Origin of the sequence: Tabrizicola sp. (assembly GCF_041913445.1) — a bacterium.
GTDB lineage: Bacteria > Pseudomonadota > Alphaproteobacteria > Rhodobacterales > Rhodobacteraceae > Tabrizicola.
Map to the genome: position 1 here is coordinate 1 of NZ_JAYSFG010000025.1, position 44,647 is coordinate 44,647.

The following is a 44,647-nucleotide window of genomic DNA, read 5'->3' on the forward strand; positions in this document are numbered from 1 at the left end:
TCCAGCGCCGTGGTGAACAGGCCCTGGAAATAGTCATCCGCCGCGATCTTGCGCTTGTTGGTGACGACCGTCGCGCCCGAGGCCAGCACGGCCGAAGGATAGCAGGCCGCCGGGTCGTTGTTGGCGATCGACCCGCCGATGGTCCCGCGCGAGCGCACCGCCGGATCGCCGATGCCCCCGGCCAAAGCCGCCAGCGCCGGGTAGTGCTTTGCGGCCTCTTTCGCGACGACGGCATGGGGCGTCGCCGCGCCGATGTGCAGCCCGCCGTCCCCCATGCAGACCCCCTGCATCTCGGCGATGCCGGTCAGGCTGACCAGCACGCCGGGGGCCGCAAGGCGCTGCTTCATCGTCGGGATGAGCGTCTGCCCGCCCGACAGGGCCTGCGCCCCATCCGCCGCCAGCGCCTTGGCCGCATCCGCGATGGTCGAGGGTTTTGCGAAATCGAAGTTGTGCATTTTATCCCCCTTACCCGTTGATCGCCGACCAGACCCGCGACGGCGAGACCGGCATGTCGATGTGCGCCACGTGGGTATGCCCCCCGCGATGCAGCGCGTCGATCACCGCGTTGACCACCGCCGGCGGCGAGCCTATGGCCCCCGCCTCACCGCAGCCCTTCACCCCCAAGGGGTTGTGCGTGCAGGGCGTCTGGCAGGAGTAGTCCACGTTGTAGAACGGCACGTCCTCGGCCCGCGGCATCGGGTAGTCCATGTAGGACCCCGTCAAGAGCTGGCCGTTCTCGTCATAGGTGGTGAACTCCAGCAGAGCCTGGCCGATCCCCTGGCCCACGCCGCCATGCACCTGGCCCTCGACGATCAGCGGGTTCATCACGTTGCCGAAGTCGTCCGCACAGTGGAAGGCCACCACGTCGACCTTGCCGGTGCCTTCGTCCACCTCAACCTCGCAGATGTACGCCCCTGCGGGATAGGTGAAGTTGGCCGGGTCGTAGAAGGCCGTCTCCTCCAGCCCCGGTTCCAGCGTCTCCAGCGGGTAGTTGTGCGGGACGTAGGCCGAGAAGGCGATCTCGCCGAAGGTCTTGGCCTTGTCGGTCCCCGCCACCTGGAACTTGCCGTCCTCGAAAGTGATGTCGCCTTCGCTTGCTTCCAGCATGTGGGCCGCGATCTTCTTGCCCTTGGCGATGATCTTGTCCACCGCCTTGGTCATCGCCGTGCCGCAAACCGCCAGCGAGCGGCTGCCATAGGACCCCATCCCGAACGGGATCTTCGAGGTGTCGCCATGCACGATTTCCACCGACGACTCCGGGATCCCCAGCTTCTCGGCCACGATCTGCGCGAAGACCGTCTCGTGCCCCTGACCATGGCTGTGCGCACCGGTCATCACCGAGATGTTCCCGGTCGCATTCACCCGCACCGTCGCCGCGTCATAGAGACCGACGCGAGACCCCAGGATGCCCACCAGATGCGAGGGAGCGATCCCGCAGGCCTCAATCCAGGTCGACAGCCCCATCCCGCGCAGCTTGCCGCGCGCCTTGGACTCCGCCGCGCGCTTGGCGAAGCCTGCGACATCCGCCATCGCCATCGCCTTGTCCAGCGTGGCCTGGTAGTTGCCGGTGTCGTAGACCAGCCCGACCGGAGTCGTGTAGGGGAACTGGTCCGGCGTGAGCAGGTTCTTCCGCCGCACCTCGAACGGGTCAAGGTTCAGCTCGCGGCACATCTTGTCGATCACCCGCTCCAGGCTGAACGTCGCCTCGGGACGGCCCGCGCCGCGGTAGGCGTCCACGGGTGCCGTGGTGGTGAAAACGGTTTTCACGTTCACATAGACATGCGGCACCTTGTAGGGCCCGGCCATCAGAGTGCCGTGCAGGAAGGTGGGCGTCGCCGTCGAGAAGTTCGACAGATAGGCCCCCACGTTCGCCAACGTCTCGGTGCGGATCGCCAGGATCTGCCCGTCCTTGGTGCAGCCCAGCTCGATCTTCGTCACGTGGTCACGGCCATGCGCGTCGGTCAGGAAGGACTCGCTCCGCTCCGCCGTCCAGCGCACCGGGCGCGCGAGCTTCTTCGCCGCCGCGAGCACCAGCGCCTCTTCGCCGTAGTGGTAGATCTTCGAGCCGAACCCGCCGCCCACGTCCGGGGCAACGACGGTCAGCTTGTTCTCCGGAATGCCCAGCACGAAGGCCGCCACCAGAAGCCGCGTCAGGTGCGGGTTCTGGCTGGTCGTCGTCAGTTTGTAGTCGCCCGTCCCCGGGTTGTACTCGCCGATGGATGCGCGGGGCTCCATCGCGTTCGGGACCAGCCGGTTGTTCACCAGCTCCAGCGTCACCTTGTGCGGCGCGGCTTTCATCGCCGCATCGACCGCCGCGCGGTTGTCCTCGATCCAGCCCCAGTCGAAGCAGAGGTTGTCCGGGATCTCGTCATGCACGCGGTTCGAGGCATCGGCCACGGCGACCTTCATGTCGACGATGGCCGGCAGTTCCTCGATCACGCTGTCATCGGCGATCTGCTGCGCCGCGTCCTTGGCCTGGGCATAGGTCTCGGCCACAACGGCGGCATAGGCGTCGCCCACGTGGCGCACCTTGCCATGCGCCAGCACCGGGCGCTTCGGTTCCCGCATCGGCGTGCCGTCGCGACTGTTGATCAGCCAGCCCGCCGGGTTGCCGCCGACGTCCTTGAAATCCTCACCCGTAAACACCGCCAGCACGCCCGGCATCGCCGCCGCCTTGGCCGTGTTGACCGACTTGATCCGCCCATGCGCCACGGTCGAGCGGACAAAGACCGCATAGGTCTGCCCGTGCAGCGCCATGTCGTCGGTATAGACCCCGCGTCCCGTCAGGAAGCGGACATCCTCGCGGCGCTTCAAGGACGCGCCAATCCCATGATCCTTCGGCATGTTCCCCCCTTACTCCGCAGCCACAGCCGAGACGTCCTGCCCCGAGGCAGCCATCACGGCCTTGACGATGTTGTGGTAGCCCGTGCAGCGGCAGATGTTGCCTTCCAGGTGGTGGCGCACTTCATGCTCGGTGGGCTTGGGGTTTTCCGCCAGCAGCGCGGCCGCCGACATCACCATGCCCGGCGTGCAGAAGCCGCACTGCAGACCGTGGTGGTCCTGGAACGCCTGCTGCAGCACGCTCAGCGAGCCGTCGGCATTCGCCATCCCCTCGATGGTCTTGACCGAAGCCCCCGCCACGTCCGCCGCAAAGACGGTGCAGCTTTTCACGGGCTTTCCGTCCACATGCACCACGCAGGCGCCGCACTGGCTGGTGTCGCAGCCGACATGGGTGCCGGTCATGCCCAGCCCCTCGCGCAGGAAGGAGGACAGCAGCGTCCGCCCCTCCACCTCTCCGGAAACGGCCTTGCCGTTCACGGTCATCGAGACCTTCGTCATCTGTACTCCTCCCTGGGTAATCCTAGGTATTCTTGCCGTCGGTTCAGCCGATCAGTCGTTTGAACCAACCCTTCTTCTTTTCCCCCGAATCGGCAACAGCTTCTTCGGTCACGTTTTCCGGCTCGGACTCGGGCTCTTCGACGGCCGCCTGGAAGCGGGTGAAGAACTCGTCGGCAAGCTTCTTGGCGAAGCTGTCGATGATCCGGCTGCCCAGCTGGGCGATCTTGCCGCCGACGTTGGCCTCGGCCTCGTAGGTCAGGCGCGTGCCGCCCTCCATCGGCTCGAAGCTCACGTTCGCCCCCCCCTTGGCAAAGCCCGCAACGCCGCCCTTGCCTTCGCCGCTGATCTTCAGGGACTTGCCCTCGACAATGTCGGACAGCTGGACAAGGCCGGTGAAGGTGGCCGACACCGGGCCGACCTTCTGCTTCACCACCGCCTCATAACCTTCGGCGACGGACCCCGTCAGGCTTTCGCAACCGGGGATGCACTCCTTCAGCACGTCCGGGTTCAGGATCGCGTCCCAGACCACCTTCGGGTCGGCCTTGATCTCTCGGGTATCACTCAACAGCATGGAAAACTCCCCCTCTTGGCCGGGCAGGTTAGGGGGCCGAGGGGCGGGACGCTATGCTGCCTAAGTCGTAGGTGCCTGCAACTGGCCGACGGCCGCTTCCAGCGCACGCGGGTCGATGGGTTTGTACAGGATCTCGATCCCGGCCATCACCGCAAGCTCCTGCAACTCCCGCCCCCGATCCGCCGTGATCAGCCGCGCGGGCACCCGGCCATGCTGGGCGCGCAACCGGCTCAGAAGCGCGATCCCCGTCATCCCCTCGCCCAGCTGGTGGTCCACGATGAAGATGTCGGGCAGGATGCCGATCTCCTCGATCAGCGCCAGCGCCTCCTCGCCCGAGGCGGCTTCCAGCACCGTCATCCCCCACTTTTCGAGGAGCAGCCCCAGCGCGCGGCGAAGTTCAGAGTCGTTTTCCACCAGAAAGGCGATCTTGTCCGCCGCGACCGGTCCCCGGCGGCGGTCTGGTGTTTCGGTTCGGACCGGGGTGTCAGTGCCTTCGGACAGTGGCACCTGCACCATGAAGCAGGTCCCCCGCCCGACCTCTGACGTCAGCCCCAACGGGTGCCCCAGCAGCGCGCAGGCCCGCTCCACGATGGCAAGGCCCAGCCCCATCCCCTCGCTGGCCGAGGCGCGGGCATTCAGTCGGTGGAACTCCTTGAAGATGTCGTTCTGCGCCTCTTCCGGGATGCCCGGCCCGGTGTCCCGCACCTCCAGCCGCACCACCCCGCCCCGTCGACGTGCGCCGACCAGCACCCGGCCTTGCGAGGTGTAGCGGATCGCATTCCCGATCAGGTTCTGCAAAATCCGCCGCAGATAGGCCGGGTCGCTTTCGACCGTCGCGGAACACGGCACCACCACCAGCCGCAGACCCTTCGCCGCCGCCATCGGCGCGAATTCCTCGGCCATGGTCCGCAGGAGCCGCCCCAGGCTCACCGCCCCCACGGTGACCGCCGCCTTGCCCGATTCCAACTTCGAGATGTCCAGGAGCGCATCCAGCAGCCCCTCGACCGACATCAGCGCATTCTGCGCCTTCTCCAGCGCGACCTGAGCGCCGGGGTCCAGCCCCTCGCCGGCAATCGACGAGATGAACAGCTTGGCGGCCGACAAGGGTTGCAGCAGGTCGTGGCTTGCTGCCGCCACGAACCGTGACCGGCTGGCATTGGCGCGCTCGGCGTTGGCCAGTGCGTCCTCCAGCTCCAGCGTCCGCTCCATCACGCGGGCCTCCAGCGTCTCGTTCGCCCGGCTCAGCGCTTCCAGCGCCGCGCGTTCCGCGGTCACATCGCTGAAGCTGAAGACGAACCCCCCGTCCGGCATTCCTTGTGCAAAAACGTCGAGGATAAGGTCCCCGCCACGCCGGACCGAAAAGTCGAGGGGTGAGCGGGCCGGGGCCGCGACCCAATCCTTCAGCGCGCCTTGGCTTAGCCCGTCGAACTGCATGGGCAGTTGACCCAGCACGGCCTCGAACGAAGCCCCGATCCTCAGCCGTCCCATCGGCAGCGACAGAAGCGCGCCGAGCCGGCGGTTCCAGCCCACCAGCCGCGCTTCGGCGTCGAAGATCGCGACACCCTGGTTGATGTGGTCCAGGGTCGCCCGGATCATCCGCGCCTGGTCGTCCAGGAGCTTCCCGCGTTCATGCCGTTCTGCAAGAATGATCTCGGTCACGTCGGTCTGCAGGATCACCGTGCCGCCATCGGCTGTCCGGTGTTCGGAAACCTGGACCCAGTGATCGCCGCCAAGCCGCACGTTGAAGATCACATGCCGGTCCTTGTGCCGCCGCATCCGGCCTTGCGCCCAGTCCGACGCTGTCTCTCCGTCAAGCGCCAGGTGGGGCGAGCGGCTGACCATCGCCACGTAGTCCGCGAACGCGAGCCCCGGCTGCAACTGCGCGTGGACGTCCGGCATGTGCATGGCGAAACGGCTGTTCGACATCACCAGCCGGTCCTCGCGGTCGAAAAGTGCAAATCCCTCTTGCACCGTTTCGATGGCGCTGGACAGGTTCTGCCGTGCGGTCTCGGCCTCGCGCATCGCCTCGGCCAGGCGGGCGTTCGAGTCGTTAAGCAGGTCCAGCGCGCGGCCCAGGTCCTGCGTGCGCTCGCGCACCTGGTCCTCCAGCAGCGCCGCCCGCTGGAACTGCGCATAGGCCGCGCCAGAGTCATCCGTCGCCTGTTCTACCCGCCGCATCAGCGCCTCGGCGATGGTCAGAAGCTTCTCCGCCCGCCGCTCGGCGCTGTCGGCCGGGTTGATCAGCGTCTCGATCATGGCCCTACCTTGGGAGGGTAGATCGCCACGCCGGTCATCGTCTGGTTGACGTGCATGGAGTTCAGCTGTTCGCCATAGGTCGAAAAGCCCACCACGCCATGCGCCTTCAAAAGGGCCGAGACCGCCCCATACCGCTGGTTCTCCTCGGCCGCGATGCGCCGCAGGATGCAGTCGCAGGCCAGGATCGCGGGTCGACCCCCCGCGGACAACCCGTTCATTGCGGTTTCCAGATGCGCCGCCATGTCCAGAGGTTCGGCCAGCGTCAGCACCAGCCCTTCGTCGATGGCTGAGAAGAAGACGAGGTCGCCGTTGTCGGCCATCCGCTGGATCGCCCGGACATGGTGGCTGCCGCCGATCCGCACCACCACCGGATGCGCCGCGAAGGTGAAGGTGGTCAGCTGGCCCGGGTCCTTGCCCAGAAGCCGGGCATATTCCTGTGCCGCGGGTTCCGCGTTGATCTGGTGGACCACCCGGCGTGCCGGATCGGCCCCGGTGACGACCATCCGCCGGTCCGTGGGGACCAGATGGTTCAGGCTGAAGACCTTCACCGTGCAGGCGGTGCGGACCAGCATCAGGACCGCCCGGCCCTGCCGGAAGACCCCGTCCTGCAAGACGAAGGTCGCCCCAAACCGCGTGCCGTCCCCGGCGGACCCGCCGAACAGCGGCACCGGCCCCAGACCCGGACCCAGCGCCGCCGTCAGCTCATCCTCGCGGATCGAAAGGCCGTCGACCATGACGAAGGCGAACTCGTCCTCCCATCCCGGATGCCGGCGCGCGAGCTCCGCCCGAGCCCGGATCAGCCGCCCGATCAGCTCTTGCCCGTCCAGCGCTGCAAGGTCGATCCCCAGGCAATCGACCGCGAAGGACCCGGCAGGCAGGCCGACCGCCACGATCTCGCCCTCGGCATATCCGTCGGGCGAAATCTCGCCCGCCGTCGTGCAGCCGATCACCGGGACGCCGGGAAAGGCCTCCGGCAATGCCGCCTCAAGCGCGGCCCGATCGGCGAGGGGGGAGACGAACAGGATCACTGCCGCGAACGGCCCCGGCCCGAGGGCCTGCGCCACCTTCGTCAGCGCCTCGGGGTCCCGCGCCTCGACATGGGCGCGCGGTATCAGGGCGGTGGCATCGGCCAGGGGCGCGGTCATCATGTCCTCCCGACCGCGATGCTACGGCGCGCGGAAGGGGCCGGGCAAGACCTCAACCATCCTCGGGCATCAGGCTGGTGAAGTTCGTCTCGCGCGCGATCAGCACAGCCTGAGTCCGGCTTTGCACGCCAAGCTTGCGCATGATCGCGGTCACATGCGCCTTGACCGTGGTCTCGGCAATCGAGAGCTCATAGGCGATCTGCTTGTTCAGAAGCCCCTCGCAGATCAGCTGCAGGATCTTCGCCTGCTGCCGCGTCAGCAGCGCCAACCGGCCGATCGCCTCTTCCCGTGCCGAGCCCTTGGCCTTGCCCTCGGGCGCAGGTTCATAGCCCTCGGGCAGGAACCGCCGGCCCTCCCGCAGGGCGTCGAAGGCCGCGCGGAAGACTTCGCGCCGGGAATGTTTGGGCACGAAGCCCGCCGCCCCTGCGGCCAGGCAGGCCCCGATCACCCGATTGTCGGCCAGAGAGGACACCACAAGCACCGGAATCCCCGCCGCAGCCTGGCGAAGCCGGATCAGCCCGTCGATCCCGTTCACGTCCGGCAAGTTCAGGTCCAGGACGATCGCGTCAGGCGCCGGCGAAAGGTCGACCCGGTGGATCGCGGTCTCGAGCCGGTCTGCCGTCTCGATCTCCTCGATCCCGGCCACCGATTTCAGCGTCATCGACAGGGCGTCGCAGAACAGCGGATGGTCGTCCACGATCAGGGCCGATTGCATGGGGCGGATGTCGCCAGCCGGGACCATCGACATGTTGGAAGCCTTAGGAAACACGTTGCTTGCCATCCTATCCTGGCTATCGGGCCCGCGATACAGGCCAAAAGTCCTATGTGCCGAAAACGGCATCGGATTGTCCCCCGTTCTCGACCTTGTCTGGATCAAAGGGCGCACTTAGACCTGTCTGAAACGTTCGCGACAAGGGGAACGCTTCGCTCGGCGACGCGTCTGCCAAGGGCGACATACGCCCCAGCCAATCAGGATCGCGATGCCCAAGACCCCCAGCCCTCTCCTCAGCGCCGTCGTCACGCTGCTGCTCTGGCTTACCGCCACAATCGCCGCAGGGGCGCTGCTTCGACCGAACGTGGACAGGTCCTTCGTCGAGGTCGTCGGCTTTCTGTCGTCGGGCATTGCGTGGAATGTCGTTGCCGGGCTTGTCGTTCTTGGTCTCGCCACGCGCCTCTTCGATCTGCGGGGGCTCGGCTTCGGACCACCTGATGCCCGGGCCACCGCCAAGCTTGTCTGGTTCCCGATTCTGACACTGCTTCCCTTCTATGCAATCGGCCTTGCCATCGGCCTGCCGCCGCCGCAGTCGCTCCTGTTCCTCGCGGTGAACACCGCGCTTGTCGCGCTGTCGGAGGAGTGGATGTTTCGCGGGGTCTTGTTCCAGGCTCTGCGATCGCGGCTGCGGATCTGGCCGGCCGTGGCGCTGACCTCGGTGCTTTTCGGATCGATCCACGTCCTGAACGCCTTTGCCCTGGGCGACCTCCGCCTTGCCCTGGCGCAGGCGGTGGCGGCGACGATGACGGGACTTCTCCTCATCGCCCTCATGCTGCGGACCGGGTCGATCTGGACGGCCGTGGTGTATCACTTGGTCTGGAACTTCGGCATCCTCCTCGTCGCCTACGAGACGGCGCGCTACCCGCTGCCCGAAGGCCCGCTACCCGCCTCGGCCTACGTCGTCCCGATCCTGGTGGTGCTGCCGAACTTCCTCTACGGCCTCATCCTGTTGCGCAGGCTGGGGCACCGGGCGGCGAACGGCGCGGTTTGAGGCTTGCCGAAGACCTGAGCACAAGCCGTTGATCTGGTTTGGTTTCCATCTTTTCCCGGGATCGACACGCCTGCTGTCGGGCGCTCGGTCTCCCCGCCGCCCGCTGCCCTTGGCTTGCGGTGACGTCTATCCAGCCCCATCTGCCGCGTGTAAGCTGCCCAAACCGATCAGTGAAAGGTCATTTGACATGTCGCATTACCCCGACCGCCGCAGCGTCCTCGCTGGCCTCGCCGCGCTTCCCGTCCTTGCCACCACCCCGCTTTACGCCGCGCCCGTCCAGCGCCCGTTCAACCTTCGGGTCGTGATGTCGGGGCATAGCCTCACCGATCCCATTCCCGAGCCTCTCGACATTCTGGTCAAGGCCGTTGCCGGCGACCAGTCGCGCGGCATGCTGATCGACAAGTCCACCATCCCCGGCAGCCCGGCCGAGCACCGCTGGCAGACCACGCCGATCGAGCCGGTCGACGCGAAGCGCGACATCGGCAAATACGACCTCCTGGTTCTGACGGAACGCGTTCCTGTTCGGTCGACGCTGCAGTGGCACAACGCGGACAAGATTGCCCTCGCGTGGTTCGAACATGCCTGGAAGAACGGCAAGGGCGGCCAGGGGGCAGAGACGATCCTCTACGCCAGCTGGATCAGCGTGATCAGCGGTCCCGGAAACGAGGACAAATGGGACATGCCGGACGAACGCCTGATCCCGTTCCGCGAGCGGTTGGATCTGGAAATGACCGCCTGGCAGCAGATTGCGGACCACGTCAACAACAACCGGCCGGCGGGTTCCCCGCCGATGCGAGTCATCCCCGGACCCAAGATCATGGGCGCCGTGTTTGATGCGATCCAGTCCGGTTCGGCCCCCGGCTTGACGTCGATGAAGGAGCTGTTCGAGGACGACATCCACGTCAATGCCATGGGCGCCTACGTCATCACGCTCGCGCATTATGCGGTGATCTACGGGCGCGACCCGCGCGAGATTCTGAACCTGCGCGGCAAGCCGGGCTGGCCCTCGCATGAGCAGGCCGACTGGATGAAGGCGCTGGTCTGGGACGTCCTGCGCGCCTATCCCGACAGCGGATTCGCCTAGGCGCGCTTCGCCTCGATCACCTGCCAGATGCGTTCGGCGGCGTTGGTGCCGTCGAAACGTTCAAGCTCCTGGATGCCGGTTGGCGAGGTCACGTTGATCTCGGTCAGCCAGTCGCCGATCACGTCGATGCCAACGAAGACCTGGCCCTTTTCCCGCAGGACGGGGCCGATGGTGCGGCAGATCTCCAGGTCGCGCTCGGTCAGGCCGATCTTCTCGGGCCGGCCGCCGACATGCATGTTCGACCGGGTCTCACCAGCCTGGGGGACGCGGTTGATCGCGCCGACCGGTTCTCCATCCACCAGGATCACACGCTTGTCGCCCTTGGCCACGTCGGGCAGGAACTTCTGGACGATCAGGGGCTCGCGGTTGATGCCCATGAAAAGTTCGTGCAGGGACGAGAGGTTGCGGTCGTTCGGGTCCAGACGGAACACGCCCGCGCCGCCGTTGCCGTAGAGCGGCTTAAGGATGATATCGCCGTGCCGCGCCTTGAAGGCTCGGATGGTGGCCAGATCGCGGGCAATGGCGGTGGGCGGAGTGAGATGGGGGAAGCGCAGGACCAGCAGCTTTTCCGGACTGTTCCTGACCCAGAAGGGATCGTTCACCACCAGCGTCTTCGGATGGATCATCTCGAGTAGATGTGTGGTGGTGATGTAGCCCATGTCGAACGGAGGGTCCTGGCGCAGCCAGACGACGTCATACTCGCCCAGATCGACCTCGGTCTCCTCGCCGTAGGTAACGTGGTTTCCAACCTCGCGCCGGACCTCGATTGGCCATCCCCGTGCCATCACCCGACCTTCGACGAAGGCCAGCCGGTCAGGCGTGTAGAAGAACAGCTGATGCCCGCGCGCCTGGGCTTCCAGCGCGATGCGAAAGGTCGAATCGGCGTTGATGTTGACCGACCCGATCGGGTCCATCTGCAGGGCTACCTTCAGGGGCATGGCTCACTCCGTTCCGTTGGGAAGAGTGATGGCCGAAGCCGGGGGAAGATGCAATTCAACCCGCGAAGGCGTTTTCCACGACCTGGATGCGGCCCTGCCCGTCGACCAGCGCCAGGTCGATGCGGACATCGGTCAGAAGCCCCCGAGGTTCATTGGCGACGAATTCCTCGACCGTGGCGAAGATCCGGCCGATCTGGGCGGGCGAGACATGCGTGGCGGCCAGATCATGCGTTCTGCTTTGCTTGACCTCGACAAAGACCACCACGTCGCCGTCGCGGCCGATGAGGTCGATCTCTCCGACCGAGCCGCGCCAGTTCCGGGCACAGATCGCGACGCCGCGGTCTTCGTAGAGCCGGGCAACCGAGGCTTCGGCAGCGTGACCGGCCAGATGGTTCGTCAGCCCGCGCGACTTGCGGGACTGTCTGGCAGGCGCCGAAACGAAGTCGAAAGGCATGGCCTATCCTTGGCGGTCGAGGGCGATCCTGTAGACGATCTTGCGTGACACACCCAGAGTTTGCGACACGAAAGTTGCAGCATCCTTAACGGACATCGTCTGCAGGGCCTGGTCCAGCGCGGCGCGGATGCTTTCCTTGCTGGCCTCGGTCGGGGCAGCGCGGTCGACGAGGACCACGATCTCGCCCTTGATCTCGCGCGCGGCCACATCGGCCTGTAAAGTCTCAAGCGGCCCGCGCAGGACTTCCTCGAAGCGCTTGGTCAACTCGCGGCAGACCACCGCCTGCCGCTGGCCGCCCAGCGTTGCGGCCATGTCCTGCAACAACGATGCAAGCCGCTTCGGGCTTTCGTAGACGATCAGCGTCGCCTGCACGGGTGCCAGCTCCTGCAGGAACGACCTGCGTGCGCCCTGGGCGGCCGGTGGAAATCCCGCGAAGAGGAAACGGTCCGAGGGCAGACCAGACAATGTCAGCGCGCAGATCGCCGCACAGGGGCCCGGGGCCGCGCTGATCGGCAGGCCCGCCGCCGCCACGGCCCGGGCCAGTTCGAAGCCGGGATCCGAGATCAGCGGAGTTCCTGCCTCGGACGCATAGGCGAGGCTTTTCCCCTCGGCCACAAGCGCCAGGAGCCGTTGCAGCGGGCCTTCACCGGAATGGTCGTGGTAGGCGATCAGCGGACGGCCGCCCAGGGGAATGCCGTGGATCTCCATCAGGTGGCGCAGCGTGCGGGTGTCCTCGGCGACCAGCACATCGGCCCCGGCAAGCACGTCCAGCGCCCGCAGCGTGATGTCCCGGGCGGCGCCGATCGGGGTCGAGACCAGGTGCAGGCCCGGCGGAATGGTGCGCAGGGCAGCCTTGTGCGGGGCCTCGGCGGGTTCTGAGGACTGCCTCACAAGTTTACTTCCCTTCCCGAACCCTTTACCCTGACTGCCAAACGCAGCGCGCTGCAACAGTGAGGAACCACCATGTTGTCCGTATTTCGCCGGGCCCGCAAGTCGCTGGGTCAGATGCTTCTTGTGCTTGGTGCCGTGGTCCTGTCCGGCTGTGTCGCGACGGGTCCGGGGACCGCTCCGCAAGCCGCCCGTGGCGGCTCGGTGCAGGTGGCGCTGCTGATCCCTTCGGGTTCGGGCCAGTCGCAGGACGAGCTTTTCGGCCAGAACCTTGAAAATGCAGCGCGGCTGGCGATGGCCGACCTTTCGGGCGTGAACATCGACCTGCGCGTCTACCGGACCGGAGGCAGCCCGGCGCAGGCCTCGGCGCTTGCGAAGCAGGCGGTCGACGAGGGCGCACAGGTGATCCTCGGACCGTTCTATTCCGAAGAGGCCAATGCCGCCGGCGTCGCGGTGGCGAATTCCGGGGTGAACGTCCTGGCCTTCTCGAACAATGCGGCCATCGCGGGCGGCAACGTCTTCGTCCTGGGCCAGACCTTCGACAACACGGCCAAGCGTCTGGCGCGCTTCGCGGTGCGGAACGGCAAGTCCAAGATCCTGATCGTCCACGACCGCAACGTCGCGGGCGAGGTGGGCAAGGCCGCGATCGAGCGCGGTGTCTCGGCGGCCGGTGGCTCGGTGGTGGGCGTCACCTCGTATGAATTCTCGCAGAATGGCATCGTGCAGGCGGCCTCGGGAATCGTCAGCACCGCGAAGTCCTCAGGCGCGACGGCGCTCTTCCTGACGGCGGACACGGCCGGGGCGCTGCCGCTTCTCAGCCAGCTTCTTGTGGAAAACGGGATCGACCGCACTACGACCCAGTTCATCGGCCTGACCCGCTGGGACATCCCGCCCGCAACGCTGTCGCTGCCAGGCGTCCAGGGCGGCTGGTTCGCGATGCCGGATCCGGGACTGAGCGCCCAGTTCCGCGCGCGCTACGAAAGCGCCTATGGCAGCCAGCCTTCGCCGGTCGCGGCGCTGGCCTATGACGGGATCGCAGCCATCGGCGCGCTGGCGAACCGGGCGCAGGACGGGGCTCCGCTCTCGAAGGGCGACCTGACGCAATCGGCTGGCTTTGCCGGCGTTTCGGGCATCTTCCGCCTTCTGCCCAATGGGACGAACGAGCGTGGGCTTGCCGTGGCGACGATCCGCACCAACCAGGTGGTCGTGATCGACGCTGCCCCGCGCAGTTTCGGCGGCGCCGGGTTCTGAGATCGTGGAGGCAACGGCCGAGGTCCCGGTTCTGCCGCTGGCGGCCGGGACGTCCTATTCCGTGCCGGACGCCGAAGGACTGACCTCCCGCGTGCTGGAGTCGCTGCGGGGCTGCACGGATCCCAAGGCGGCCCGGGCGCTGGTGGTGGCAGCGCTTCAGGCCGCAAAGGCCGATGCGAATGCCGGGTTCGAGGCCCGGTTCCGAGCCGCCCCGCGCGAGGCGCGCGACCTGATCTCGGCCCAGGCGGCGCTGACCGATGTCCTGGTGCAAGTGACCCTTGCCGCCGCCATGCGCCTGCACCCGCTGGCCAACCCGACCGAGGCCGAGCGCATCGCCGTCCTGGGCGTCGGCGGGTACGGACGGGCCGAGATGGCGCCGCAGTCCGACGTCGATCTTCTGTTCCTCACCCCGTGGAAGATCACCCCCTGGGCGGAGAGCGTCATCGAGACGATGCTTTACATGCTGTGGGACCTGAAGCTGAAGGTCGGCCATTCCAGCCGAACAGTGAAGGACTGCATCCGCCTGGGGCGTGAGGATGTGACGATCCGCACCGCGCTTCTGGAGCACCGCTTCATCTGCGGCCATGCGCCCCTTGCCGCCGAACTGGGCGACAAGCTCTGGGGCGAGCTGTTCAAAAACTCCGGTCCGGAATTCATCGAGGCGAAGCTGGCCGAACGGGCCGAACGGCACAAGCGGCAGGGCGGGCAGCGTTACGTGCTGGAGCCGAACGTCAAGGAAGGGAAGGGGGGGCTGCGCGATCTCCAGACCCTCTACTGGATCGGCAAATACCTGCACCGGGTGCCCTCGGCCGAGGGGCTGGTGGGGGCGGGGCTTCTGTCCCGCGAGGAATTCGACAGCTTCGCCCAGGCCGAGGATTTCCTCTGGGCCGTGCGCTGCCACCTGCACTACATCACCGGCCGCGCCACGGACACGCTGACCTTCGACCTGCAGGTCGAGGTGGCGGCCCGGATGGGCTACCGCGACACCGCCGGGCGCCGCGCCGTCGAGCATTTCATGCAGGACTACTTCCGCCTTGCGACCCGCGTGGGCGAGTTGACGCGCATCTTTCTGACCGAGCTGGAAGCGCGCCACGCAAAGCGAGAAGCCAGCCTCTTCGGCATCTTCAAGATGACCAAACGGGTCAAGGCGGGCTACAAGCTGGTTCAGGGCCGGATCGACGTCGTGGATCCGAAGGACTTCCTGAGGGACAAGCTGAACCTGCTGCGGGTCTTCGAAGAGGCGCTGCGGACGAAGTACCTGCTGCACCCCAACGTCATGCGGATCGTCACGCAGAACCTCGACCTCATCGATGACGACATGCGTGAGAACCCCGAGGCGCAGCGGATCTTCCTTGACCTTCTGCTGAAGCACGGGAACCCCGAACGCTCGCTTCGTCGGATGAACGAATTGGGCGTGCTGTCCGCCTTCATCCCGGAATTCGAGCCCATCGTCGCGATGATGCAGTTCAACGTCTATCACCACTACACGGTGGACGAACACATCATCCAGACGATCTCTTGTCTTGCCCAGATCGAACGGGAAGAGCTGGTCGAGGACCTGCCGCTGTCGTCGTCCATCCTGAAGGGCGGCGTGAACCGGCGAGTGCTTTACGTGGCGCTCCTTCTGCATGACATCGGCAAGGGTCGCCCCGAGGACCATTCGATCCTGGGCGCGCAGATCGCCCGTCGCGTGGCACCGCGCCTTGGCCTGGACGCCGAGGAATGCGAGACGGTGGAATGGCTGGTGCGCTACCACCTTCTGATGTCCGACATGGCACAGAAGCGCGACATCGGCGACCCGCGCACAGTGCGTGACTTCGCCAAGGCGGTGAAGACCCGGAAGCGGCTGGACCTTCTAACGGTGCTCACGGTTTGCGATATCCGCGGCGTGGGGCCGGGCACCTGGAACAACTGGAAGGCCATGCTGCTGCGGCAGCTTTACAAGCTGACCTCCGACGCGCTGGAAGGCGGGCTGGAGACGCTGAACCGCGAGAACCGGCAGGAAGAGGCGACCCGCGCCCTTGCCGAACGCCTGTCGGGCTGGGACCCGGTGGCGGTCGAGCATGAGGTGACGCGCCACTACGCGCCCTATTGGCAGGGACTTTCCACCGACACGCACGAGGTCTTCGCCCGCCTTCTGCAAGGTCTGGGCGACGACGAGATCCGCATCGACCTCCACCCCGATCCCGACCGCGACGCGACCCGCGCCTGTTTCGCGCTGGCCGACCACCCGGGCATCTTCAGCCGCCTTGCGGGCGCTCTGGCGTTGGTCGGGGCTAACGTCGTGGATGCGCGGACTTATACGTCCAAGGACGGCTATGCCACGGCGGTCTTCTGGGTGCAGGACATCGAGGGCAAACCCTACGAGGTCAACCGCCTGCCGCGCCTGCGGGGGATGATCGACAAGACGCTCAAGGGCGAGGTGGTGGCGCGCGATGCGCTGAAGGACCGCGACAAGATCAAGAAGCGCGAGCGTGAGTTCCGCTTCCCCACCCACATCACCTTCGACAACGAAGGGTCCGACATCTACACGATCATCGAGGTCGATACGCGCGACCGGCCGGGCCTCCTGTATGACCTCACACGGACGCTGGCGACGAACAACATCTACATCGCCAGTGCCGTGATCGCGACTTACGGCGCGCAGGTGGTGGATACCTTTTACGTCAAGGACATGTTCGGCCTGAAGCTCCACCAGAAGCACCGGCAGGAGGCTTTGGAGAAGAAGCTGCGCCAGGCCATCGTCGAAGGCGCAGAGCGGGCCATCGCATGAGCTCTCGCGGCATGATCCGCAACATCGTGACCCTGGGTGGCTGGACGCTGGTGTCGCGTGGGGCCGGTCTGGTGCGCGAGCTGATGATGGCCGCCTACCTGGGCGCGGGGCCGGTGGCGGATGCGTTCAACGTGGCCTTCAGCCTTCCCAACATGTTCCGCCGCTTCTTCGCAGAAGGCGCGTTCAACCAGGCCTTTGTGCCGCTCTATTCCAAGAAACTGGAAGCCGGGACCGACGCCGAGGATTTCGCGCAGAACGCGTTCTCGGGCCTGACGGCCTTCCTGATCGTCTTCACCCTGATCGGAACGCTGGCGATGCCGGCCCTCGTCTGGGCGATGGCCTCGGGCTTCGTCGGTGACGGACGCTTCGACATGGCCGTGGACTTCGGGCGGATCACCTTCGTCTACATCGGCTTCATCTCGCTCTTCGCGCTTCTGTCCGGCATCCTGAATGCCCACGGCCGCTTTGCCGAGGCCGGGGCCGTGCCGGTGCTGATGAACCTCGTGTTCATCGTCGCGATGATGCTGGCGCATTACTACGGCTGGGACATGGGCCTGACGCTGGCCTGGACCACGCCGATCACCGGCATCGCGCAACTGGCCTGGACACTCTATGCCGCGCGCCGTATCGGGTTCGTCCCCAAGCTGCGGCTGCCACGCCTGACCCCCGACTTTCGCCGTCTGATGGTGACGATGGGTCCGGCGCTGCTGGTCGGTGGGGTCGTGCAGATCAATCTGCTCGTCTCGCGCCAGGTGGCCTCGGGGACCGAGGGCGCGATCTCCTGGCTGGTCTACGCGGACCGGCTGTACCAGCTGCCGTTGGGTGTCGTCGCCATCGCAGTGGGCACGGTCCTTTTGCCTGAACTCAGCCGCCGCTTGCAGGCCGGGGACAGCGCCGGCGGGCGCGAGGCCTTCAACCGGGGCACCGAATTCGCGCTTCTCCTGACCCTTCCCGCCGCCGTGGCGCTGGTCGTCATTGCACTGCCAATCACCGAAGTCCTCTACCAGCGCGGCGCCTTCGGGGCCGAGGACACCGCCGCTACGGCGCTGGCGCTGGCGATCTACGGGTTGGGCCTGCCTGCTTTCGTCCTGCAGAAGGCCCTGCAACCCCTGTTCTACGCGCGAGAGGACACGAAGAGGCCCTTCCAGTACGCCGTCTGGTCGATGGTCCTGAACGCGGCCCTCGCCTTCGGCCTGATGCCCTGGATCGGCTTCTCCGCCGCCGCCTGGGCCACCACGCTGTCGGCCTGGGTCATGGTGGCGCAGCTTTGGTGGGGGGCGCGTCGGCTGGGTGAGGAAACCCGGTTCGATGCCCGCTTCCTGTCCCGTCTCTGGCGGATCGTTCTGGCCTCTGCCCTGATGGGGGCAGCGCTGTGGGGCGGATGGATGCTGCTGCAACCCCTGCTGGAAGCGCGCGCTTACCGGGTGCTGGCGCTGGTCCTGCTGATCGCTATCGGCATGGCCAGTTACGCCCTGGCCGCCTTCGGCCTGAATGCGGTCCGCCTGTCCGACCTGAAGGCGTTGCGCCGTCAGCGCTGACGGAGCTGGTCCATCACCCGCCGGAACCCGCCGGGGCTCACGACAAAGGACAAAAGGAATCCGGCCGCGAAGCCGGTCACTTCGGCCACCCAGTCCCAGCCCGCGCCGAAGAGAAGGCCGAAGACCAGCTGCACGAACAGAAGCGCGCCGATCAGGCTGAAGGCCCGGAACTTGTTCGCGCCCACCCGCGCGAGATTGGTCCAGATCAGGAAGGTGAAGGCCCCGATCAGCCCGTAGACCCCCGGAAAGGCTCCGATCAGCTGTGTCCTCAGGTCGGGGATCAGAAGCCCGTAAACCGCGCCGCCGATGGCTGCCGAGCCGAGGAACACCACAGCGACGCCCCACCAGCGGAAGACCTCGGCCACCATCTTGCCAAGCGCCAGAAGCATCACCACGGCGAACAGCGCATGGGTGAAGCTGCCATGGACGACGGTGTAGGATACCAGCCGGTGCAACTCGACCAGCGGCTGGCCGCCCGTCTCCCACTGGTACTTCAGGAGCTCGGGGAAGAGGCCGAAGCGTTCGACGGCCTGAATCCGCCAGGTGAAGCCCTGCGCCCCGCCGACCAGCCCCGCTTCGGCCAGGCTCAGGACCAGCTCCATCGCGATCAGCGGCAGGGCGAGGATCCAGACGATCGGCGGCAGTGGGTTCAAGGGTGGCGCGCTGTGGTCCTGATCCATGTCCGTCCTGCTGATTGACGCCTCTATCCCCTTCGATTACGCGGATTGCCAAGCTTAATCCAGACGGAGCCCTCCCATGTCTTCAGCTACGGCGGTCCAAACGCCGAAAGCCTTCAAGCCGCGCATCTTCTCGGGCATCCAGCCCTCGGGCGGGTTGACGCTTGGCAACTACCTCGGCGCGCTCAAGCGCTTTGTCGAAAAGCAGGACGAGGGGATCGAGACGATCTACTGCATGGTCGACATGCACGCGATCACCGTGTGGCAGGACCCGGCCAAGTTGCGTCACCAGACCCGCGAAGGCGCTGCGGCCTTCATCGCCGCCGGGATCGATCCGAAGCGGTCCATCCTCTTCAACCAGTCGCAGGTTTCGGCCCATGCCGAGCTTGGTTGGATCTTCAACTGTGTCGCGCGGATGGGCTGGATGTCCCGCATGACCCAGTGGAAGGACAAGACCGCCGGCAAGAACGCCGAAGCGGCGAGCCTGGGTCTCTTCGGCTATCCGGCCCTGATGGCGGCCGACATCTTGGTCTATCAGGCCACGATGGTTCCGGTGGGCGAAGACCAGAAGCAGCACCTGGAGCTGACCCGCGACATCGCGATCAAGTTCAACAACGATTACGGGGTGGATTTCTTCCCGGTGGTGGAGCCGCTGATCGAAGGTGCCGCGACCCGGGTGATGAGCTTGCGGGATGGCACGAAGAAGATGTCGAAGTCCGACCCCTCGGACCAGAGCCGCATCAACCTGACCGACGATGCCGACATGATTGCCGCCAAGATCCGCAAGGCGAAGACCGACCCGGAACCGCTGCCCGAGACCGTCGAAGGCCTCAAGGACCGGCCCGAGGCGCGGAACCTGGTGAACATCTACGCGGCCCTTGCCGGCCACACGGTCGAGCAGGTCGTCCGCGACTTCGCGGGTGCGCAGTTCGGCACCTTCAAGCCCGCGCTGGCCGACCTTGCCGTGGCCAAGCTGTCGCCGATCACCACCGAGATGAACCGCCTGATGGCCGACCCCGGGGAGATCGACCGCATCCTCGGCGACGGGGCCGAACGCGCCGACGCCATCGCCCGGCCGATCCTGGAGCAGGTCTACGACATCACCGGCATGATCCGCTCGCGCCGGGGCTGACTGTCACATGGCCGATTCATCCCCCCGCTAGGGTCGGGCTGTTCGGAGATGCGATCTGTCCCCATCGCCTGGCCGGGCCCCGCTGTCCCCTGAGGGCCCGACCCAACCCGACATGCCCCCGTGCCCCCGCACGGGGGCTTTTTTCTACGGCGCTTCGTGGGGATGCTCTTCTGAGGGCAAATGGGTCTGGCCTGGCGAGGTCTCGATCCCCTCCGGCCCGTAGACCGCCGCGTGCAGGCCCCAGTAGAGCGCCGCGAAGCCCGCCAGCGCCAGCAACAGCCCCGGCGGGATGCCCCAGAGCGTCTCTCGTAGCGCCCGCCAATGGTGCAGGCGAGGGCTTGGGTCCACCACGATCAGGACCAGGATCGCCATGATGAGCGCGTGGCCCACCAGGTCGATCCGCCCGAATGGCCAGACTGCTGCCGTGAAGATCACCAGAAGCGCCAGCGCGGACAGTCGGCGCACCAAGGGCGTGCCGGTCAACCCGAAGCCGAGTGTGAACTCGGCCACACCGGCCATCGGGATGAAGATGTCGCGCGGCAGGCCGAATGTGAGGAATGGCTTCTCTTCGACCAGCGGGTAGAACCAGTCGGGATAGGCGAACTTCTCCAGGCTTGACCACATCAGCGCGATGGCCACCCCCCAGCGCAGGACCTGGAAGCGCAGCCCGCGCCAGTCCCAGTCGCCGCTGGCCGCAAGCACCAGATAGCCCGCCGTCGCCAGCCCCAGCGCGAGGTAGTCCAAGAGGTGAAAGAAGTCGTAGTCGCGCAGCGCCAGCACCCACAGCGCGATGATCCCCAGGGCCGACAGCGGCATGGTCCAGCGCCAGAACACCCCGGCTGCGATGGCAAGCTGCGCCCAGCTCACCCATTCGCTGGGGGTCTGCAGGTCGGGCGTCAGGTAGACCCCGCCCACCGAGAAGATCGCGACGAAGAACGCGCCGATGACCGCCCGCATGAAGTCGTCGGCCCTGGTCCAAAGCGGTGCGGTCCCGTTGTCGATCCCCGCCAGGATCGCCATGCCAAGCGAGGTCCACTCGATGATCCGGGTCGCCAGGAAGAAGACCAGCACCAGCCCAAGCGCCGCCCAGAACCACGGGTCGCCTAGCGTGAGCCAAGGCGAAGCCGGGGCTGCGCCGACGATGAAGGGCGCGAACCATTTCACATGAGCGAGTGCGGGGGTGGCGGCCAGGGCGATCAGGGCTGCCAGTGTCCAGCGCGGCATCGGGGCCTCCTCTGGACCCACAACGCCGCAGCCTGCAAACGGTTGCGTCTGCTCGCGGATTCAGCGCCGGGGTTTTCCACAGAAGATTTGCCAAGAAAACGCTTTACAGGCTTCCGCTTTGGCCACACCATATTTAGTAAGGGAAGCGTCGGGCAAACGCTGACCCTTGCCAGACACCCAGCTTCTTGTGGGTCGCGGCCCGCCTGAAGCTTCATTATGAGGCCGGGCAATGTCGCTTTCCGAAGATTATGCGTCGATGGAGGATCTCCATCCCATCGACATCGTCGAAAGCCTTGCCGAACACCACGCCTGGGAATTCGACCGCGTCACCGACGACCAGATCGCGATGGCGGTGGAAGGTCAATGGCGCACCTACTCTCTGACGCTGGCCTGGTCCGAGCAGGACGAGACGCTGCGCCTGATCTGCACCTTCGAGATGGAGCCGCCCGAGGACAAGCTTTACGCGCTGTACGACGTGCTGAACCGCTGCAACGACATGGTCTGGACCGGGGCCTTCACCTGGTGGGCGGAACAGAAGCTGATGGTCTGGCGCTACGGCCTTGTGTTGTCGGGTGGGCAGGTCGCGGGACCCGAGCAGATCGACCGGCTGATTTCCAGCGCCGTCCTTGCCGCGGAGCGCTTCTACCCGGCCTTCCAGCTGGCGATGTGGGGCGACCAGACGCCGGCCGAGGCGATGAAAGTCGCCATTGCCGAGGCCTACGGCCGCGCCTAACCTGCCCCCGGTTTGAAGGGGGGTTCCATGAGCTTGGACCGTGTCGCCCGGGATGGGCTGGTGCTGCTTGGCTGCGGCAAGATGGGGACGGCTTTGCTGACCGGCTGGCTGGCGGCGGGGGTGCCTCCGGCCTCGGTCTGGGTGATCGAGCCAAACCCGACCGACTGGCTCAAGGGGAGCGGGGTCCATCTGAACAAGGGGGTGCCCGCAGCCCCCGCCGTGGCGCTGCTGGCCGTCAAGCCGCAGATGATGGGCGCGGCGCTGCCCTCGCTTCAGGCCCTGGGGAACGGCACGACGCTGTTCGTGTCGATTGCGGCGGGCACCAAGATTTCCACCTTCGAAGAGGTGCTCGGCGCGCGGACCCCCATCGTCCGCACGATGCCGAACACGCCCGCCATGGTCGGGCGGGGGATCACCGCGCTCTGCCGGAACGCCCATGTCTCGGAAGCGGATTTCGCCCTGGCCCGCGACCTGATGGCCGCCGTGGGGCAAGTGGTGGACCTGACCGGCGAGGACCAGATCGACGCGGTGACCGCCGTTTCCGGCTCGGGCCCCGCCTATGTCTTTCACCTCATCGAGACGCTGGCCGCCGCGGGAGAAGCCGAGGGCCTGCCTGCCGACGTGGCGATGCAACTGGCCCGCGCGACGGTCTGCGGGGCGGGGGAGCTGGCCTTCCAAAGCCCTGAAACTGCGGCGCAATTGCGGATCAACGTGACCTCTCCCGGTGGCACGACCGCCGCGGCGCTGGGGGTGCTGATGGACCCGGAGAGCGGCTTCCCCGCGCTTCTGAAACGCGCCGTGAAGGCCGCCGCCGACCGTGGCCGGGAGCTTGGGAAATGACCATCACCTATGCCGATTTCGAGAAGGTCGACATCCGCGTCGGCCGCATCACCCGGGCTGAGCCCTTCCCGGAAGCGCGGAAGCCGGCCTTCAAGCTCTGGGTCGATTTCGGGCCGGAGATTGGCGAGAAGCGGTCCTCGGCGCAGATCACCAAGCATTATACCATCGACCAGCTGGTGGGCCGTCAGGTGCTGGCCGTCGTCAACTTCCCGCCGCGCCAGATCGGGCCGGTGATGTCCGAGGTGCTGGTCCTGGGCCTGCCGGACGAGGAGGGCGCGGTGGTGCTGATCGGGCCGGGGCACGAGGTTCCCTTGGGAGGAAAACTGTTTTGAAACCGAAGCTTCTGATCACCCGCCGCCTGCCCGACCGTGTGCTAGAGGCAGCGCGCGAACGGTTTGACGTCACCCTGCGCGACCGGACCGAGGTCCTGTCCGCCGAGGAGCTGCGGGCGGCGCTGCGGGACTATGACGCCGTGCTGCCGACGCTGGGCGATCGCTTCCAAGCGGACGTTTTTGCTGACGTTCCGGCACCCCGGGCGAAGATCCTGGCGAACTTCGGGGTGGGCTACAACCACATCGACGCCGAGGCCGCGAAGGCCGCGGGGATCGCGGTCTCGAACACTCCCGGCGCGGTGACGGATGCGACGGCGGATATCGCGCTGAGCCTGATCCTGATGACCGCGCGGCGGCTTGGAGAAGGGGAGCGGATCCTCCGGGCGGGCAAGTGGGAGGGATGGGGGCCGGTGCAGATGCTGGGCACCCATGTCACCGGAAAACGCCTTGGAATCATCGGGATGGGCCGGATCGGCAAGGCCATCGCCAAGCGCTGCCACTACGGCTTCGACATGGAGGTGGTGTTCTACAACCGCTCGAAGGTCGAGGATGCCGGAATGCCCGCGCGGCAGGTGGAGATGGCCGAGGCGATGGCGGCGGATTTCGTGGTGGTCGCGGTGCCGGGGGGCAAGGCCACGCATCACCTGATCGACGCCAAGGTCCTGGGAATGATGAAGAAATCCGGGATCTTCGTGAACATTTCCCGGGGCGATGTGGTTGACGAGACGGCGCTGATCGACGCGCTGCAGAAGGGCCAGATCGCGGGGGCGGGGCTGGATGTCTATGAGTTCGAGCCGAAGGTCCCGGCGGCGCTGATGGCGATGGAGAACGTCACCCTGCTGCCGCATCTGGGCACCGCTTGCCTGGAAGTGCGCGAGAACATGGGGATGATGGCGGTGGCGAACCTGGTGGCCTGGGCCGAGGGGAAGGCCCCGCCGAACCTGGTTAACCCCTGATTAACGGAAGGTGAAGCGTCTGGCATCCGTCTGGCATCTGTCGGGCAACCGTCCAGACGCGAAGACGGGCGGAAGCTTCGTTAACGCCTGCGCCCCGCGCGTAAGGTGGGCAATTTGCCCACCCTACGCTTGCGCATCAGGCGGCGGCCTTCTCGCCCGCGAACCGGCCATAGAAGGTCTCGCCCTTCTCGGCCATCTCGCGCAGCAACGCCGGGGCGTGGAATCGCGGCCCGAACTGGGCCGTCAGTCCCCGGCAGATGTCCACCGCACGGGTCGCGCCGATCATGTCGAGCCAGCTGAACGGACCACCCGACCAGGGCGCGAAGCCCCAGCCGAGGATCGCGCCGACGTCGCCTTCGCGGATGTCGGTCAGGACGCCCTCTTCCAGCGCCCGCACCGCCTCCAGGACCTGCGCGAAGAGAAGACGGTGCTGCACGTCGGTCAGGGAGGGCTGCATCTTGTCCTGTGGATACTTCTGCTCCAGCCCGTCCCAGAGGCCCAGGCGTTCGCCCTTTTCGGAATAGGCGTAGAAGCCGGCGTTGGCCTTCTTTCCGAGCCGGCCCTGGTCGGCCATCCAGAAGAGGACATGGTCCACCGCCTCGTCCGGGTAGTCCTTGCCCATCGCGGCCTTGGTCGCCTTGGCGATCTTCACGCCGAGGTCGATCGAGGTCTCATCCACCAGCTGCAGCGGACCCAGCGGCATGCCCACCAGCTTCGCGGCATTCTCCACCAGCGCCGGTTCCACCCCCTCTGCCACCATGCGGATGCCTTCGTTGATGTAGGGGATGATGCAGCGGTTGGCGTAGAAGAAGCGGGCATCATTGACGACGATGGGGGTCTTCCGGATCTGGCGGACGAAGTCCAGCGCCTTGGCCACGGCCTTGTCGCCGGTGGCCTTGCCCCGGATGATCTCGACCAGCATCATCTTGTCGACGGGCGAGAAGAAGTGGATGCCGATGAACTGCTCCGGCCGCTTGCTCACCGCAGCCAAGCCGGTGATGGGAAGGGTGGAGGTGTTCGTCGCGTAGATGCAGTCTGGGCCGACGGCGGCTTCGACCTTGGCGGTGACCTCGGCCTTGACCTTCGGGTCCTCGAACACGGCTTCCACTATCAGGTCAGAGCCCGAGAGCGCCGCGTAATCGGTCGTCGCGGTGATCCGGCCCAGCACCTCGGCCTTCTTCTCAGCCGTCACCTTGCCGCGCTTCATCCCCTTGTCGAGGATGCCTTCGGAATGCGCCTTGCCGCGATCCGCTGCTTCCTGGGTGGAGTCGATCAAGACGACCTCGATCCCGGCATTGGCGGCGACATAGGCGATGCCCGCGCCCATCATGCCTGCGCCGATCACGCCCAGCTTCCGGACGGCCATATCCTCGACCTTCGGCCGGTTCGCGCCCTTCTCCAGCGCCTCCTTGTTGATGAAGAGGCTGCGGATCATCGCGGTGGAGGAGGGGTTCATCAGGACCGATGTGAAGTGCCGTGCCTCGATCTTCAGCGCGGTGTCGAAGGGGACGAGCGCGCCTTCGTAGACCGCCGCAAGCAGGGCCTTCGCCGCCGGATAGACGCCCATCGTCTTGCCGTGGACCATCGCCGAGGCGCCGACGAAGGTCATGAATCCCGCCGGGTGGTAGGGCGCGCCGCCGGGCATCTTGTAGCCCTTGGCGTCCCATGGTTTCACCAGATCGGCGTCGGTGGCCGACAGCACCCATTCCTTGGCACGCTTCAGAAGATCCTCCGGGGCCACGACCTCGTCGATGATGCCGGCGGCCTTGGCCTCTTTCGGAGACGACAGCTTCCCCTCCAGCAGGAACGGTGCGGCGGCCATCGCGCCCAGCTTGCGGACCAACCGCGTCGTGCCCCCCGCGCCAGGGAAGATGCCGACCATGATCTCGGGCAGGCCGATCTTGGCCTTGGGATTGTCGGCGGCGATGATCCGGTGGCAGGAGAGCGGCAGTTCCAGCCCGATCCCCAGCGCCGTGCCGGGCAGGGCCGCCACGATGGGCTTGCCGCCCTTGAGGCTTTTCGGGTCCATCCCCGCGCGTTCGATCTTGCGCAGGACCTGGTGCATCTGCATGACGCCGTCGAAGATCGCTTGCGCGCCCCCCGCCCGCATCTTGGCGATGACGTTCAGGTCCATCCCGCCGGCGAAGTCCTTCTTCCCGCTGGTGATGATGACGCCCTTCACCGTGCCATCCGCCAGCGCCTGGTCGATCAGCCCGTTCAGCACCATGAACGCCTCGGTCGACATGACGTTCATCGACTTCGACGGAACGTCCCAGGTGATGGTGGCGACGCCATCGGCGTCGGTGGTCATGGTGAAGTCGGTCATTCAGAGCTCCTCAGTTAGCCAGGTGTCCCGGTCCAGCCGGGTCAGCAGCATGGGCCAGCGCGCTTCGTCTGTAGTGTTGTGGATCTTGATCGCCTTCCAGGCGCCGTCGTAGCAGCCGATCCACATCTTCGAGTGGAAGACGGGAAGGGCCAGTTTGTCACCGGCCATGAGCCGGGTCTCATACACGCCGACAATGTGGTCGTTGCCCTGAAAGGTGGCGGCCTGCACGGTGCGCAGCATGTCGGTGACGCCCCGGATGCGGATCATCTCGACGAATTCGTCGAACCCCTCTTCCAGATCGGCGAGGGTGCGGACGGTCAGGTTTGCTGAGGATGTCAGAATGCTCAGCGGCAGTTGAATGCGAGAGGCGTAAACGTCGAACCATTCATTCATCACGGCCTTGCCCATTTCGTCGAGATAGGCTTGCAGGATCGTGGTTGCCCGCATCCGTATTGCTCCCATTCGTCTGTGGTGACGGCCACCCCAGAGCTTGAGCGGGCGTGGCCGGGGCGGAATGCCCCGGACAATACAACCTCGAAGGGAAGTTCCGGTTCCCGACAAATTCAAAAAAATCTTTTTGTCAGTCTGGATCATCGGGGGCCCGTCCAGTCCGAGCCGTCCTTGTAGGTGAATCGCGCTTTTCCGGCGTCGATCTCGACGCGAAGGTCGACGTCCGAGTAGGTTGCCACCTCACGCGGGGCCTTCGTGCCGACGACGAGGAACCGGGCCACGCGGTCGGAGCGGTTGATGAAGTGGTGTCCGTCGGTCGACCCGGCCGGAAAGGCGGCGCAGTCGCCGGCGCGCATCAGGGTTTCGCCCGCGTCCTGGACCAGGATGCACTCGCCTTCAGTCACCATGACGAATTCGTCCTCGTTCTGGTGCCAGTGGCGCAGGGAGGACAAGGCGCCGGGTTCCAGCGTCACGAGATTCACGCCGAACTGGGTCAGACCGCCGGCATCGCCCAGCCGCAACGAAGACCGGCCCTTCATCATGCTGGCGTAGGGTTCGGGGTAGATTGATCCGGTCTTGACCGGAACCTTGGTGGGGTCGATCACGGGCATTGCCTGGCCTCCTGCAGTTGGGCTGACGCCCAACCCGGACCGCCCGGCGTCAGGCCGACAGCGCGAGCGCCTCGAACTCCTGGTGCAGCTCGGGCATCGACAGGCGGGTATAGTTCACCATCTCGACGCGGGGGCCAAGCTCGGTCGCGCGGCAATAATAGATCGCTTGCGACACGCGCATCTCGCCCGAAGGCATGACCAGTTCCTGCCAGTCCACCCAAAGCCGGTAACGCCCACCGCGGGGCAGTTCGACCGCACGGATCTTCGGCTGCAGCGCTACGACGCCGCCCAGAAGCATCGACCGGCGCAGGATGGCGAAGACCAGAACAGCTTCCTCGGGCCCGGTCAGCAGCATCCGCTGTTCGGGCAGGAAGACCGGAAGCGGGAAGATGTAGGACTGAAGCAACTCGTCTATACGTCCGGCCAGAAGATGCTCGCCCCGGCTGCGGAAATGGGCTGCTGCTTGAGAGTACATGGCGAAAGGGTGCCTCAAAACGGTTTGAAGAAGCATCCATCTTGGGAGAATCACCCCAGGGGCGACGTAGGATTGCGACATCGGGTGCGACGGTAGCGACAACGACCGTGTCATCCGCTCGCCAGCCGCGAAAATGCCCAACCCCGTGCATCTCGGTCACACCCGTTCGATGATCGTGGCCGCGCCCATGCCGCTGGCGATGCACAAGGTGGCGAGGCCCAGTTCCTTGTCCTGCCGCTCCAGTTCGTCAAGGAGGGTGCCGATGATGATCGCGCCCGTCGCACCCAAGGGGTGGCCCATCGCGATGGCGCCGCCGTTGACGTTTACCAGCGCAGGGTCGACATCGAAGGCTTGCTGGAAGCGCAGCACGACCGAGGCGAAGGCCTCGTTTACCTCGAAGAGGTCGATGTCGCGGATGCCGATCCCGGAGTCCTTGAGGATCTTCTGCGTCGCCGGGACCGGGCCGGTCAGCATGATCGTGGGGTCGGTCCCGATCTTCGCCGTCGCGCGAATGCGGGCGCGGGGTTTCAGACCGTGGGCCTTGCCGAACTCGGCATTCCCGATCACCACCGCTGCCGCCCCGTCCACGATGCCCGAGGAGTTGCCCGCATGGTGGATGTGGTTGATCCGCTCCAGGTGCGGGTACTTCATCATGGCGACCTTGTCGAAGCCCGGCATGACCTCGCCCATCGCCTTGAAGCTGGGGTCAAGACGGCCAAGGGCCTGCATGTCGGTGCCGGGGCGCATGTATTCGTCGGTGGCGAGGATCGGCAGGCCGTTCTGGTCCTTGATCGTGAGGACCGACTTCTCGAACCGACCTTCGGCCCAGGCCGTGGCGGCGCGGCGCTGGGATTCCACCGCCAGCGCATCGGCGTCGTCGCGGGTGAAGCCATATTCGGTGGCGATGATGTCGGCACTGATCCCCTGCGGCACGAAGTAGGTCTTCATCGCAAGCGTCGGGTCCACGGCGATGGCCGCCCCGTCCGAGCCCATCGCGACGCGGCCCATCATCTCCACGCCCCCGGCGATGTAGGCATGCCCCGCGCCGCCTTTCACCTGGTTCGCGGCAAGGTTCACCGCCTCCATTCCGCTGGCGCAGAAGCGGTTGATCGCAAGGCCCGGGATGCGTTCGTCAAGGTCCGAGGCCAGCACCGCCGACCGGGCGAGGCAGCCGCCCTGTTCGCCCACCTGGGTGACGTTGCCCCAGATCACATCCTCGATGACATGGCCCTCCAGCCCGTTCCGTTCCTTGACCGCGTTCAGCACCTTGGCCGACAGCGCGACCGAGGTCAGCTCGTGCAGAGACCCGTCGGGACGGCCCTTACCGCGGGGGCTGCGGACGGCGTCGTAGATGTAGGCGTCGGTCATCGTGGTCTCCTTACGCGGGGAAGGCCCGCTGCATCAGGTCGTAGGGGTGTTTCCAGCCGGGCAGGGCGGCGATGCGGTCCAGCCAGGCATCGATGTGCGGCCAGTCCTTGCGGTCGAAACCGTAGGGCTCGGGGTAGTAGAGGTAGCCGCAGCAGGACAGGTCCGCGATGGTGACGGCGTCGCCCGCGACCCAGGTCCGGTCCGCAAGATGGTCGTTCAGCACGGTGTAGGCGGCCTTGAGGCGGCCCTGCAGGAAGGGGATCACGCCCTCGGGCCGCTTCTCGGGTGGCAGGAAATTCATCAGGAAGCGGCAGGTGCCGATGGTGGTGGAAAGCTTGTGGTTGTCCCAGAAGAGCCAGCGCAGCACCTCGCGCCGTTCGGCGGCGGAACGGCCTCCGAGCTTGCCGGTCTTGGAAGAGATGTAGTCGAGGATCACGCCGGACTGCGTCAGCGTCAGGTCCCCGTCCACCAGGACCGGGACCTCTCCCATCTCGTTGATCTTCTTGAACTCCGCGCTCCGCGCCTCGCCCTTGAAAAAGTCGACGAAGACCGGCTCCCAGTCGAGATCCGCCATCTCCAGCGCCAGAGCGCATTTGTAGGCGTTGCCGCTTTCACCGAAGCAGTACAGTTTCATGCCCATCCCTCCCAAGATCTGGCGCAGGCGGGCCACGTGGCCCGCCCCTTCGGGCAGAAGCCTAGAACGCCTCGGCAGTCAGCGCCATGACGGGATCGGCCCCGCTTTCGATGCGCATCAGGTGCATCGCGCAGGCGGGAAGCTGGCGGGCCATGTAGAAGCGGCCGGTGGCGATCTTCGCCTCGTAGAAGTCGCGGTCCTGCGCGCCGGCATCCAGCGCCACATAGGCGGCTTTCGCCATCTTCGTCCACATCAGGCCCAGGCAGACATGGCCCATCATGTGCATGAAGTCGTAGGACCCGGCCAGCGCGGCGTTGGGGTTCTTCATCCCGTTCTGCATGAAGAACATGCCCGCCTGCTGCAGTGCCTTGGACGCGGTCTTGAGCGGTTCCACGAAGCCCTTCATCCGCTCGTCGCCGTCATGCGCCTTGCATTCGGCCTTCACCATTTCGAAGAAGGCCATCACATGCTTGCCGCCGTCCGTGGCCAGCTTCCGGCCCACCAGGTCCAGCGCCTGCACGCCGTTCGCGCCTTCGTAAATCATGGCGATCCGGGCATCGCGGGCGAACTGGGACATCCCCCATTCCTCGATGTAACCGTGGCCGCCATAGACCTGCTGGGCCTGCACCGCCATCTCGAAGCCCTTGTCCGTCAAGAACCCCTTCAGGACCGGGGTCATCAGGCCGATCAGCCCGTCTGCCGCGGCGTCGCCGTTATGCGCCCGGTCGATCAGCGTCGCCCCCCAGAAGGCCCAGGCGCGCGCGCCCTCGACGAAGCTCTTCTGTTCCATCAGGTTGCGGCGGATGTCGGGGTGGACGATCAGCGGGTCGGCCGGGCCATTGGGGTTCTTGGCGCCGGTCACGTCGCGGCCCTGGAGGCGGTCCTTCGCATAGGCCAGGGAGTTCTGATAGGCCGCCTCGGCCACCGCATAGCCCTGCAGCGCCACGCCAAGCCGGGCCTCGTTCATCATCGTGAACATGGCCTTCATGCCCTTGTGAAGCTCGCCCAGCAGCCAGCCGGTCGCGCCGTCGTAGTTCATCACGCAGGTGGCGTTGCCGTGGATGCCCATCTTCTCTTCGACCTTGCCGACGCTGACGGCATTGCGGTCGCCCAAGGAGCCATCCTCGTTCACCAGGAACTTCGGCACGATGAAGAGGCTGATGCCCTTCGTCCCCTCGCCGCCGCCCGGGGCCTTTGCAAGGACCAGGTGGACGATGTTCTCGGCCATGTCATGCTCGCCGGCCGAGATGAAGATCTTCTGGCCGGTGATCTTGTAGGACCCGTCGGCCTGCGGTTCGGCCTTGGTCCGCATCATGCCCAGATCGGTGCCGCAATGCGGCTCGGTCAGGTTCATCGTGCCGGTCCAGTCGCAGGAGACCATCTTCGGCAGCCATTTCTGCTTCTGCTCCTCGGTCCCGTGGACGAGGATCGCGGAATAGGCGCCGTGGGTCAGGCCCTGGTACATGTTGAAGGCCATGTTGGCCGAAACGAAGGCCTCGTTGACGGCCGTGTGCATCAAGTAGGGCAGGCCCTGGCCGCCGTATTCGGGGGCCGCGTCCAGCGACATCCAGCCGCCTTCGGACAGAGTGCGGAACGCCTCCTTGAAGCCTTTGGGGGTGCGCACGACGCCGTTTTCCAGCTTGCAGCCTTCCACGTCGCCGACCTGGTTCAACGGAGCCAGGATGTCCTGAGCGACCTTGGCGGCCTCGTCCAGCACCGCCTCGGTGAAGCTTCTGTCAAGGTCGCCATAGCCGGGGATATCGGCGGCGGACACCTTCAGAACGTCGTGCAGCACAAACTGCATGTCCTTCACGGGGGCGGTGTAGCTGGGCATCTTGTCCTCTTCCCTTCTTCGGTCCTTCAGGCCGCGCGGTCGGGCACGAGACCCTTGGCTGCGGCATCCTTCAACTCGGCCTTCAGCTCGGCGATGGCCACGTCCAGTTCCGCGCGCTGGGCCTCCATCTCGGCCAGGCGCTTCACGCCCAGCTCGTAGGCCTTCTGCCGCTGGGCGGTCAGCCCGCCGTCACGGTCGTAAAGATCCAGCGTTTGCCGGATGTCCTCGAGGCTGAAACCGAACCGTTTGCCACGCAGGATCAGCGCCAGCCGCGCCCGGTCCCGCCGGGTGAACAGCCGCCGTGTCCCGACGCGGATCGGGGTCAGCAATTCCTTGGCCTCGTAGAACCGCAAGGTGCGCGGGGTGACTTCGTAGGCATCGCACATCTCGCGGATGGTCATCACGTCATTAGGTACACTGGAAGACATCGGTTACACTCACAGTCGGGGAAGCATCAGAAGCGGCAGATGCGAACCCGTACCCATGATTACCAGACTAGTTGACGTTAACGTCACTATGACGTCACGTCAGATTCCTGCCTGACGTGAAGTCATGGGTAGAGTGGCAACCATGGCGGGTGACGCAAGGGAAAGGGCCGGGCGTCGGAAGCCCGCCCCAGGGGTCTTGGGTTCTATTGCAAAACCATGCCGTCGGGCCAGCTCAGGCTGTGCTCCAGAGTGATCGTCTGCTTGCTTCCGGCTGCAAGATCGAACTCCCAGGCCAGGATGCCGCGCTGGCCCTCGACGTCGGTTTCCGTGGGCTCGGGGCTGGCGGTCACGTCGATCTCGAGCTCGTCCTGCTCGCTGTAGGGCACCTGGTCCAGGATGCGGACGGGCCAGGCTTCGGTCCCGGTGTTCTCGACCGTGATGACCGCGCTTTCGGTGCGCGCGTTGGCGCTGCTGAAGACGCCGGTTTCGCCCTCAGCCCGCTTCGGCATCTCGCGCTTGACGGTCACCGTCTCGATGGCACCGAAGCCCACGTCCGTCTCCACCCCGGGGGCGATCACGTCCAGCCAGGTGGACCCGACCAGCACCCCCTCGCGGAAGAGCATCGCCTGACCGGGGAGCAGCGGCTCAGCGCTGGCATTGGTGAAGCTCGCCATGACGAAGGCGGTCTTGTCCAGCCGCGGAACGGCCACGGCTTCGACCACCGGGGCGAAGTCCAGGCTGTCGAGCGCCAGCCGCAGGTTCTCGGCCCCCGTCGCGACGGTGACGGGTTCGGGGTAATTGTAGACGACCGTATCGCCCTCGTAGCCCACCCCGGCGGTGATCGGCGCGGTGATCGGTTCTGCTGCGGGGGCCGTTTCGTAAAGCGCCTCGCTTGTCCCGAAGTTCTTGCGGGCCAGGTCCTCGGCGTCCATCTCCGGGGAAATCGCCAGAAGCTGGGGCCAGAGTTGCGACGGCGCGGACTGTTCTGCAGGGCGAGAGGAGGAAAGTGTCAGCGCCACCCCGTCCCAGTCTTCGCCGGTGTACTGCGTGACGAGTGCCGAACGGCCAAGGATCAGCTTGTCCCCGCCCTGCCGCGTCAGGTTCAGATCGTAGACCGGCTGCCAGCTTGCGTTGCCGACGTACTGCGTGATGGTAAGGGTCTGCTTGCCCGCCGCGGTGGCCGTGACGGCCGCCTGCAGCGCCGTGTACTCGGTGTCAGCCGCGGGAAGCGCGTCCAAGGCGGCCTGGGCGTTGGCCAGCGCCTCTTGCGCATCGGTCACCGCCTTCTCTGCCGGCGGCAGTTCGGCCTTTGCGGCAAGCGCGGCCTGGCGGGCGGCCAGCGTCTCGGTCCCGATCATCCCAGCCATCGCCTTGATCGTGTCGGGCGTCGCACCGTCGGGCAATGCACCCGTGAACGAGGACAGGAAGCGCACCTGCGCCTCTGCCGCTTCGACCTTGGCCGTGATCGCCTCCAGTGCCAGTTGGGCCTGGTCGGCAGCGGCCTGGGCGGCCTCGACGTCCGCCTTGGCGGCTTTCTGGTCCTCGGTCAGCGGGTCTTCGCGCGGGGGCAGGCGGTCGGCCCGCAGGGCGAATGCGCCCACCTGCAGGCCCTCCATGGCCAGAAGGCGGATCATCCCGGCGTCGCTGTCATAGGGCAGGTCGGTGACCAGAAGGTCGTGCACCCCTGCTGAGGGGGCGGTGAAGGTCACCTCCCGCGTCAGTTTCGCGCCGTCGGGGTAGACGGTGACGGCGGTGATCCGGCTGGTGGCCAGAAGGGTGTCGGCCCAGGCGGGCAGGGCGGTCGTGGCAAGCAGGGCGGCAATGAGGGCGCGCATCGGCGGGGCCTTTCGGTTGAGGTCGCCGCACGCTAGGCCCGGGCTTGCCTTAGGGACAAGGCGGGGAAACCCGTCCCAAGGATCTGCTTGCCGCCTGCGTCAACTCATCTCGAACCGCGCGGGATCGGGGCCGCACCGCTCGCCCGTGTCCAGAGAGGCGATGGCCGCCATCTCGCCCTCGGTCAGGCTGAAGTCGAAAAGCGCGAGGTTCTCGAGTAGGCCGGCCTCACGCGTGGACCGCGGGATCACCGAGGCGCCGATCTGGATGTGCCAGCGCAGGACCACCTGAGCCGGGGTCCTGCCGGTGCGCCTTGCGGCCGCTTGCACCGGAGCTGCGTCGAAGCTGAGGCCCTGACCGAGCGGCGTCCAGCTTTGCGTGACGATGCCGTGCCTGGCATGGAATGCCCGCAGCGCCGACTGCTGCAGGCGTGGGTTGATCTCGACCTGGTTCAACACCGGGGTGACGCCGGTCTCGCCGATGATCCGTTCCAGATGCGGCTCCTGGAAGTTCGACACGCCGATGGACAGTGCCTTGCCGTCCTCCTTCAGCCGGATCAGCGCGCGCCAGGTCTCGAGGTACAGGTCCTTGGACGGGCAGGGCCAGTGGACAAGGAGAAGGTCGACATGGGTCAGCCGCAGCCGCTTGAGGCTCGACTCTGCCGCCCGAAGCGCCTTGTCGAAGCCCTGGTCGCTGTTCCAGACCTTGGTCGTGACGAAGATGTCCTCGCGCGGCAGTCCAGACCGCCGGATGCCCTCGCCCTGGCCTTCCTCGTTGCCATAGATCGCAGCGCCATCGACCAGCCGGTACCCAAGGCGCAGGGCGGTGGCCGTGGTCTCTGCCGTGCTCGATGCCGGCACCTGCCAAAGGCCGAAGCCCAGTTGCGGGATCTGGCGGCCGTCAGAAAGGGAAAGCATCTGGGTCATGGGTGGTCTCCTGTGGGGTGGACAGGAAAACCGTTGTGTCGGACAGGTGCAAGGGGTCCGTTCGGCAGGTCCCGGACCCGATCAGTCTGGACCAAGCCCCAGGGCTTCAGTCTGCGTCGAGGCCAAGACTGCGGGCCTTTTCCCGGGCCGACGCGGTGAACTCGGCGATGAAGCGCAATGCCACCGGGCTTGGTGTCCGGCCCAGGCGCCAGTGCAAGCCGACCGTGCGCATGCAGGCGGGGTCGCGGAGAGGGCGCGCCGACAGCGCTGCGGGCAGGTTGACGGTGGCGAGCGACGGCAGAAGCGTCACACCCATCCCCGCCTGGACCATCGCCATCAGCGAGGCGACGTTGCGCACCGATAATCGGGCGAGTCCGGCTCGCTTCTGGAATTCCGCAGAGGGCAGGTTGCGGGACGCCTCGTTCAGGATCATCGTGGTGCCGTCCAGATCAGACCAGTCCAGATCATCCGTCCGCTGCGCAAGCGCGCTGTCGCTGCGGCAGACCAGCTTGAACGGATCACGGAAGATGGTCTCGCTGGCAAGTCCAGGCAGGTCGCCCGGCAGGCCCGCAATCCCAAGGTCCACTTCGCCCGTTTCCACCAGATGGCGGACGTCGGTGCTGTCGGTGTCGACAAGGTCGATATCAAGGTCGGGCCGGTTGGCTGCGAAAGCCTGCAGGAATTCCGGCAGCAGCATCGTGGCGACCGACGGGACCGAGGCGATGCGCAACTTGCCACTGCGTGCCTTCGACTGCGCTTCGATCCGCTCCATCGCGCGGTCGAAGTCGCGCAGGACGATCACGGACTGGTCGTAGAGGAAGCGCCCCATCTCGGTCAGGGTGGACTTGCGATCCGTCTCGAACAGAGGGCAGCCCAGCCGGTCCTCGATCTGCTTCAGCGTCATCGAGACGGCCGAGGGCGTTCGGTACAACCGCTCGGAAGCGTCCTTGATGTTGCCGTGATCCGCGACCTCGACGAAGGTCCTCAGCGCTTCAAGCCGCAGCATGTTCAGTCCCATTGAAGTTTTCACAAGAAATACTGTGTTGATCTTAATCTGGCAATCGGCACCCTTCCGGCCGCGACAGGAGGAAGACATGGCGATCGAGCTGGACCTGGACAGTGTGGAGGCGCTGGCGCTGCGTCGGCTGTGCGAAGCGGGGGCAAGCTTGTCGCAAGCTGCGCCGGTCGCGCGGTCGATCCGGGCGGCAGAACGAGATGGCGTGCGGTCGCACGGGCTGATGTATCTGCCGGTCTATGTCGAGCATCTGGCCTGCGGCAAGGTTGACGGCAATGCCGTCCCGGTGCTGGACCGGCCGCGCGCCGGGGCGGTGACGGTCGACGCAGCGCATGGTTTTGCCCATCCAGCCATCGACCTTGGCCTTCCGGTCCTGCTGCAGGCCGCGCACGACTGCGGGATTGCGGCGATGACGCTGCGCCGGTCCTACAACTGCGGAGTGCTGGGCCACCACGCCGAGCGGATCGCCGAGGCAGGGTTGATCGGGCTGTGCTTCACCCATGCCCCGGCCTCGATCGCGCCGGTGGGCGGGCGCTTGCCGGTGATCGGGACGAACCCCTTCGCGCTTGCGGTTCCGGACGGGGCGGGAGGCGCGCGGTTCGTGCTGGACCAGTCGGCAAGCGTGGTGGCCAAGTCCGAGGTGATCCTGCGGTCCCGGCGCGGCGAGGCGATCCCGGAAGGCTGGGCACTGGACGCCGAGGGACGACCGACGCGGGACGCTGCTGCGGCGCTGAAAGGGTCGATGCTTCCTGCCGGCGGGGCGAAGGGTTTTGGCACTGGGCTGCTGGTCGAGGTTCTTGCCTCGGCCTTGGCAGGGGCGATCCCAAGCCGCGAAGCCTCGCCCTTCTCCGGCTCGGTCGGCGGTCCCCCGGCCACGGGGCAATGTTTCCTGGCGATCGATCCTGCCGCTTTTGCCGAAGGTTTCGTGGACCGGATCGCGGCGCTGGCGAATGCGATCGAACTGCAGGACGGTGCGCGCCTTCCTGGCGCTCGGCGCTTGGCGGCGCGGGCTCGGATCGACTCGTCTGGCGTCCGTCTTGACCGCGACCTGGCGGATCGGCTGGGGCTACATGTTCAATCTGATTGAAGTGAATCTAATTCGTTGTCGTTTGATTGAAGCGGACAGTCTTCTCTACCCTGAGCATCAGTGAGGAACGGGGCAGAAGCTCCGCCCGGAACAGGAGAGGCGCAATGAAACAGACGATACGCTTTACGGCACTTGCGGCCACGGCCCTTGCAGGCACGATCCACGCACACCCCGCCGCCGCCCAGGATTGCGGGACGGCAGGCACCATCACCGTGGCCGAGATGACCTGGCTGTCGGCCGCCACGCTGGCCCATGTCGCCCAGAAGATCATGGCCTCGGGCTACGGCTGCGATGCTCAGCTGGTTCCTGGCGACACGGTGCCGACGGCCACGTCGATGCTGACCCGTTCCGAGCCCACGGTCGCGCCCGAGCTTTGGGTTTCCACCGTGCAGGCGCAGTGGGACCAGATGCAGGAGAAGGGCAATGTCTACAAGGCATCCGACATCTTCTCGGGCGGCGGGCAGGATGGGCTTTGGGTGCCGGACTACGTGCTGGAGCAGAACCCCGGCCTGAAGACGATCGAGGACCTCGCGGCGAACTGGCAGATCTTCGAGGACAACCAGAGCCCCGGCAAGGGGCGGCTCTACAACGGCCCGCCCGGATGGGCGAGCGAGGTGATCATCACCAACTACTACAAGGCTCTGGGCCTTGGGGACACGTTCGAGCTGTTCTCGCCGGGGTCGGGCGAGAACCTGAAGGCATCGATCGCGCGGGCGGTGGCGCAGGGCGAGCCCTGGGTCGGCTATTACTGGGGGCCGTCGGACGTGGTCGGGAAATACAAGCTTGTGCGCCTCGGGATGCCGGAAAGCGACCGCGAGAAGTTCACCTGCCTGACCGACGCCAACTGCGCCGATCCGCAGGTCACGGGCTGGGCTGCGGGCGAGGTGGCGGTGGCCGTGGTGTCCGATCTGAAAGAGCAGGCACCGGCCGTGGCCGATTTCCTGTCGAAGATGCAGGTCCCGAACGACGAGATCTCGGAAGTGCTGGCCTGGGGCGACGACAACGGCGCCACCCCCGAGGAGGTCGCGGTGCATTTCCTGAAGGACTACGAATCGATCTGGACCGCCTGGGTCCCGGCCGAGGTCGCGGAAAAGGTTAAGGCGGGTCTCTGACCCGGGCCTTGGAAAGGCACGTGCCGCCCAGGGCCTGGGCGGCACGTCGATAGAAGGACACCGCACATGACATCCGGCTTTCCGGAGCTTTGGGATACCCGCGCCTTTGGCCGTATGTTGGACCAGGCCTTCAATGACCTGGTCGCCAACTGGGGCGAAGCGCTGGAAATCCTGTTCATGCCCGTCCTGCGCTTCATTACCGGGCTGGAGAAGGGCCTGCAGGTCTTGCCCTGGTGGGTGGTGGTGCTGCTGTTCGCCGCGGCCACCTATGCGGCCGGACGCCGGGTGGTGCCGGTCGTCGTGGTGGCAGTGCTGCTGGTGCTGCTGGGTCTGCTTGGCGTCTGGAACGAGGCGATGGCGACAGTCGCGCTGATGCTGGCCGCGACGATCCTCTCGGTCCTGGTCGGGGTTCCCCTGGGCATTGCCATGTCCCGGTCCGACCGGGTGCGGGGCGCGATGCTGCCGGTGCTCGACATCATGCAGACCATGCCGATCTTCGTCTACCTGATCCCTTTCGTGATGCTGTTCGGCCCCGGCAAGATACCCGCGCTGCTGGCCACGATCGTCTTCGCCATCCCGCCGGTGATCCGGCTGACCGACCTTGGCATCCGCCAGGTCGATCCCGAGATCGTCGAGGCCTCGCGGTCCTTCGGGGCCTCGCCGCGCCAGCAGCTCTGGACCGTCCAGGTGCCGCTGGCGATGCCGACGATCATGGCCGGGATCAACCAGACCACGATGATGGCGCTGTCGATGGTGGTCATCGCCTCGATGATCGGGGCGGGGGGGCTTGGCTACCAGGTTCTGCAGGGCATCCAGCGGCTCGAGGTGAGCCGGGGCCTGATCGCGGGTCTGGGGATCGTGCTTCTGGCGATCATCTTCGACCGCATCGCGCAAAGCTATGGCCGCCGCGTCCAGGCCAACCTGCACCGGGAGGCAAAATGATGCGCCCGGTGAAGATAAGGGTCGAGGGCGTGTCCAAGGTCTTTGGCCGTGACCCCAAGGCGGCGCTGGCCAAGGTGCGCTCCGGGATGGACAAGGCACGGCTCAAGGACGAGACGGACCATGTGCTGGGGCTGCACGACATAACGCTCGACATCCGCGAGGGCGAAATCTTCGTCATCATGGGCCTGTCAGGCTCGGGCAAGTCGACGCTGATCCGCCATTTCAACCGGCTGATCGAGCCGACCGGCGGGCGCATCCTCTTCGATGGCGAGGATATCCTGACCTATGACACCGCGCGCCTGCAGGCGTTCCGGCGGCGCAAGGTGGCGATGGTGTTCCAGCGCTTCGCGCTTCTGCCCCACAGGACGGTGATCGATAACGTGGCCTACGGGCTGACGCTGGACGGGGTGCCGAAGCCCGAGGCTCAGCGGCGCGCGGGAGACCAGATCGCGCTGGTGGGCCTTTCGGGCTTCGAGACGAGCTATCCGGCACAGCTGTCGGGCGGGATGCAGCAACGCGTCGGGCTGGCGCGGGCACTCGCCACGGATGCCGAGGTCCTTCTGATGGACGAGGCCTTCTCGGCCCTGGACCCGCTGATCCGGCACGACATGCAGGTGCAGTTGAAGGACCTTCAGGCGCGTCTAGGCAAGACCATCGTCTTCATCACTCATGATCTCGACGAGGCGCTTATGCTGGGCGATCACATCGCGATCCTGAAGGACGGCACACTCCGCCAGGTGGGGACGGGGGCCGAGATCCTTGCAGCCCCGGCGGACGACTATGTGGCGCGCTTCGTGCGGGACGTGAACCGGGGACGCATCCTTCTGTGCGGTGCCTTCGCCGAGGCCGGGCTGGTCCCGGTTGCCGACGCTCCGGTGATCGCTGCCGATGCGACCCTGGAAGCTGCCTTTGCCGCCTTTGCGGACGGGGCGGAGACCTTGGCCGTCAGGTATGCGGACGGCCGCATCGCCGGGGCGCTGACGCCGCGCCGGGTGATGGAAGCACTGGCCCGGACATGAGCCCGGACATGAGGATGACGATGGAAACGCGGAACTACCTTGCCGGGGAATGGTGCGAGGGTGCCACTACCGTGGCCAACGTGAACCCCTCGGATTTGTCGGACGTGATCGGACATTTCGCCCAGGGCTCGGCGGCGGATGTCGACCGCGCCGTTGCCGCCGCGCGCGAGGCGCAGCCGAAATGGTGGGCCGCTGGCATCCAGCGCCGCCACGACGCGCTGATGCAGATCGGGACAGAGCTCATGGCCCGGTCGGCCGAGATTGGCGCGCTCCTGTCGCGTGAGGAGGGCAAGCCGCTGGCCGAAGGCAAGGGCGAGGTCTACCGCGCGGGACAATTCTTCACCTGGTTCGCCGCCGAGGCTCTGCGTCTGCAGGGCGACCAGGCGGAAAGCGTCCGCCCCGGCATCGAGATCGAGGTCCGTCGCGAGCCCGTCGGCGTGGTGGCCATCGTGACGCCCTGGAACTTCCCGGTGGCGACGCCCGCCTGGAAGATTGCCCCCGCGCTGGCTTACGGCAACGCCGTGGTCTGGAAGCCCGCGAACCTGACGCCGGCCTCGGCCGTGGCGCTGGCCCAGGTGATCGCAGCCGCGGGACTGCCGACGGGGACCTTCAACCTGGTGATGGGTGCGGGCCGTGACGTGGGAGACCGGCTGGTCGGTCATCCGGACGTGGCAGCGGTCAGTTTCACCGGGTCGGTCGAGGTGGGGCAGGGGATTGCCGCGCGGGTCCTGGCCAACCGGGCGAAGCTGCAGATGGAGATGGGGTCGAAGAACCCCATGCTGATCCTGGACGACTGCGACATGGACCTGGCCGTGGCGCATGCCTGCAACGCGGCCTTCGGCGGGACAGGACAGAAATGCACCGCTGCGTCGCGCCTGATCGTGCACCGCAAGGTGCTGGAGGAGTTCACGGAGCGCCTGGTCAAGGCGGCCGAAACGCTGCGCGTGGGTCATGCGCTGGCCGAAGGGACCCAGATCGGCCCAGTGGTCAGCGCGGGGCAATTGTCCGCGAACCTTGCCTGGATCGACCGGGGTCGGGCGGAAGGGGCAGAGCTTCTGACCGGCGGGCAGCGGGTGGAACGGCCGAGCGAAGGCTACTTCATGGCCCCTGCCGTCTTTGCCGGCACCCGCAACGATATGGCGATGAACCGCGAGGAGATGTTCGCTCCCATCACCTGCATCATCCCGGCGGACAGCTATGCCGAGGCGTTCGCCATCGCCAACGACACGCCCTTCGGCCTGACGGCGGGGATCATGACCCGCAGCCTGTCCCGCGCCGCACATTTCCGCGCCAATATGCGCGCGGGCTGTGTCATGGTGAACCTGCCCACGGCAGGGACCGACTACCACGTCCCCTTCGGTGGGCGCGGGTTGTCGTCCTTCGGACCACGCGAACAGGGGCGGTACGCCGCCGAGTTCTTTACCACGGTCAAGACCGCCTACCTGGCGGCAGGGGTTCCGGAATGAGTTTCCTGATCGACGGGCTGCAATACTCCAATTGGTCCGAAGAAATCTTCCGCCAGATCCGGGCGGGCGGGGTGGATGCGGTCCATGTCACCATCGTCTACCACGAGAATTTCCGTGAGACGGTAGCCAGCATCGAACGCTGGAACCGCTGGTTCGAACGCTGGCCCGAGCTGATCTTCCAGGGCTTCACCGCCGAGGACATCGCGACCGCCCGCGCCACTGGACGGACGGCGGTGTTCTTCGGCTCGCAGAACCCCAGTTGCATCGAGGACGACATCGGCCTGGTGGAAGTCCTGCACCGGCTTGGACTGCGGTTCATGCAGCTGACCTACAACAACCAGTCGCTCCTTGCGACCGGCTGTTACGAGGCGGACGACACCGGCCTGACCCGCATGGGCCGCGAGGTGGTGGCCGAGATGAACCGCGTCGGCATGGTGGTCGACATGAGCCATTCAGGCGAGCGGTCCACCTTGGCGGCGCTGGAACATTCCACCCGTCCCATCGCCGTCACCCATGCGAACCCGGCCAGCTGGCACCCGGCGCGGCGCAACAAGTCGGATACGGTCATTGGAGCCTTGGCCGAGACCGGGGGAATGTTGGGCTTTTCGCTTTATCCCCATCACTTGAAGGCCGGAACCGCCTGCACACAGTCCGATTTCTGCACGATGATCGCGCGGACCGCCGAACGGTTCGGCACGCATTTCTTGGGTATCGGCACCGACCTTTGCCTGAACCAGCCCGACAGCGTGGTGGAATGGATGCGCACGGGGCGCTGGACCAAGACCGTGGACTATGGCGAGGGCAGCAAGGACGCCCCCGGATTTCCGGCCATGCCCGACTGGTTCCGCGACAACCGCGACTTCGGGAACATCGCCAGCGGCCTTAGGGCGGCAGGGTTTTCCGAACCCGAAGTCGCGGGGATCATGGGCGGCAACTGGGCACGGTTCTTTGCCACCTCCTTCGGCGCGGCGCGAACGCAGGGAATGAAGAGGGCGGCGGAATGACCATCTTAAAGCGTCAGGGGCTGGGCGACGTCGCCGCGCGGGATCCCGACGTGGTGATGCGCCTGTCACGCATGGGCTCGGCCCATCCCACTCGGCTGTCCTTCCTGCGGGTCCTTCTGCGGCGCCTGCAGGCGGAGAACTGGAGCTTCGACCGCCCGGTCTGGGAGGTCGATGACCGCGGCGTCGGCCGTGCCGTCTATCGCGCCATCGGACCCGGCCGAACCTATTCGCTGGTCGCCTTCGCCCATGACCTGCCGGACGAGTTGCGCTCGGACCGGGTGATCGCCACGGCCTGGGACGCGACCTTCGCGCTTTTCGATGGCGAACCGAATGCCGCCGACCTGGACCGGCTTGCCGCCAACGTGCCCTTGCAGGAAGCCGGGCGGATCAGCGCGCGCGAGCTGGCGCTTAGCCGTGCAAACCGCTCGGTGCGGCTTTTTGCGCATGTGGTCGACCGCCTGGCCGAGGGGTGTCAGCCCGACGCGTCGGAAATCGACGCGGTGGGATATCTGATGCGCACCACGGCCGTCTACGGATCGGGCAAGTTCGGTGCGGCCGACCGGTCCGACATCTGCGACCGGCCCGAGCTGAAGGCGCCCTTCCAGGCCGAGATGCTGTCGGTCTGGTTGATCCGGGCCTTCACGGTCGACATCGCCGAACACATGGCGCGGGTGAAGGGCGGGACGCGGGCGGTGGCGCTGGACCGGGACCTGCGCCGCCGGCTGGGCGTCGGCAACTCCACGGGTCTGGGCATGGCCCCGTTCCTGGTCCGGCATCCGCGACTTCTGAACAACTGGATGCAGGTCCGGGAAACGGCATTGGCCCGGGTCAGGACGCTCCCTGCGGCCACGGGCGAGGCGCTGTCGGGGTTCCGGCAGGCGCTGGACGCGGCCATGGAAACCGCCCGGTTGTGGCAGAGCGCGCATCCGCTGCAGACCGCCAAGCTGGACTGCCTGCGCGCCGACCTCGACCGCCTTGCCGCGCATGTGACGACCGATTGGGACCCCCGGTCCCGTCTCCCCTGGGATGCGCTGTGGCGTTGGGCCGAAGCGAGCCTCTCCGAGGAGGGCCAGGAATGCCTGGTGTCCCTGCTGCTTGAACCGCAGGGTGCTTGCGTCGACGATCTGGCCGAGGGTCTGGACGCCGACGAGGCCAGCGGCTTCACCATCGACGGCAGCATGAAGCTGTCGCAGCTCCGTGCCCTCGTGGCCCGCGACTACCATTGGGTGACGCGCTTCGATTTCGCCGATCCGGCCCGGATTGCCCGGTTCTGGTATGTGTCGGAAGAGAAGCTGGAACCGCGTCTGGGGAACCGGCATCTCGAGCCTGGGCAAGAGCGCGAGCAACCACTTGGGATCGCGCGGGACATCGTCGCGCTGGTCCGTGACCTCGATGCCTGGACCGGCGATCCGATCCTTGCGGGTTTCCTGTTGCGCCACCCCGAGCATCGCCACATGGTCCGCCGCGTCCTGATGCTGCAGGGCCTGCCCTATGCCGAGATCCGGGATAACGTCTTGGATGAGACCATGCTGCCCATCGACATCCTGCGCTTCAAGCTTGCCTTCTTCGGCGCGACACGTTTCGACCCCCGGTCGGACCGCTGGGTCCGGATCAGCCTTTTCCAGGGAATGCCCTTTCCGGACGAACTGGGCAGCCCGTGATGGCCGAGCTGATCGACTTCGCCCATTCCGAACTGAGCGCCCTGGTGACCAAGGCGGCCCGTGGCGCCGGTCTGAGCTGGGGCCTTGCCGAGGAGGCCGGCTGGGCGGCCGAATGGCTGTCCCGGCGCGGTCTGCCCGCGGCCGCCTGGGCGGCGGAGTGGCTGGCGCAGGCAGTCGAAGGCAGGCCAACTCCGGTCGAGGTTGGTGTCGCCATCACGGACGCCCTTCCCGCCGCGCCGAGCTTGTTCCTTGGGGCAAACCTTCCCGACGGGATGTCCGCACCGGGCTATCTTCTGCCGTTCCTGCACCGCGTTGCGATACGCCTGGGGCAGGCGGAAATCATCACGCCCCTTGGCCTTGGCGCCCGGGTCCAATCTGACGGCACCGCGGTCTTCGGACCAGGCTGGTCGGACAGGACGGCCGGCTGGAGCGTCGTCTCAGCCGGCCGCGAGGTTTCCAGCCGGGCCGGCGCGCCGGCATCGGTGATCGACTGCCTGCAGGGTCTCGCCCTGCGGACGACCGTCCCGCCATCCGACACCTCGCGCAGGCAGGCCGGTGCATC

At 66.4% G+C, this 44,647-nt stretch carries 41 protein-coding genes; 18 read left to right on the plus strand and 23 right to left on the minus strand.

The annotated features are described in order from the left end of the window. From ACE3Q6_RS19525 to ACE3Q6_RS19555, 7 genes are all read right to left on the minus strand, one after another. A partial coding sequence (locus tag ACE3Q6_RS19525; protein ID WP_374436116.1) for a xanthine dehydrogenase family protein subunit M occupies positions 1-455 on the minus strand: 455 nt, incomplete at its 3' end. A 10-nt stretch (positions 456-465) separates the two neighbouring features. Further along, a complete protein-coding gene (locus ACE3Q6_RS19530) occupies positions 466-2,844 on the minus strand; it encodes a xanthine dehydrogenase family protein molybdopterin-binding subunit (RefSeq protein WP_374436118.1) in 2,379 nt (792 codons plus the stop codon). A gap of 9 nt (positions 2,845-2,853) precedes the next feature. Then, positions 2,854-3,339: a (2Fe-2S)-binding protein gene (locus tag ACE3Q6_RS19535; RefSeq protein WP_374436121.1), complete on the minus strand. Its 486-nt coding sequence runs from the start codon at positions 3,337-3,339 to the stop codon at positions 2,854-2,856. 43 nt (positions 3,340-3,382) lie between these two features. Then, positions 3,383-3,910, minus strand: a complete 528-nt coding sequence (locus ACE3Q6_RS19540) for a CoxG family protein (RefSeq protein ID WP_374436124.1) — start codon at positions 3,908-3,910, stop codon at positions 3,383-3,385. A gap of 60 nt (positions 3,911-3,970) precedes the next feature. After that, positions 3,971-6,166 (minus strand): PAS-domain containing protein, encoded by a 2,196-nt coding sequence (locus tag ACE3Q6_RS19545; protein WP_374436127.1) that lies wholly within the window; start codon positions 6,164-6,166, stop codon positions 3,971-3,973. Then, positions 6,163-7,314 carry an FIST N-terminal domain-containing protein gene (locus ACE3Q6_RS19550; protein WP_374436130.1) on the minus strand — a complete coding sequence of 384 codons (1,152 nt, stop codon included), beginning with the start codon at positions 7,312-7,314 and terminating at the stop codon, positions 6,163-6,165. The genes ACE3Q6_RS19545 and ACE3Q6_RS19550 overlap by 4 nt, the downstream gene beginning before the upstream one ends. 49 nt (positions 7,315-7,363) lie before the next feature. Next, the gene (locus tag ACE3Q6_RS19555; protein WP_374436133.1) at positions 7,364-8,059 is read right to left on the minus strand and encodes a response regulator transcription factor; all 696 of its coding nucleotides are present in this window, start codon (positions 8,057-8,059) and stop codon (positions 7,364-7,366) included. A 232-nt stretch (positions 8,060-8,291) separates the two neighbouring features. Between ACE3Q6_RS19555 and ACE3Q6_RS19560 the strand changes: the two genes are divergently transcribed. Next, on the plus strand, positions 8,292-9,074 hold the full coding sequence (locus ACE3Q6_RS19560) for a lysostaphin resistance A-like protein (RefSeq protein ID WP_374436135.1): 783 nt from the start codon (positions 8,292-8,294) through the stop codon (positions 9,072-9,074). A gap of 187 nt (positions 9,075-9,261) precedes the next feature. Next, positions 9,262-10,158 carry a hypothetical protein gene (locus ACE3Q6_RS19565; RefSeq protein ID WP_374436137.1) on the plus strand — a complete coding sequence of 299 codons (897 nt, stop codon included), beginning with the start codon at positions 9,262-9,264 and terminating at the stop codon, positions 10,156-10,158. Here the strand turns inward: ACE3Q6_RS19565 and gshB are convergent. The 3 genes from gshB to rsmI are packed head-to-tail and all read right to left on the minus strand — an operon-like array spanning position 10,155 to position 12,441. Next, entirely contained in the window at positions 10,155-11,096 is a 942-nt protein-coding gene (gshB, locus tag ACE3Q6_RS19570) for a glutathione synthase (RefSeq protein WP_374436139.1), read from the minus strand. The two genes, ACE3Q6_RS19565 and gshB, sit on opposite strands and share 4 nt — an antisense overlap. 55 nt (positions 11,097-11,151) lie before the next feature. After that, positions 11,152-11,550: a YraN family protein gene (locus tag ACE3Q6_RS19575; RefSeq protein WP_374436140.1), complete on the minus strand. Its 399-nt coding sequence runs from the start codon at positions 11,548-11,550 to the stop codon at positions 11,152-11,154. A gap of 3 nt (positions 11,551-11,553) precedes the next feature. Further along, the gene (gene rsmI, locus ACE3Q6_RS19580) at positions 11,554-12,441 is read right to left on the minus strand and encodes a 16S rRNA (cytidine(1402)-2'-O)-methyltransferase (RefSeq protein WP_374436141.1); all 888 of its coding nucleotides are present in this window, start codon (positions 12,439-12,441) and stop codon (positions 11,554-11,556) included. 72 nt (positions 12,442-12,513) lie between these two features. Here rsmI and ACE3Q6_RS19585 point away from each other — a divergent pair, with 72 nt between their 5' ends. Genes ACE3Q6_RS19585 through murJ form a run of 3 tightly spaced genes read left to right on the plus strand, consistent with a single transcriptional unit; the run spans position 12,514 to position 18,000 of the window. Continuing rightward, on the plus strand, positions 12,514-13,689 hold the full coding sequence (locus ACE3Q6_RS19585; RefSeq protein ID WP_374436143.1) for a penicillin-binding protein activator: 1,176 nt from the start codon (positions 12,514-12,516) through the stop codon (positions 13,687-13,689). Positions 13,690-13,720: 31 nt separating this feature from the next. Continuing rightward, on the plus strand, positions 13,721-16,462 hold the full coding sequence (locus ACE3Q6_RS19590; protein ID WP_374436264.1) for a [protein-PII] uridylyltransferase: 2,742 nt from the start codon (positions 13,721-13,723) through the stop codon (positions 16,460-16,462). Continuing rightward, on the plus strand, positions 16,459-18,000 hold the full coding sequence (gene murJ, locus ACE3Q6_RS19595; RefSeq protein WP_374436145.1) for a murein biosynthesis integral membrane protein MurJ: 1,542 nt from the start codon (positions 16,459-16,461) through the stop codon (positions 17,998-18,000). The genes ACE3Q6_RS19590 and murJ overlap by 4 nt, the downstream gene beginning before the upstream one ends. Here the strand turns inward: murJ and ACE3Q6_RS19600 are convergent. After that, positions 17,991-18,680, minus strand: coding sequence for a rhomboid family intramembrane serine protease (locus ACE3Q6_RS19600; RefSeq protein WP_374436147.1), 690 nt, complete (start codon positions 18,678-18,680; stop codon positions 17,991-17,993). The genes murJ and ACE3Q6_RS19600 overlap by 10 nt on opposite strands. A gap of 76 nt (positions 18,681-18,756) precedes the next feature. Between ACE3Q6_RS19600 and trpS the strand changes: the two genes are divergently transcribed. Next, on the plus strand, positions 18,757-19,809 hold the full coding sequence (gene trpS, locus ACE3Q6_RS19605; RefSeq protein ID WP_374436150.1) for a tryptophan--tRNA ligase: 1,053 nt from the start codon (positions 18,757-18,759) through the stop codon (positions 19,807-19,809). A 144-nt stretch (positions 19,810-19,953) separates the two neighbouring features. Here trpS and ACE3Q6_RS19610 read toward each other — a convergent pair whose 3' ends face one another. After that, complete coding sequence (locus tag ACE3Q6_RS19610; RefSeq protein ID WP_374436152.1) at positions 19,954-21,033, minus strand: DUF305 domain-containing protein; 1,080 nt, start codon at positions 21,031-21,033, stop codon at positions 19,954-19,956. A gap of 229 nt (positions 21,034-21,262) precedes the next feature. On the opposite strand from ACE3Q6_RS19610, the gene ACE3Q6_RS19615 reads away from it, so the two are divergent. Genes ACE3Q6_RS19615 through ACE3Q6_RS19630 form a run of 4 tightly spaced genes read left to right on the plus strand, consistent with a single transcriptional unit; the run spans position 21,263 to position 23,894 of the window. Then, positions 21,263-21,766: a YbjN domain-containing protein gene (locus ACE3Q6_RS19615; protein WP_374436155.1), complete on the plus strand. Its 504-nt coding sequence runs from the start codon at positions 21,263-21,265 to the stop codon at positions 21,764-21,766. 27 nt (positions 21,767-21,793) lie between these two features. Further along, positions 21,794-22,606 (plus strand): pyrroline-5-carboxylate reductase, encoded by an 813-nt coding sequence (gene proC, locus ACE3Q6_RS19620; protein WP_374436157.1) that lies wholly within the window; start codon positions 21,794-21,796, stop codon positions 22,604-22,606. Further along, positions 22,603-22,938: a tRNA-binding protein gene (locus ACE3Q6_RS19625; RefSeq protein ID WP_374436160.1), complete on the plus strand. Its 336-nt coding sequence runs from the start codon at positions 22,603-22,605 to the stop codon at positions 22,936-22,938. Before proC ends, ACE3Q6_RS19625 begins: the two co-directional genes overlap by 4 nt. Next, the gene (locus ACE3Q6_RS19630; RefSeq protein ID WP_374436162.1) at positions 22,935-23,894 is read left to right on the plus strand and encodes a 2-hydroxyacid dehydrogenase; all 960 of its coding nucleotides are present in this window, start codon (positions 22,935-22,937) and stop codon (positions 23,892-23,894) included. Before ACE3Q6_RS19625 ends, ACE3Q6_RS19630 begins: the two co-directional genes overlap by 4 nt. 136 nt (positions 23,895-24,030) lie before the next feature. On the opposite strand, the gene ACE3Q6_RS19635 is transcribed toward ACE3Q6_RS19630, so the two are convergent. From ACE3Q6_RS19635 to ACE3Q6_RS19685, 11 genes are all read right to left on the minus strand, one after another. Continuing rightward, the gene (locus ACE3Q6_RS19635; RefSeq protein WP_374436164.1) at positions 24,031-26,220 is read right to left on the minus strand and encodes a 3-hydroxyacyl-CoA dehydrogenase NAD-binding domain-containing protein; all 2,190 of its coding nucleotides are present in this window, start codon (positions 26,218-26,220) and stop codon (positions 24,031-24,033) included. Further along, entirely contained in the window at positions 26,221-26,667 is a 447-nt protein-coding gene (locus ACE3Q6_RS19640; protein ID WP_374436165.1) for a hypothetical protein, read from the minus strand. 143 nt (positions 26,668-26,810) lie between these two features. Next, entirely contained in the window at positions 26,811-27,281 is a 471-nt protein-coding gene (locus tag ACE3Q6_RS19645) for a cupin domain-containing protein (protein WP_374436167.1), read from the minus strand. Positions 27,282-27,330: 49 nt separating this feature from the next. Further along, positions 27,331-27,756, minus strand: coding sequence for a hypothetical protein (locus ACE3Q6_RS19650; RefSeq protein WP_374436169.1), 426 nt, complete (start codon positions 27,754-27,756; stop codon positions 27,331-27,333). 156 nt (positions 27,757-27,912) lie between these two features. Further along, on the minus strand, positions 27,913-29,124 hold the full coding sequence (locus tag ACE3Q6_RS19655) for an acetyl-CoA C-acetyltransferase (RefSeq protein WP_374436173.1): 1,212 nt from the start codon (positions 29,122-29,124) through the stop codon (positions 27,913-27,915). A gap of 10 nt (positions 29,125-29,134) precedes the next feature. After that, positions 29,135-29,764: a glutathione S-transferase family protein gene (locus ACE3Q6_RS19660; RefSeq protein WP_374436179.1), complete on the minus strand. Its 630-nt coding sequence runs from the start codon at positions 29,762-29,764 to the stop codon at positions 29,135-29,137. A gap of 55 nt (positions 29,765-29,819) precedes the next feature. Next, positions 29,820-31,592: an acyl-CoA dehydrogenase C-terminal domain-containing protein gene (locus tag ACE3Q6_RS19665; RefSeq protein ID WP_374436196.1), complete on the minus strand. Its 1,773-nt coding sequence runs from the start codon at positions 31,590-31,592 to the stop codon at positions 29,820-29,822. A gap of 26 nt (positions 31,593-31,618) precedes the next feature. Further along, positions 31,619-32,020 (minus strand): MerR family DNA-binding transcriptional regulator, encoded by a 402-nt coding sequence (locus ACE3Q6_RS19670; protein WP_374436222.1) that lies wholly within the window; start codon positions 32,018-32,020, stop codon positions 31,619-31,621. 203 nt (positions 32,021-32,223) lie between these two features. Next, positions 32,224-33,855 (minus strand): DUF4139 domain-containing protein, encoded by a 1,632-nt coding sequence (locus ACE3Q6_RS19675; RefSeq protein ID WP_374436229.1) that lies wholly within the window; start codon positions 33,853-33,855, stop codon positions 32,224-32,226. A 99-nt stretch (positions 33,856-33,954) separates the two neighbouring features. Further along, positions 33,955-34,779 (minus strand): aldo/keto reductase, encoded by an 825-nt coding sequence (locus ACE3Q6_RS19680; protein ID WP_374436233.1) that lies wholly within the window; start codon positions 34,777-34,779, stop codon positions 33,955-33,957. 106 nt (positions 34,780-34,885) lie between these two features. Further along, positions 34,886-35,785, minus strand: coding sequence for a LysR family transcriptional regulator (locus tag ACE3Q6_RS19685; RefSeq protein WP_374436235.1), 900 nt, complete (start codon positions 35,783-35,785; stop codon positions 34,886-34,888). An 88-nt stretch (positions 35,786-35,873) separates the two neighbouring features. Here ACE3Q6_RS19685 and ACE3Q6_RS19690 point away from each other — a divergent pair, with 88 nt between their 5' ends. The 8 genes from ACE3Q6_RS19690 to ACE3Q6_RS19725 all read left to right on the plus strand — a co-directional run. Beyond that, positions 35,874-36,881, plus strand: a complete 1,008-nt coding sequence (locus ACE3Q6_RS19690) for an Ldh family oxidoreductase (protein ID WP_374436244.1) — start codon at positions 35,874-35,876, stop codon at positions 36,879-36,881. 104 nt (positions 36,882-36,985) lie between these two features. Beyond that, a complete protein-coding gene (locus ACE3Q6_RS19695; protein WP_374436245.1) occupies positions 36,986-37,993 on the plus strand; it encodes a glycine betaine ABC transporter substrate-binding protein in 1,008 nt (335 codons plus the stop codon). 66 nt (positions 37,994-38,059) lie between these two features. After that, complete coding sequence (locus ACE3Q6_RS19700; RefSeq protein ID WP_374436248.1) at positions 38,060-38,935, plus strand: ABC transporter permease; 876 nt, start codon at positions 38,060-38,062, stop codon at positions 38,933-38,935. Continuing rightward, a complete protein-coding gene (locus ACE3Q6_RS19705) occupies positions 38,935-39,954 on the plus strand; it encodes a glycine betaine/L-proline ABC transporter ATP-binding protein (protein WP_374436254.1) in 1,020 nt (339 codons plus the stop codon). The genes ACE3Q6_RS19700 and ACE3Q6_RS19705 overlap by 1 nt, the downstream gene beginning before the upstream one ends. Before the next feature lie 14 nt (positions 39,955-39,968). Beyond that, positions 39,969-41,420 (plus strand): aldehyde dehydrogenase family protein, encoded by a 1,452-nt coding sequence (locus ACE3Q6_RS19710; RefSeq protein WP_374436268.1) that lies wholly within the window; start codon positions 39,969-39,971, stop codon positions 41,418-41,420. Then, positions 41,417-42,424, plus strand: coding sequence for a membrane dipeptidase (locus ACE3Q6_RS19715; protein WP_374436255.1), 1,008 nt, complete (start codon positions 41,417-41,419; stop codon positions 42,422-42,424). The genes ACE3Q6_RS19710 and ACE3Q6_RS19715 overlap by 4 nt, the downstream gene beginning before the upstream one ends. Next, the gene (locus ACE3Q6_RS19720; RefSeq protein ID WP_374436261.1) at positions 42,421-44,085 is read left to right on the plus strand and encodes a hypothetical protein; all 1,665 of its coding nucleotides are present in this window, start codon (positions 42,421-42,423) and stop codon (positions 44,083-44,085) included. The genes ACE3Q6_RS19715 and ACE3Q6_RS19720 overlap by 4 nt, the downstream gene beginning before the upstream one ends. Beyond that, positions 44,085-44,647 (plus strand): DUF3726 domain-containing protein (locus ACE3Q6_RS19725; protein WP_374436263.1); only part of this gene is annotated, 563 nt, incomplete at its 3' end. The genes ACE3Q6_RS19720 and ACE3Q6_RS19725, both read left to right, overlap by 1 nt.

Excerpts from the sequence above, each read along its gene's own strand:
- ACE3Q6_RS19550 (WP_374436130.1), bottom strand. The coding sequence starts at position 7,314 with ATGATGACCGCGCCCCTGGCCGATGCCACCGCCCTGATACCGCGCGCC.
- ACE3Q6_RS19655 (WP_374436173.1), bottom strand. The coding sequence starts at position 29,124 with ATGACCGACGCCTACATCTACGACGCCGTCCGCAGCCCCCGCGGTAAG.
- ACE3Q6_RS19720 (WP_374436261.1), top strand. The coding sequence starts at position 42,421 with ATGACCATCTTAAAGCGTCAGGGGCTGGGCGACGTCGCCGCGCGGGAT.
- ACE3Q6_RS19675 (WP_374436229.1), bottom strand. The coding sequence starts at position 33,855 with ATGCGCGCCCTCATTGCCGCCCTGCTTGCCACGACCGCCCTGCCCGCC.
- ACE3Q6_RS19680 (WP_374436233.1), bottom strand. The coding sequence starts at position 34,779 with ATGACCCAGATGCTTTCCCTTTCTGACGGCCGCCAGATCCCGCAACTG.
- ACE3Q6_RS19665 (WP_374436196.1), bottom strand. The coding sequence starts at position 31,592 with ATGCCCAGCTACACCGCCCCCGTGAAGGACATGCAGTTTGTGCTGCAC.
- ACE3Q6_RS19565 (WP_374436137.1), top strand. The coding sequence starts at position 9,262 with ATGTCGCATTACCCCGACCGCCGCAGCGTCCTCGCTGGCCTCGCCGCG.
- ACE3Q6_RS19625 (WP_374436160.1), top strand. The coding sequence starts at position 22,603 with ATGACCATCACCTATGCCGATTTCGAGAAGGTCGACATCCGCGTCGGC.
- ACE3Q6_RS19555 (WP_374436133.1), bottom strand. The coding sequence starts at position 8,059 with ATGTCGATGGTCCCGGCTGGCGACATCCGCCCCATGCAATCGGCCCTG.
- ACE3Q6_RS19535 (WP_374436121.1), bottom strand. The coding sequence starts at position 3,339 with ATGACGAAGGTCTCGATGACCGTGAACGGCAAGGCCGTTTCCGGAGAG.
- gshB (WP_374436139.1), bottom strand. The coding sequence starts at position 11,096 with ATGCCCCTGAAGGTAGCCCTGCAGATGGACCCGATCGGGTCGGTCAAC.
- ACE3Q6_RS19615 (WP_374436155.1), top strand. The coding sequence starts at position 21,263 with ATGTCGCTTTCCGAAGATTATGCGTCGATGGAGGATCTCCATCCCATC.
- ACE3Q6_RS19700 (WP_374436248.1), top strand. The coding sequence starts at position 38,060 with ATGACATCCGGCTTTCCGGAGCTTTGGGATACCCGCGCCTTTGGCCGT.
- ACE3Q6_RS19660 (WP_374436179.1), bottom strand. The coding sequence starts at position 29,764 with ATGGGCATGAAACTGTACTGCTTCGGTGAAAGCGGCAACGCCTACAAA.
- ACE3Q6_RS19710 (WP_374436268.1), top strand. The coding sequence starts at position 39,969 with ATGACGATGGAAACGCGGAACTACCTTGCCGGGGAATGGTGCGAGGGT.
- proC (WP_374436157.1), top strand. The coding sequence starts at position 21,794 with ATGAGCTTGGACCGTGTCGCCCGGGATGGGCTGGTGCTGCTTGGCTGC.
- ACE3Q6_RS19645 (WP_374436167.1), bottom strand. The coding sequence starts at position 27,281 with ATGCCCGTGATCGACCCCACCAAGGTTCCGGTCAAGACCGGATCAATC.
- ACE3Q6_RS19560 (WP_374436135.1), top strand. The coding sequence starts at position 8,292 with ATGCCCAAGACCCCCAGCCCTCTCCTCAGCGCCGTCGTCACGCTGCTG.
- ACE3Q6_RS19705 (WP_374436254.1), top strand. The coding sequence starts at position 38,935 with ATGCGCCCGGTGAAGATAAGGGTCGAGGGCGTGTCCAAGGTCTTTGGC.
- ACE3Q6_RS19670 (WP_374436222.1), bottom strand. The coding sequence starts at position 32,020 with ATGTCTTCCAGTGTACCTAATGACGTGATGACCATCCGCGAGATGTGC.
- ACE3Q6_RS19650 (WP_374436169.1), bottom strand. The coding sequence starts at position 27,756 with ATGTACTCTCAAGCAGCAGCCCATTTCCGCAGCCGGGGCGAGCATCTT.
- ACE3Q6_RS19575 (WP_374436140.1), bottom strand. The coding sequence starts at position 11,550 with ATGCCTTTCGACTTCGTTTCGGCGCCTGCCAGACAGTCCCGCAAGTCG.
- ACE3Q6_RS19530 (WP_374436118.1), bottom strand. The coding sequence starts at position 2,844 with ATGCCGAAGGATCATGGGATTGGCGCGTCCTTGAAGCGCCGCGAGGAT.
- murJ (WP_374436145.1), top strand. The coding sequence starts at position 16,459 with ATGAGCTCTCGCGGCATGATCCGCAACATCGTGACCCTGGGTGGCTGG.
- ACE3Q6_RS19715 (WP_374436255.1), top strand. The coding sequence starts at position 41,417 with ATGAGTTTCCTGATCGACGGGCTGCAATACTCCAATTGGTCCGAAGAA.
- ACE3Q6_RS19635 (WP_374436164.1), bottom strand. The coding sequence starts at position 26,220 with ATGACCGACTTCACCATGACCACCGACGCCGATGGCGTCGCCACCATC.
- ACE3Q6_RS19695 (WP_374436245.1), top strand. The coding sequence starts at position 36,986 with ATGAAACAGACGATACGCTTTACGGCACTTGCGGCCACGGCCCTTGCA.
- ACE3Q6_RS19545 (WP_374436127.1), bottom strand. The coding sequence starts at position 6,166 with ATGATCGAGACGCTGATCAACCCGGCCGACAGCGCCGAGCGGCGGGCG.
- ACE3Q6_RS19600 (WP_374436147.1), bottom strand. The coding sequence starts at position 18,680 with ATGGATCAGGACCACAGCGCGCCACCCTTGAACCCACTGCCGCCGATC.
- ACE3Q6_RS19640 (WP_374436165.1), bottom strand. The coding sequence starts at position 26,667 with ATGCGGGCAACCACGATCCTGCAAGCCTATCTCGACGAAATGGGCAAG.
- ACE3Q6_RS19585 (WP_374436143.1), top strand. The coding sequence starts at position 12,514 with ATGTTGTCCGTATTTCGCCGGGCCCGCAAGTCGCTGGGTCAGATGCTT.
- ACE3Q6_RS19610 (WP_374436152.1), bottom strand. The coding sequence starts at position 21,033 with ATGCCGCGCTGGACACTGGCAGCCCTGATCGCCCTGGCCGCCACCCCC.
- trpS (WP_374436150.1), top strand. The coding sequence starts at position 18,757 with ATGTCTTCAGCTACGGCGGTCCAAACGCCGAAAGCCTTCAAGCCGCGC.
- ACE3Q6_RS19540 (WP_374436124.1), bottom strand. The coding sequence starts at position 3,910 with ATGCTGTTGAGTGATACCCGAGAGATCAAGGCCGACCCGAAGGTGGTC.
- ACE3Q6_RS19690 (WP_374436244.1), top strand. The coding sequence starts at position 35,874 with ATGGCGATCGAGCTGGACCTGGACAGTGTGGAGGCGCTGGCGCTGCGT.
- ACE3Q6_RS19685 (WP_374436235.1), bottom strand. The coding sequence starts at position 35,785 with ATGCTGCGGCTTGAAGCGCTGAGGACCTTCGTCGAGGTCGCGGATCAC.